General features: G+C 33.7%; 62 protein-coding genes and 1 riboswitch. Of the genes, 56 read left to right on the plus strand and 6 right to left on the minus strand.

Going from position 1 to position 55382, the window contains the following annotated elements; all coding sequences use genetic code 11:
* Positions 1-40: 40 nt before the first annotated feature.
* Positions 41-841, minus strand: a complete 801-nt coding sequence (coaW, locus tag KA878_RS09250; protein ID WP_107630307.1) for a type II pantothenate kinase — start codon at positions 839-841, stop codon at positions 41-43.
* Between the two features lie 192 nt (positions 842-1033).
* Here coaW and KA878_RS09255 point away from each other — a divergent pair, with 192 nt between their 5' ends.
* The 3 genes from KA878_RS09255 to KA878_RS09265 all read left to right on the plus strand — a co-directional run bounded on the left by KA878_RS09255 (position 1034) and on the right by KA878_RS09265 (position 4350).
* Positions 1034-1894 carry a GNAT family N-acetyltransferase gene (locus KA878_RS09255; RefSeq protein WP_075108990.1) on the plus strand — a complete coding sequence of 287 codons (861 nt, stop codon included), beginning with the start codon at positions 1034-1036 and terminating at the stop codon, positions 1892-1894.
* A 113-nt stretch (positions 1895-2007) separates the two neighbouring features.
* On the plus strand, positions 2008-2526 hold the full coding sequence (rpoE, locus tag KA878_RS09260; RefSeq protein WP_075108991.1) for a DNA-directed RNA polymerase subunit delta: 519 nt from the start codon (positions 2008-2010) through the stop codon (positions 2524-2526).
* 216 nt (positions 2527-2742) lie between these two features.
* Positions 2743-4350 carry a CTP synthase gene (locus KA878_RS09265; RefSeq protein ID WP_075108992.1) on the plus strand — a complete coding sequence of 536 codons (1608 nt, stop codon included), beginning with the start codon at positions 2743-2745 and terminating at the stop codon, positions 4348-4350.
* Positions 4351-4424: 74 nt separating this feature from the next.
* On the opposite strand, the gene KA878_RS09270 is transcribed toward KA878_RS09265, so the two are convergent.
* Positions 4425-4946: a DUF2529 family protein gene (locus KA878_RS09270; protein ID WP_193839099.1), complete on the minus strand. Its 522-nt coding sequence runs from the start codon at positions 4944-4946 to the stop codon at positions 4425-4427.
* Positions 4947-5146: 200 nt separating this feature from the next.
* Here KA878_RS09270 and fdaB point away from each other — a divergent pair, with 200 nt between their 5' ends.
* The 27 genes from fdaB (at position 5147) to fabZ (ending at position 28955) form a co-directional block, all read left to right on the plus strand.
* Entirely contained in the window at positions 5147-6004 is an 858-nt protein-coding gene (gene fdaB, locus KA878_RS09275) for a class IIb fructose-bisphosphate aldolase FdaB (protein WP_011275221.1), read from the plus strand.
* Positions 6005-6289: 285 nt separating this feature from the next.
* The gene (locus KA878_RS09280; protein ID WP_053031138.1) at positions 6290-7561 is read left to right on the plus strand and encodes a UDP-N-acetylglucosamine 1-carboxyvinyltransferase; all 1272 of its coding nucleotides are present in this window, start codon (positions 6290-6292) and stop codon (positions 7559-7561) included.
* A 280-nt stretch (positions 7562-7841) separates the two neighbouring features.
* Positions 7842-8177 carry a winged helix-turn-helix transcriptional regulator gene (locus tag KA878_RS09285; RefSeq protein ID WP_053031140.1) on the plus strand — a complete coding sequence of 112 codons (336 nt, stop codon included), beginning with the start codon at positions 7842-7844 and terminating at the stop codon, positions 8175-8177.
* Positions 8178-8346: 169 nt separating this feature from the next.
* Entirely contained in the window at positions 8347-9774 is a 1428-nt protein-coding gene (locus tag KA878_RS09290; RefSeq protein ID WP_070855636.1) for an aldehyde dehydrogenase family protein, read from the plus strand.
* Between the two features lie 267 nt (positions 9775-10041).
* Positions 10042-11358, plus strand: a complete 1317-nt coding sequence (rho, locus tag KA878_RS09295) for a transcription termination factor Rho (RefSeq protein WP_193839100.1) — start codon at positions 10042-10044, stop codon at positions 11356-11358.
* 118 nt (positions 11359-11476) lie between these two features.
* Positions 11477-11734, plus strand: a complete 258-nt coding sequence (locus KA878_RS09300) for a type B 50S ribosomal protein L31 (RefSeq protein WP_011275226.1) — start codon at positions 11477-11479, stop codon at positions 11732-11734.
* Between the two features lie 150 nt (positions 11735-11884).
* Positions 11885-12484 (plus strand): thymidine kinase, encoded by a 600-nt coding sequence (locus tag KA878_RS09305; protein ID WP_053031146.1) that lies wholly within the window; start codon positions 11885-11887, stop codon positions 12482-12484.
* On the plus strand, positions 12484-13560 hold the full coding sequence (prfA, locus tag KA878_RS09310; RefSeq protein WP_075108997.1) for a peptide chain release factor 1: 1077 nt from the start codon (positions 12484-12486) through the stop codon (positions 13558-13560). Before KA878_RS09305 ends, prfA begins: the two co-directional genes overlap by 1 nt.
* Positions 13547-14383 carry a peptide chain release factor N(5)-glutamine methyltransferase gene (gene prmC, locus KA878_RS09315; RefSeq protein ID WP_075108998.1) on the plus strand — a complete coding sequence of 279 codons (837 nt, stop codon included), beginning with the start codon at positions 13547-13549 and terminating at the stop codon, positions 14381-14383. The genes prfA and prmC overlap by 14 nt, the downstream gene beginning before the upstream one ends.
* A gap of 255 nt (positions 14384-14638) precedes the next feature.
* Positions 14639-15682, plus strand: a complete 1044-nt coding sequence (locus KA878_RS09320; protein WP_193839101.1) for an L-threonylcarbamoyladenylate synthase — start codon at positions 14639-14641, stop codon at positions 15680-15682.
* Positions 15679-16095, plus strand: coding sequence for a low molecular weight protein arginine phosphatase (locus KA878_RS09325; RefSeq protein WP_075109000.1), 417 nt, complete (start codon positions 15679-15681; stop codon positions 16093-16095). The genes KA878_RS09320 and KA878_RS09325 overlap by 4 nt, the downstream gene beginning before the upstream one ends.
* A gap of 111 nt (positions 16096-16206) precedes the next feature.
* Complete coding sequence (locus KA878_RS09330) at positions 16207-16731, plus strand: TIGR01440 family protein (protein ID WP_075109001.1); 525 nt, start codon at positions 16207-16209, stop codon at positions 16729-16731.
* 29 nt (positions 16732-16760) lie between these two features.
* On the plus strand, positions 16761-17999 hold the full coding sequence (gene glyA / locus KA878_RS09335) for a serine hydroxymethyltransferase (protein ID WP_193839102.1): 1239 nt from the start codon (positions 16761-16763) through the stop codon (positions 17997-17999).
* Between the two features lie 26 nt (positions 18000-18025).
* Positions 18026-18655 carry a uracil phosphoribosyltransferase gene (gene upp / locus KA878_RS09340; protein WP_193839103.1) on the plus strand — a complete coding sequence of 210 codons (630 nt, stop codon included), beginning with the start codon at positions 18026-18028 and terminating at the stop codon, positions 18653-18655.
* Positions 18656-18671: 16 nt separating this feature from the next.
* Positions 18672-19805, plus strand: coding sequence for a non-hydrolyzing UDP-N-acetylglucosamine 2-epimerase (gene wecB / locus KA878_RS09345; protein WP_193839104.1), 1134 nt, complete (start codon positions 18672-18674; stop codon positions 19803-19805).
* Between the two features lie 154 nt (positions 19806-19959).
* Positions 19960-20310 carry an ATP synthase subunit I gene (locus tag KA878_RS09350; RefSeq protein ID WP_193839105.1) on the plus strand — a complete coding sequence of 117 codons (351 nt, stop codon included), beginning with the start codon at positions 19960-19962 and terminating at the stop codon, positions 20308-20310.
* A gap of 27 nt (positions 20311-20337) precedes the next feature.
* The gene (gene atpB / locus KA878_RS09355; protein ID WP_075109004.1) at positions 20338-21063 is read left to right on the plus strand and encodes a F0F1 ATP synthase subunit A; all 726 of its coding nucleotides are present in this window, start codon (positions 20338-20340) and stop codon (positions 21061-21063) included.
* A 32-nt stretch (positions 21064-21095) separates the two neighbouring features.
* Positions 21096-21308, plus strand: coding sequence for a F0F1 ATP synthase subunit C (gene atpE / locus KA878_RS09360; RefSeq protein ID WP_011275238.1), 213 nt, complete (start codon positions 21096-21098; stop codon positions 21306-21308).
* An 85-nt stretch (positions 21309-21393) separates the two neighbouring features.
* Complete coding sequence (locus tag KA878_RS09365; RefSeq protein ID WP_016931216.1) at positions 21394-21924, plus strand: F0F1 ATP synthase subunit B; 531 nt, start codon at positions 21394-21396, stop codon at positions 21922-21924.
* On the plus strand, positions 21924-22463 hold the full coding sequence (locus KA878_RS09370) for a F0F1 ATP synthase subunit delta (protein WP_075109005.1): 540 nt from the start codon (positions 21924-21926) through the stop codon (positions 22461-22463). The genes KA878_RS09365 and KA878_RS09370 overlap by 1 nt, the downstream gene beginning before the upstream one ends.
* 20 nt (positions 22464-22483) lie before the next feature.
* Entirely contained in the window at positions 22484-23992 is a 1509-nt protein-coding gene (gene atpA, locus KA878_RS09375; protein WP_075109006.1) for a F0F1 ATP synthase subunit alpha, read from the plus strand.
* A gap of 31 nt (positions 23993-24023) precedes the next feature.
* The gene (gene atpG, locus KA878_RS09380) at positions 24024-24890 is read left to right on the plus strand and encodes an ATP synthase F1 subunit gamma (protein ID WP_053031168.1); all 867 of its coding nucleotides are present in this window, start codon (positions 24024-24026) and stop codon (positions 24888-24890) included.
* Positions 24891-24911: 21 nt separating this feature from the next.
* On the plus strand, positions 24912-26324 hold the full coding sequence (gene atpD / locus KA878_RS09385; protein WP_053031170.1) for a F0F1 ATP synthase subunit beta: 1413 nt from the start codon (positions 24912-24914) through the stop codon (positions 26322-26324).
* A gap of 20 nt (positions 26325-26344) precedes the next feature.
* Positions 26345-26746 (plus strand): F0F1 ATP synthase subunit epsilon, encoded by a 402-nt coding sequence (locus tag KA878_RS09390; protein WP_075109007.1) that lies wholly within the window; start codon positions 26345-26347, stop codon positions 26744-26746.
* Between the two features lie 127 nt (positions 26747-26873).
* A complete protein-coding gene (locus KA878_RS09395) occupies positions 26874-27107 on the plus strand; it encodes a DUF1146 family protein (RefSeq protein ID WP_053031174.1) in 234 nt (77 codons plus the stop codon).
* Positions 27108-27211: 104 nt separating this feature from the next.
* On the plus strand, positions 27212-28477 hold the full coding sequence (gene murA, locus KA878_RS09400; protein WP_193839106.1) for a UDP-N-acetylglucosamine 1-carboxyvinyltransferase: 1266 nt from the start codon (positions 27212-27214) through the stop codon (positions 28475-28477).
* Between the two features lie 40 nt (positions 28478-28517).
* Complete coding sequence (gene fabZ, locus KA878_RS09405; RefSeq protein ID WP_016931213.1) at positions 28518-28955, plus strand: 3-hydroxyacyl-ACP dehydratase FabZ; 438 nt, start codon at positions 28518-28520, stop codon at positions 28953-28955.
* A 66-nt stretch (positions 28956-29021) separates the two neighbouring features.
* Here the strand turns inward: fabZ and KA878_RS09410 are convergent, their stop codons facing one another.
* Positions 29022-29465 (minus strand): YwpF-like family protein, encoded by a 444-nt coding sequence (locus tag KA878_RS09410; RefSeq protein ID WP_107630156.1) that lies wholly within the window; start codon positions 29463-29465, stop codon positions 29022-29024.
* 187 nt (positions 29466-29652) lie between these two features.
* On the opposite strand from KA878_RS09410, the gene KA878_RS09415 reads away from it, so the two are divergent.
* From KA878_RS09415 to yidC, 7 genes are all read left to right on the plus strand, one after another.
* Positions 29653-30051: a single-stranded DNA-binding protein gene (locus tag KA878_RS09415; protein ID WP_193839107.1), complete on the plus strand. Its 399-nt coding sequence runs from the start codon at positions 29653-29655 to the stop codon at positions 30049-30051.
* 343 nt (positions 30052-30394) lie between these two features.
* The gene (locus tag KA878_RS09420; protein ID WP_193839108.1) at positions 30395-31087 is read left to right on the plus strand and encodes a transglycosylase family protein; all 693 of its coding nucleotides are present in this window, start codon (positions 30395-30397) and stop codon (positions 31085-31087) included.
* Positions 31088-31370: 283 nt separating this feature from the next.
* Positions 31371-31474, plus strand: a riboswitch (TPP riboswitch).
* A gap of 77 nt (positions 31475-31551) precedes the next feature.
* Complete coding sequence (tenA, locus tag KA878_RS09425; protein WP_070854359.1) at positions 31552-32241, plus strand: thiaminase II; 690 nt, start codon at positions 31552-31554, stop codon at positions 32239-32241.
* The gene (gene thiD / locus KA878_RS09430; RefSeq protein WP_193839109.1) at positions 32234-33055 is read left to right on the plus strand and encodes a bifunctional hydroxymethylpyrimidine kinase/phosphomethylpyrimidine kinase; all 822 of its coding nucleotides are present in this window, start codon (positions 32234-32236) and stop codon (positions 33053-33055) included. Before tenA ends, thiD begins: the two co-directional genes overlap by 8 nt.
* Positions 33048-33839 (plus strand): hydroxyethylthiazole kinase, encoded by a 792-nt coding sequence (gene thiM / locus KA878_RS09435; protein ID WP_193839960.1) that lies wholly within the window; start codon positions 33048-33050, stop codon positions 33837-33839. Before thiD ends, thiM begins: the two co-directional genes overlap by 8 nt.
* Before the next feature lies 1 nt (position 33840).
* Positions 33841-34479, plus strand: a complete 639-nt coding sequence (gene thiE, locus KA878_RS09440; RefSeq protein ID WP_193839110.1) for a thiamine phosphate synthase — start codon at positions 33841-33843, stop codon at positions 34477-34479.
* Positions 34480-34567: 88 nt separating this feature from the next.
* Positions 34568-35443 carry a membrane protein insertase YidC gene (yidC, locus tag KA878_RS09445; RefSeq protein ID WP_075109067.1) on the plus strand — a complete coding sequence of 292 codons (876 nt, stop codon included), beginning with the start codon at positions 34568-34570 and terminating at the stop codon, positions 35441-35443.
* Positions 35444-35517: 74 nt separating this feature from the next.
* Here yidC and KA878_RS09450 read toward each other — a convergent pair whose 3' ends face one another.
* Together KA878_RS09450 and cls are read right to left on the minus strand one after the other, a co-directional pair.
* Positions 35518-36162, minus strand: coding sequence for an HD domain-containing protein (locus tag KA878_RS09450; protein ID WP_193839111.1), 645 nt, complete (start codon positions 36160-36162; stop codon positions 35518-35520).
* 76 nt (positions 36163-36238) lie between these two features.
* Entirely contained in the window at positions 36239-37723 is a 1485-nt protein-coding gene (gene cls / locus KA878_RS09455; protein WP_053031194.1) for a cardiolipin synthase, read from the minus strand.
* Between the two features lie 185 nt (positions 37724-37908).
* On the opposite strand from cls, the gene csoR reads away from it, so the two are divergent.
* From csoR to KA878_RS09470, 3 genes are all read left to right on the plus strand, one after another.
* Positions 37909-38202, plus strand: a complete 294-nt coding sequence (csoR, locus tag KA878_RS09460; protein ID WP_193839112.1) for a copper-sensing transcriptional repressor CsoR — start codon at positions 37909-37911, stop codon at positions 38200-38202.
* An 11-nt stretch (positions 38203-38213) separates the two neighbouring features.
* Positions 38214-38420: a putative copper chaperone CsoZ gene (gene csoZ / locus KA878_RS09465; protein ID WP_075109069.1), complete on the plus strand. Its 207-nt coding sequence runs from the start codon at positions 38214-38216 to the stop codon at positions 38418-38420.
* 107 nt (positions 38421-38527) lie between these two features.
* A complete protein-coding gene (locus KA878_RS09470) occupies positions 38528-38665 on the plus strand; it encodes an Lmo0850 family protein (RefSeq protein ID WP_107630147.1) in 138 nt (45 codons plus the stop codon).
* A 150-nt stretch (positions 38666-38815) separates the two neighbouring features.
* Here the strand turns inward: KA878_RS09470 and KA878_RS09475 are convergent, their stop codons facing one another.
* Complete coding sequence (locus KA878_RS09475; RefSeq protein ID WP_075109070.1) at positions 38816-40018, minus strand: FtsW/RodA/SpoVE family cell cycle protein; 1203 nt, start codon at positions 40016-40018, stop codon at positions 38816-38818.
* Between the two features lie 406 nt (positions 40019-40424).
* Here KA878_RS09475 and KA878_RS09480 point away from each other — a divergent pair, with 406 nt between their 5' ends.
* The 16 genes from KA878_RS09480 to KA878_RS09555 all read left to right on the plus strand — a co-directional run bounded on the left by KA878_RS09480 (position 40425) and on the right by KA878_RS09555 (position 55266).
* Positions 40425-41495 (plus strand): D-alanine--D-alanine ligase, encoded by a 1071-nt coding sequence (locus KA878_RS09480; RefSeq protein WP_053031202.1) that lies wholly within the window; start codon positions 40425-40427, stop codon positions 41493-41495.
* A 15-nt stretch (positions 41496-41510) separates the two neighbouring features.
* Positions 41511-42866: a UDP-N-acetylmuramoyl-tripeptide--D-alanyl-D-alanine ligase gene (locus KA878_RS09485; protein ID WP_075109072.1), complete on the plus strand. Its 1356-nt coding sequence runs from the start codon at positions 41511-41513 to the stop codon at positions 42864-42866.
* 270 nt (positions 42867-43136) lie between these two features.
* Complete coding sequence (cshA, locus tag KA878_RS09490) at positions 43137-44648, plus strand: degradosome RNA helicase CshA (protein ID WP_193839113.1); 1512 nt, start codon at positions 43137-43139, stop codon at positions 44646-44648.
* Between the two features lie 166 nt (positions 44649-44814).
* Positions 44815-45294: a PH domain-containing protein gene (locus tag KA878_RS09495; RefSeq protein ID WP_053031208.1), complete on the plus strand. Its 480-nt coding sequence runs from the start codon at positions 44815-44817 to the stop codon at positions 45292-45294.
* A complete protein-coding gene (locus KA878_RS09500) occupies positions 45287-46810 on the plus strand; it encodes a PH domain-containing protein (RefSeq protein ID WP_193839114.1) in 1524 nt (507 codons plus the stop codon). Before KA878_RS09495 ends, KA878_RS09500 begins: the two co-directional genes overlap by 8 nt.
* Positions 46803-47330 carry a PH domain-containing protein gene (locus tag KA878_RS09505; RefSeq protein WP_193839115.1) on the plus strand — a complete coding sequence of 176 codons (528 nt, stop codon included), beginning with the start codon at positions 46803-46805 and terminating at the stop codon, positions 47328-47330. Before KA878_RS09500 ends, KA878_RS09505 begins: the two co-directional genes overlap by 8 nt.
* Before the next feature lie 9 nt (positions 47331-47339).
* Positions 47340-47699: a holo-ACP synthase gene (gene acpS / locus KA878_RS09510; protein ID WP_193839116.1), complete on the plus strand. Its 360-nt coding sequence runs from the start codon at positions 47340-47342 to the stop codon at positions 47697-47699.
* Between the two features lie 92 nt (positions 47700-47791).
* Positions 47792-48940, plus strand: coding sequence for an alanine racemase (gene alr / locus KA878_RS09515; RefSeq protein WP_193839117.1), 1149 nt, complete (start codon positions 47792-47794; stop codon positions 48938-48940).
* An 86-nt stretch (positions 48941-49026) separates the two neighbouring features.
* A complete protein-coding gene (gene mazE, locus KA878_RS09520; RefSeq protein ID WP_037538759.1) occupies positions 49027-49197 on the plus strand; it encodes a type II toxin-antitoxin system antitoxin MazE in 171 nt (56 codons plus the stop codon).
* Positions 49194-49559, plus strand: coding sequence for a type II toxin-antitoxin system PemK/MazF family toxin (locus tag KA878_RS09525; protein ID WP_053031219.1), 366 nt, complete (start codon positions 49194-49196; stop codon positions 49557-49559). The genes mazE and KA878_RS09525 overlap by 4 nt, the downstream gene beginning before the upstream one ends.
* A gap of 310 nt (positions 49560-49869) precedes the next feature.
* Positions 49870-50871, plus strand: a complete 1002-nt coding sequence (locus KA878_RS09530) for a SpoIIE family protein phosphatase (protein ID WP_053031221.1) — start codon at positions 49870-49872, stop codon at positions 50869-50871.
* Between the two features lie 99 nt (positions 50872-50970).
* Entirely contained in the window at positions 50971-51297 is a 327-nt protein-coding gene (locus KA878_RS09535; protein ID WP_011275274.1) for an anti-sigma factor antagonist, read from the plus strand.
* Positions 51298-51325: 28 nt separating this feature from the next.
* The gene (rsbW, locus tag KA878_RS09540) at positions 51326-51778 is read left to right on the plus strand and encodes an anti-sigma B factor RsbW (protein WP_070854366.1); all 453 of its coding nucleotides are present in this window, start codon (positions 51326-51328) and stop codon (positions 51776-51778) included.
* Positions 51753-52523, plus strand: coding sequence for an RNA polymerase sigma factor SigB (gene sigB / locus KA878_RS09545; RefSeq protein WP_070854339.1), 771 nt, complete (start codon positions 51753-51755; stop codon positions 52521-52523). Before rsbW ends, sigB begins: the two co-directional genes overlap by 26 nt.
* 147 nt (positions 52524-52670) lie before the next feature.
* Complete coding sequence (locus KA878_RS09550; RefSeq protein ID WP_193839118.1) at positions 52671-54818, plus strand: Tex family protein; 2148 nt, start codon at positions 52671-52673, stop codon at positions 54816-54818.
* Positions 54811-55266, plus strand: a complete 456-nt coding sequence (locus KA878_RS09555; RefSeq protein WP_193839119.1) for a SprT family protein — start codon at positions 54811-54813, stop codon at positions 55264-55266. The genes KA878_RS09550 and KA878_RS09555 overlap by 8 nt, the downstream gene beginning before the upstream one ends.
* Positions 55267-55382: the final 116 nt, after the last annotated feature.

The raw sequence follows: 55382 nt of genomic DNA on the forward strand, positions 1-55382 counted from the left end.
CTAATCTTAGTATGTTTTTTAGAAAATAACTACAATACTATTAACTTAAATAGATAGCGCCAAGTGCACCTGAAAAGGCGCCGTTTTCAATATAAAATGGTTTGAAACCACGTAGTACCGTATAATCTTCAATCACCTCGCGCAAAAGAGGATTGTTGTTAAAAGAAGACCCGATATATACAACATTTTCAGTTTTATTTTCACGAGCAACAGTGATTGCCATAGTCGTTATAACTTCTCCAACAATACCAACGACTGATGCTAATTTGTTGGCTGGTGAAAAATCTACGTCTAGATTATGTAAGACATTTCCGAAATTAGCTGCTGTTAATTCACCAGGAATGGGAGGTTCAGTATCTTTATATATATGTTTAACCTTAAGGTCTATCGTATCTCTATCACCAGATTGTGCTAAATTAGTCAGTGCTTCGTAATCTGTAATTTGAGACAATAAATAACCCAGTCCTTGAATCATGCCACCGCCAGTACCTACACCGCCAACACGGTGCTGTTGTTGACCATCAAAAAAGTGTAATGACGTGCCTGTACCGACATTAGCGAAAATATATTCGTTAATATGGTGACCTTGTTCTTTTAGTAGCATACCTAAACCTTTAGATGATGCATCAAATTCAACAAATATTTTAGCTTCTGTATTTAAATTTTCAGCGATTACACCTGCATTACCACCCGTAAGACTGATGGATTCGAACGTATTTGCATTCAACCATGCAATGACTTCCGATATATTTGTAGTAAGTTCGGTTTCATATGAACGTCCTTGTTGTGATTCTTGGACGATTTTAATTAACGTACCACCGGCATCGATACCGACTTTCATTCTAGTTCACCTCGTGATTTTATATGTCATATTTATAGTAAAGCAAATTTGCTGAATTTCAATAGATTAATTTTAAAAAGGTGAAAATTTAAAATAATTGTATCTAACTTAAGTGGATTTTATTTTGATAAGTGTAAAAAAACAATTATAATATAAGTTGATAAATTATTAGAGGCATAGGGGTTAGTGGTTATGACTATAAAGAAACAATTTGAAAATATAACAATTCAAGAGTTTGAAGAAAAATATAGACAAGATGTAGTTAACTTTGAATTAAGCGAGCGACAACAAATATATTCATCTTTACCGAAAACAGTATTAGACGATGCACTTACAGATGAGAATAGAGTAGCTAACATTGCTATTAATGAAGATGGAGATGTTGTTGGTTTCTTTGTATTACATCAATATTATCAACATGAAGGATACGATACGCCAGAGAATGTCGTTTACGTAAGATCATTATCAATCAATGAGCAATTTCAAGGAAATGGTTATGGAACGACAATGATGATGTACTTACCTCAATATGTACAGATGTTGTTTCCTGATTTTAATCATTTGTATCTAGTTGTTGATGCAGAGAATAAGGGGGCATGGAATGTATATGAACGTGCTGGTTTCATGCATACGGCCACGAAAGAAGAGGGGCCAATTGGTAAAGAACGTTTATACTACTTAGATTTAGATTCTAAACATGTTTCTTCATTGCGATTAATTGAAAACGAAACGTCAAGTATTGCGACATATAATATCGTTGATTTACTTAAAGATAACCAAAAAGTTGGCTTTATTGCACTTGAACAAATGAATAATCGAATTAATATTGTTGCCATTGAAGTTTATAAAGATCAACGTAAAGAAGGCATTGCAGAAAGTGCATTAAGACAAATTCCAACATATGTACGTAAGCATTTTAAACAAGCTAAAACGATTGTTATTACATTATTTGGTGAAAATAATGAATTAAAACCATTGTGTATGAATAGTGGTTTTGTGGAGATTGATCAATCAGATGATTTAGTTATTTTCGAGAAATATATCAATTACTAAGTGAATCGTAATTGCGAAATCGTGTATTGTCATTTATAATTTATTTTTGTTACTATTAATTAATGAAATCCAACGATATAATTAAAAATTCTTCGAAAGGAAGATTAGCTATAATGAAAATCCAAGATTATACTAAAGAAATGGTTGATGAAAAGTCATTTATTGATATGGCTTATACGTTATTAAATGATAAAGGTGCAACAATGAATTTGTACGATATCATTGATGAATTCAAAAAATTAGGTGACTATGAATTTGAAGAAATTGAAAATCGTGTAGTTCAATTCTATACAGATTTAAATACTGACGGACGTTTCTTAAACGTTGGCGAAAATCAATGGGGATTACGTGATTGGTATTCTGTAGATGATATCGAAGAAAAAATTGCTCCAACGATTCAAAAATTCGATATTCTTGATGATGAAGATGAAGAAGATAAGAATCTTAAGTTATTGGGTGACGATGAAATGGATGACGATGATGATATTCCAGCCCAAACAGATGATCAAGAAACATTAGATGATCCTGAAGACGAACAAGTTGAAGATGAAATTAGTGAATCAGATTTAGTAATTGAAGATGACGAAGAGGATGAACTCGACGAAGAAGACGAGGAAGAATTCGAAGACTAAGAAGATTTTAAAACTAAATGCTAGTTTTGATTGACTTTTACTTAAAAGATGATAGAATTTTATTCGGGCTCCTTTAATTAGGACACGTGTATAAATGATATACGCTCCCCTTACAGATATGTGAGAGGGAGCGATTTTTTTATTTTTTCAAAAGTGATTATTTAAAATGAACAAATAGGTAAGGAAGCATCCCTTTATAAATTAGGAGGTCAGGAAATGACAAAATTTATTTTTGTAACGGGCGGAGTAGTATCATCATTAGGAAAAGGTATCACAGCCGCTTCTCTAGGAAGATTATTAAAAGATAGAGGCTTAAAAGTCACAATTCAAAAATTCGATCCATATTTAAACGTTGATCCAGGAACGATGAGTCCATATCAACATGGAGAAGTATTTGTTACAGATGATGGTGCTGAAACTGACTTAGATTTAGGACATTATGAGCGTTTTATCGATATTAATTTAAATAAATATTCAAACGTTACTGCTGGGAAAGTTTATTCTCATGTACTTAAAAAAGAACGTCGTGGTGATTATTTAGGTGGAACTGTTCAAGTTATTCCACACATTACTAATGAAATTAAAGAACGTTTATTACTTGCAGGGGAAAGCACCAATGCTGATGTAGTTATCACTGAAATTGGTGGTACAACTGGTGACATTGAATCGTTACCATTTATCGAAGCAATTAGACAAATTAGAAGCGATTTAGGTCGTGAAAATGTGATGTATGTACATTGTACGTTACTTCCATACATCAAAGCTGCCGGTGAAATGAAAACGAAACCAACGCAACACAGTGTTAAAGAATTACGTGGTTTAGGTATTCAACCAGATTTAATTGTAGTACGTACTGAATATGAAATGACTCAAGATTTAAAAGATAAAATTGCGTTATTCTGTGACATTAATAAAGAAAGTGTTATCGAATGTAGAGATGCATCATCATTATATGAAATTCCATTACAATTAAGTGCACAAGATATGGACGATATTGTTATTAAACGATTAGATTTAGATGCTAAATACGATACTCAGTTAGACGAATGGCAATATTTATTGGACACTGTAAATTCGCTAGATGGTACAATTACGATTGGTTTAGTTGGTAAATACGTAAGCTTACAAGATGCGTACTTATCAGTAGTGGAATCATTGAAGCATGCTGGCTATCCATTGAAAAAAGATGTCGTTGTTAAATGGATCGATTCAGGAGAAGTTAATGACGATAACGTTGAAGACTACTTAAAAGATGTAGATGGTATTCTAGTGCCAGGTGGTTTTGGTTTTAGAGCAAGTGAAGGTAAAATTGCAGCCATTAAATATGCGCGTGAAAACAATGTGCCATACTTTGGTATTTGTTTGGGTATGCAATTGGCAACTGTTGAATTTGCACGTAATGTACTTGGCTTAGAAGGTGCACATTCAGCTGAACTTGATCCTAGCACACCTTACCCAATCATTGATTTACTACCTGAACAGAAAGATATTGAAGATTTAGGTGGTACGTTACGCTTAGGATTATACCCATGCAAAATTAAAGAAGGTACATTAGCGCATCAAATTTATGATGCAATCAACATTGAAGAGAGACACCGTCATCGATATGAATTTAATAACGAATTCAGAGAACAATTAGAAGCGAATGGTATGGTATTCTCTGGAACTAGTCCGGATGGACGTTTAGTTGAAATGGTTGAAATTCCTGAGAATGATTTCTACATTGCTTGTCAATTCCATCCTGAATTCTTATCAAGACCTAATAGACCTCAACCAATATTTAAAGCGTTTGTTGAAGCAGCGAACAACTATCAAAATAAATAATATATTAAAACAACCCTTACATTGCTGTATTAGCATATAAGGGTTGTTTTTTATTTAATATTAAGTTATTACTTTTACAATTCTAAATCTCGTGTCATTTCAACCATTTGAGTGTAAATTTCATAGTAAATATAATTAAATGCCATTGTATGTGGTTGAACCACTTTATCATAATCTTCTGTGTAGACGATAGGTCGTGGAGTAGCGAGGTTAATAAAATGAATAAACTGTTCTGGTATTTCAACATCTTTTGGGCGGTTACAAATCAAGACAACATCAATATCTTTATCGACGAATGTTTGTACATCTTGAGCGACTTCTTCGGTATAAAATGGTGAAAAGAGTAACACTCGGTCTGTAGAGTCAATGTCGTCAACCGTTGTTAATGTTGATAATGGTTTACTAGAGTGAAGATGTTCTTCACTTTCAAGAATAAAGGGTTCGAAAAATTTTAAATCACCATAACCGCGTATATATACATACCCCTCACCACCGATTGCTTGTATTAGACATTGAGCGGCCATTTGAATGTCTAATGCTTGATCTTCTAAACGATTGAATATACCTGTTAATTGTGTATGTAATATTTTAGACATGTAAATCCTCCATTTCATTTTGTATTTTAAATAAACGCAAACGTAAGTGCAATAAAACTGGTTATGATAGGTAATCTAAATGATGTAATGCATGTCAGATAAGATTATTTTAAAATGAGCATACATTCACATGCAATTCAAAATAATATCTGATATAATGATTTTAAAAATTGTGCAGTTGCACACAAGGAGGAACTTTCATGCCATTAGTTTCAATGAAAGAAATGTTAATCGACGCGAAAGAAAATGGTTATGCAGTTGGTCAATACAACTTAAATAACCTTGAATTTACACAAGCAATTTTAGAAGCTTCTCAAGAAGAGAATGCACCAGTTATCTTAGGTGTTTCAGAAGGTGCTGCACGTTACATGAGCGGTTTCTATACAGTAGTTAAAATGGTTGAAGGTTTAATTCATGACTTAAACATTACTGTACCAGTAGCTATCCACTTAGACCATGGTTCAAGTTTTGAAAAATGTAAAGAAGCAATTGATGCTGGATTCACTTCAGTAATGATTGATGCTTCTCATAGCCCATTTGAAGAAAATATTGAAATCACATCTAAAGTAGTAGAATATGCACATCAACATGGTGTATCAGTAGAAGCTGAATTAGGAACTGTTGGTGGACAAGAAGATGACGTTGTTGGTGGCATCATCTATGCTGACCCTAAAGAATGTCAAGAATTAGTTGAAAGAACAGGTATTGATACGTTAGCACCAGCATTAGGTTCAGTTCACGGACCTTACAAAGGTGAACCTAAATTAGGATTTAAAGAAATGGAAGAAATCGGTGCATCAACTGGTTTACCATTAGTACTACATGGTGGTACTGGTATCCCAACGAAAGACATTCAAAAAGCCATTCCTTACGGTACTGCTAAAATTAATGTAAACACTGAAAACCAAATTGCTTCAGCTAAAGCAGTAAGAGAAGTATTAAATAATGATCAAGACGTATATGATCCACGTAAATACTTAGGACCAGCTCGTGAAGCAATTAAAGAAACGGTTAAAGGTAAAATTAGAGAATTTGGTACATCTAACCGCGCTAAATAAGTTTTAAAATAATTGAAGATGTTATTTAAAAGAGTGAAACGTTTCATCGTTTCACTCTTTTTCTTTTATAATATAAGTAATCACATTTAATTATTTTTCAAAAATGATTTATAATATTTGTATATATAATACTTGAGATGGTTTTATAAAGTTTGAATCAATAATTTTTACTATTGCAATTATCTTTAATTCATAATAATTTATGTTTTACAAATAAAGAATGTATATTTTATAATGCTACTAATGTATTATTTTAAATAAATGAGAAACAAAGGAGATAAACTTATGACTCAAGAGGTAATAAAAATTCGCGGTGGTCAAACACTAAAGGGAGAAGTTACGATAAGCGGTGCCAAAAATAGCGCAGTAGCTATCATCCCAGCAACATTATTAGCTCAAGGCCAAGTGAAATTAGATGGCTTACCACAAATTTCCGATGTAGAAACACTAGTTAGTTTATTGGAAGATTTAAACATTAAGGCTCAATTAAATGGTAAAACGCTAGAAGTTGATACTTCTGAAATTCAAAATGCACCACTGCCTAACAATAAGGTTGAATCTCTTCGAGCATCTTATTATATGATGGGAGCGATGTTGGGTCGCTTTAAAAAATGCGTTATCGGCTTACCTGGTGGTTGTCCATTAGGACCACGTCCGATTGATCAACATATTAAAGGTTTCAAAGCATTAGGAGCAGAAATCGATGAATCCAATGACACGTCAATGAAGATTGAAGCTAAAGAATTACATGGTGCTAACATCTTCTTAGATATGGTCAGTGTAGGTGCAACGATTAATATTATGTTAGCTGCTGTACATGCGAAAGGTCAGACAGTTATTGAGAATGCTGCCAAAGAACCTGAAGTTGTAGATGTAGCTAATTTCTTAAATAGTCTTGGTGCAAATATTAAAGGTGCAGGTACAAGTACGCTAAAAATTAATGGTGTTAAAGACTTGCATGGTTCCGAATATCAAATTATTCCTGACCGTATTGAAGCGGGTACATATATGTGTATCGCAGCTGCAGTTGGAGAAGAAATAACGATTAATAATATCGTTCCTAAACACGTTGAAGCTTTAACGGTTAAGTTAAAAGAACTAGGCGTAGATATTGAAATCGATGGAGATGCTGAAAAAGCTATCATTAAACGTAAACCAATGTACAAAAATGTAGACATAAAAACTTTAGTATATCCTGGTTTTGCAACAGATTTACAGCAGCCAATAACGCCATTATTATTTATGGCAGATGGTCCTTCGTTTGTTACAGAAACGATATATCCAGCGCGTTTTAGACATGTCGATGAGTTAAAGCATATGGGTGCCAATATCGATGCAGATATGCAAACAGGAACAGCGACAATTAAACCTTCAACATTAAATGGTGCTGACGTATATGCGAGTGATTTACGTGCTGGTGCATGCCTAATTATTGCTGGTCTATTAGCTGAAGGTATAACTACAATTTATAATGTTAGACATATTTATAGAGGTTATACTGATATCGTTACACATTTGAAAACGCTAGGCGCAGATATTTGGACGGAAGAAGTTTAATCACTACGATAAATTTAAGAAACAAGTCTAAGTCTTAATATAATGTCTTTTTGATTTGATATTTAGCTGTGAATGATTCAGATGCCTTCGTTTGATGATTTCAATTGATCTATGATTGATAGTTTTAGACATTGTATTAGGGCTTGTTTTTCTGGTATAATAATTATATTAGATACTAATATGTTGTAGACTTATAACCATTACTGAAACCAATGTAATGTATTTATAAGTGATTTTTAGTACCTACAATCTAAAGATGTTTTGAATAGAGGTGAAGACATTGGAAATCTGTCCATATCTTGAAGAAACCTTTAAAATTGTTGGTAGAAGTTGGAACGGTTTAATCATTAATTATCTATCACGATGCACTGATTATACTGCGCACTTTTCCGATATGAAAAGGGATTTGAAGACCATTACACCACGTGCATTAAGTATTAAATTAACTGACTTAGGTGAATGGGGATTAGTAGAAAAGAAAGTAGTTTCAACTAGTCCAGTTTCAATCATTTATGAATTGACTGATAAAGGTAAAGCTTTAGCTGAAGCTTTGAAACCTATAGAAGCGTGGGCTCGTGAACACGTTACACTTGAAGAAGAAGTTAAATCTAAATAATAGAGTTAAGCGTTTTGTACTATACACTAAATGAATCTAACAGTTGAGGTTAGTCATTTTAACTATAGGTGCAAAACGCTTTTATTTTTCTGTACTGACATGGTATGTTTAATTCTCGATAAAAAAAGGTACACACATGATATAACGATTCTTAAGGAGTGAAGCATTGATGAGAAATTATACGCAACAATATATCAATGGCGAATGGGTTGATAGCGATAGTAATGAAACAATTGAAGTCATTAATCCAGCAACAGAAGAAGTCATTGGTAAGGTAGCTAAAGGTAATGCTAACGACGTTGACAAAGCAGTAGAAGCTGCAAATAACGTATATTTAGAATTTCGTCATAGCTCAGTAAAAGAAAGAAAAGAACTATTAGATAAAATTGTAGAAGAATATAAAAATAGAAAACAAGACATTATAGAAGCTATTACAGATGAACTTGGTGCACCACTCACATTATCTGAAAATGTGCATTATCAAATGGGATTAGATCATTTCCAAGAAGCTAGTAGAGCGCTAGATTCATTTGAATTTGATGAAAGACGTGGCGATGCATTAGTAACTAAAGAAGCGATAGGTGTTTCAGGATTAGTGACACCATGGAACTTCCCAACTAATCAAACGTCATTGAAATTAGCCGCTGCATTTGCAGCAGGAAGTCCTGTAGTTCTAAAACCTTCTGAAGAAACACCATTTGCAGCCGTTATTTTAGCTGAAATTTTTGATAAAGTAGGCGTGCCTAAAGGTGTATTCAATCTAGTAAACGGTGATGGTGAAGGTGTCGGTAATCCTCTAAGTGAACATCCTAAAGTCAGAATGATGTCATTTACTGGTTCAGGTCGTACAGGCTCTAAAATTATGGAAAAGGCTTCTAAAGATTTCAAGAAAGTATCACTTGAATTAGGTGGTAAATCACCATATATCGTTTTAGATGATGTTGATGTTAAGGAAGCTGCAAAAGCGACAACAGGCAAAGTCGTTAATAATACAGGTCAAGTTTGTACTGCTGGTACACGTATTTTGATACCAGAAAGTAAAAAAGAAGATTTCTTAACCGCATTAAAAGAAGAATTTAGTAAAGTTAAAGTTGGCGATCCACGTGAAGAAGGCACTCAAGTCGGTCCAATTATTAGTAAAAAACAATTTGATACAGTTCAATCCTATATTGATAAAGGGATTGAAGAAGGTGCCGAATTATTCTATGGTGGTCCTGGTAAACCAGAAGGATTAAATAAAGGTTACTTTGCAAGACCAACCATTTTCATTAATGTTGATAACGATATGACCATTGCGCAAGAAGAAATCTTTGGTCCAGTTGCCTCTGTTATCACTTATAATGACTTAGATGAAGCAATTAAAATTGCAAATGATACAAAATATGGATTAGCAGGTTACGTAATTGGTAAAGATAAAGAAACACTTCAAAAAGTAGCACGCTCAATTGAAGCTGGACGAATTGAAATCAATGAGGCTGGCAATCAACCTGATTTACCGTTTGGTGGTTACAAACAATCTGGTATCGGCCGTGAGTGGGGCGATTACGGAATTGAAGAATTCTTAGAAGTGAAATCAATTGCCGGCTATTTCAGTTAATTTTAAAAATTAATTAATTTGTCATTTATAACAGTTCATGGGATATTTTTAGTTCCATGAGCTGTTTTATTTTTGGAAATTTAATAAAATCGTTTTGTATTTAAATTGAAAATTTGCTATATTAATTCTAGTATTCAAGACTTTAAAAAGTAATATATGAAATATCCAAAATAGATTTTGTGATTTATCGAAGTGAATCTATATGGAATTATTTCTTTTCAAGTCAAATTTAAGTCTTTATAAATATATAAGAAATGGGTGCAATTTATGCCTGAAAAAGTACGTACATCTCCGCAATATGAGTCGTTTCATGAATTGTATAAAAACTACACAACGAAAGAATTAACTCAGAAAGCCAAATTGTTAAAACTTACAAATTATAGTAAGTTAAACAAGAGTGAATTAGTATTAGCTATTATGGAAGCCCAAATGGAAAAAGATGGGAACTACTACATGGAAGGTGTCTTGGATGATATCCAACCTGATGGCTATGGATTTTTAAGAACAGTCAATTATTCAAAAGGTGAAAAGGACATTTATATATCTGCAAGTCAAATTCGCCGTTTCGAAATCAAACGTGGTGACAAAGTAACTGGTAAAGTGCGTAAACCCAAAGATAATGAAAAATATTACGGTTTATTACAAGTAGACTTTGTTAATGACGAAAATGCTGAAGTTGTAAAAAAACGCCCTCACTTTCAAGCTTTAACACCTCTTTATCCTGAGGAAAGAATCGTTTTAGAAACAGAACCCCAAAATTATTCAACACGTGTTATGGATTTAGTTACACCGATTGGTTTAGGTCAACGTGGACTTATCGTTGCGCCACCAAAAGCTGGTAAAACATCATTATTAAAAGAAATTGCTAATGCGATTTGCAAAAATAAACCTGATGCGAAACTGTTTGTTTTATTAGTAGGGGAACGACCAGAAGAAGTCACTGATATAGAACGCTCTGTAGAATCTGCTGAAGTAGTACATTCAACTTTTGATGAGCCACCTCAACACCACGTAAAAGTAGCTGAATTATTATTAGAACGTGCTAAACGTTTAGTTGAGATTGGTCAAGATGTGATTATTTTAATGGACTCAATTACTCGATTGGCAAGAGCATATAACCTTGTTATACCGCCAAGTGGACGAACACTATCAGGTGGACTTGATCCCGCTTCATTACACAAGCCTAAAGCATTTTTTGGTGCTGCACGTAATATTGAAGCAGGTGGGAGCTTAACGATATTAGCTACTGCATTAGTAGAAACTGGTTCACGTATGGATGATATGATTTATGAAGAGTTCAAAGGAACAGGAAATATGGAACTCCATCTTGATCGTAAATTGTCTGAACGTCGAATTTTCCCAGCAATTGATATTGGAAGAAGTTCTACACGTAAAGAAGAATTATTAATTAGTAAATCTGAACTAGATTCATTATGGCAATTAAGAAACATGTTTACGGATTCTACAGATTTCACTGAAAGGTTCATTAGAAAACTTAAACGCTCTAAAAGTAATAAAGAATTTTTCGAGCAATTACAAAAGGCTGCAGAAGAAAGTACAAAAACAGGTAAACCAATTATTTAATGAATATCTGTTTGAGGGTTGCGTTTTAATCTAATAACTATTATAATTACCAAGTATTGGGTAAAAAACTCACAAATAACTCTGTTCCAGATGGTTCAGGGCAAAGGAGCTGAAAATAATGAGACAAGGAATCCATCCTGATTATCACAAAGTTATCTTTTTAGATACAACAACAAACTTTAAATTTTTAAGTGGTTCAACTAAAACATCTTCAGAAACAATGGAATGGGAAGATGGCAATGAATACCCAGTTATTCGTTTAGATGTATCTTCAGATTCACATCCATTCTACACAGGACGTCAAAAATTCGCTGCTGCGGATGGTCGTGTGGAACGTTTCAACAAAAAGTTTGGTCTCAAATCAAACAACAACTAATTATAAGTTTAAACTGTCTGCCTAGTCTATTTTATATAGAATCGCGTAGGCAGTTTTTTTAAATTTAAGTAGTCTTTAAAGAGATAGTTATAATACATAGAAATATGATATAATTAAGCGATTATGTTTTTGTAAAAGGTGGAACTTATAATGTATGAAACTTACCATTCCGGTTGGATTGAATGCATTACTGGAAGTATGTTTAGCGGTAAGTCAGAAGAACTTATTCGTAGATTAAGAAGAGGCATATACGCTAAACAAAAAGTAGTAGTGTTTAAACCAGCGATTGATGATCGTTATCACAAAGAAAAAGTTGTTTCTCATGACGGAAATGAATTAGAAGCAATTAATATTTCGACATCTAGAGATATATTGTTGCATGATTTATCTCAAGTTGATGTCATTGGCATTGATGAAATTCAATTTTTTGATAAAGAAATTGTAAATATAGTTGAGAAGCTTGCAGAAAATGGTCATCGAGTTGTGGTAGCAGGCTTAGATATGGATTTTAGAGGAGAACCATTTGAACCGATGCCTCAAATTATGGCGGTAAGTGAACAGGTTACTAAACTGCAAGCTGTTTGCGCAGTATGCGGTTCATCATCGAGTAGAACACAACGCTTAATCAATGGACAACCAGCTAAAGTTGATGATCCTATCATTTTAGTAGGCGCAAATGAAAGTTACGAACCGAGATGTCGAGCACATCATATAGTAGCACCAAGTACAAGTGACGAGGAGGAAATGTAGTGTTTGATCAATTAGATATCGTTGAAGAAAGATATGAACAACTCAATGAGATGTTAAGTGACCCTGAAATCGTAAATGATCCAGACAAGTTACGCAAATATTCAAAAGAACAAGCTGATTTACAAAAAACAGTTGATGTATATAGAGACTATAAAAGTAAAAAAGAAGAAATAGCTGAAATTGATGACATGTTAAACGAAACAGATGATAAAGAAGAAATCGAAATGTTAAAAGAGGAAAGCGCTAGCTTGAAAAGTGTGATTCCTGATTTAGAAGAACAGCTTAAATTCTTACTAATACCAAAAGACCCTAACGATGAAAAAGACGTTATCGTTGAAATTAGAGCAGCTGCAGGTGGAGATGAAGCAGCCATCTTTGCGGGAGATTTACTAAGAATGTATAGTAAATATGCAGAATCTCAAAACTTTAAAACGGAAATAGTTGAAGCGGCTGAAAGTGACCATGGTGGTTACAAAGAAATTAGTTTCTCAGTTTCTGGGAACGGTGCATACAGTAAATTAAAATTTGAAAATGGCGCACATCGAGTTCAACGTGTACCAGAAACAGAATCAGGTGGCCGAATTCATACGTCAACAGCAACAGTTGCTGTACTGCCTGAAGTAGAAGATGTTGAAATTGAAATTCGCAATGAAGATTTGAAAATAGACACATATCGTTCAAGTGGTGCAGGTGGTCAGCACGTCAATACTACTGACTCAGCTGTACGTATTACACACTTACCAACGGGTGTGATTGCGACATCTTCTGAAAAATCACAAATTCAAAACCGTGAAAAAGCTCTGAAAGTATTAAAAGCACGTCTATATGATATGAAATTACAAGAAGAACAACAAAAATATGCGGCACAACGTAAATCAGCAGTAGGAACTGGTGATAGATCTGAACGTGTTAGAACATATAACTATCCGCAAAGTCGTGTGACAGACCATAGAATAGGTTTAACATTACAAAAGTTAGACCAAATTATGGAAGGTAAGTTAGATGAAATTATTGATGCTTTAACTTTATCTGAACAAACTGAGAAATTGAAAGAACTTAACAATGGTGAACTTTAAAGAAAAATTAGATAGTGCTATCAAACAAGCTGTAGAAAAAGGGTACGAACAATCAAGAGCGGAATGGTTAATGCTTGATTTATTTGGGTGGTCAAGAACGGATTATTTAATTCATATGTATGATGATATGTCAAAAGCAGAAGAAATTAAGTTTTCGCTGGCGACTGAACGAATGCTTTTAGGAGAACCAATCCAATATATTGTTGGATTTCAATCTTTTTATGGCTACCAATTTCAAGTCAATGAACATTGTTTAATTCCACGACCTGAAACCGAGGAAGTAATGTTGCATTTTCTTGAGCATTGTAACTCAAGCGCATCGATTGCTGATGTTGGAACGGGTAGTGGTGTATTGGCTGTTACATTAAAAAAGCTAAATAATGACTTTACTGTTTATGCAACAGATATCGTTCAAGAAACTATAGATATCGCTGCTGATAATGCGCATAATCATGAGGTGGATATCCATTTCTTGAAAGGCAATGCCTTGAAACCGTTTATCCAACATAATATTAAATTGGATGGTATTATTTCCAATCCACCATATATTGATGTTGATGAGATGGATACAATGGCACCTACAGTTGTTAAATACGAGCCCCATAAAGCATTATTCGCAGAAAATAAAGGCTATGCTATTTATGAATCAATCCTTAATGACTTACCTCAAGTGCTCAATGATGATGCTTATGTGACCTTTGAAATTGGCTATAATCAAGGTGAGAAATTAAGAAGTATCATTTTAGAAAAATATCCTAATTTGGATGTTAAAGTTATCAAAGATATAAATGGAAATGATAGAATCGTATCATTTAAATGGTGAAACTCAAAGGGAACGGGATAGATATTAAAATGAATTCGTATTCCCGCCCCAGCTTACTTTGATTATGGAATTTCTTGATGAAATTCTTTTTGCTGGGTCCCACCGGTAAGGATGACTAGGTTTGAAATGGCTTAATTTAAGCGCGTTTTCAAATCAGTTAGCCACTGCCAAAAATGATATTGTAGGCTGAGACAGTTTGATTTGTCTCAGCTTCTTTTCCTATATATGAATAAAAATGATGGAGGAGTGAGCTTGATGAAAACGAATTTATGGGATATGCGTCAATATCAAAATGCGCCATTAGATTATCCGGAATTAGACAAAATAAAGCAGATATATCAAGATGGTGGTTTAATTGCAATTCCGACAGAAACAGTATATGGGTTGGGTGCAGATGCCCGAAACCAACAAGCCGTTTCAAATATATATCAAGCCAAGGGTCGTCCTTCCGACAATCCACTAATTGTACATATTCACGACATCTCTCAAATTGATGATTTTGTGTCACACTTACCAAGTGAGGCAAAATGCTTGATGGATGAATTTTGGCCAGGTCCGATTTCATTTATTTTACCTTTAAAGCCTGGGTATCTCTGTGACAAAGTGACAGGTGGTTTGCAATCCATCGCTGTACGTATGCCAAGTCATCCCATTGGCCGTGCAATTCTCCAATATACGGATATGCCGATTGCTGCGCCAAGTGCTAATGTCAGTGGTAGACCTTCACCTACGACGTTTCAACATGTTTATTCCGATTTAAATGGGAAGATAGATGGAATCGTTAATGGAGATCAAAGTGAAGAAGGTCTAGAAAGTACTGTACTCGATTGCACACAGTTCCCATTTAGAATAGCCAGACCAGGAGCAATTACACAATCAATGATTAATGAAGTCTTGCCTGGAAGTGTTGAACATTATCATTATGATACGACAAGCAAACCGATAGCCCCTGGTATGAAATATAAGCACTATGCTCCTGAAACACCTGTAACGATGCTGACAAATCTAAGTAAACCTATTACAACTGTTAAAGATTGGACGCATACCGCTTTTATTTTACCGGATAATTTAAAACACTTTGTCCCTAGTGATGCCATATTCATTTCGCTCTGTAAAGATCAGAATGATACGAAACAAGCCAATCATAATTTGTTTAAAATACTCCATGATATCGATGAAAATTCAGAAATACATGAGGCATATATTTATGCATTTGATAAAACAGATACAACAGAGGCAATTATGAACAGAATGCGTAAAGCTACAGGAAATCACTTAGTTAGAGGTGAAACATTATGAGAATAACGTTTGTATGTACTGGAAATACGTGTCGTAGTCCGATGGCAGAAAGTATTGCAAAGAAAATACTCGAAAAAGATGTTATTAATTCAAGAGGGTTATTTGCAGTAGATGGACAATCTATTTCACCTGAATCACTTAAAGTAATCGCTGAGCATGAATTGCCAGAACCTACGCGGGCCAAGCAATTTAGTAAGGCGGATTTAGAAAGCGATTTAATCTTAACAATGACTGAAATGCATAAACAACAACTTATTTATAGTTTTGGTGATAATGGTCGCATTTATCAACTTGGTGAATATGTTGGGGAATCAGGTGATATTGGCGATCCATTTGGAGGTAGTATTGAAACCTACCGACAAACATTTAAAGAGCTTCAACACTTAATAAGTAAATTACAGTCAGATTCATAAAGCGAAATATTATACAATTAGTATATGTTAAGCGTTAAATAAGTTATAATAAAGAAGTATAGCTAGTTTGCTATGCTTCTTTTTAATTATGTAATTAAGGTGGAGATTTCAATGCAAGAACTTAAAACTTTGCTTGATGAACTTAAGGCGCAATCTTTTTTCAAGAAAGATGAAATTTGCGTGATAGGATGTTCGACTTCTGAAGTTATAGGACAAAAGATAGGTTCTGTAGGATCAATGGAAGTTGCAGAGGAAATCTTTAGCGCATTAGCACAAGTGAAACAAGAGACTGGTGTTTCTTTTGCATTTCAAGGCTGTGAGCATATTAACAGAGCAGTTACAATTGAACGTGAAGATTTCAATCCGCTAACGATGGAAGAAGTATCAGTTGTTCCTGATGTTCACGCAGGTGGAAGTCTTGCAACTTATGCTTATAAGCAAATGAATGATCCAATCGTAGTTGAACATATTTCAGTTCCTAAGGGTATTGATATTGGTCAAACATTAATTGGAATGCATATTAAACACGTTTGTGTACCGGTTAGAACAAGTGTCAAACAAGTTGGTGAAGCTATTGTTACGATAGCTACATCAAGACCTAAGAAAATCGGTGGTGAACGAGCTAAATACGAATAAGCTAGAAAGTGTAAAGGGGGATTTTTTATATGTCATATATCCAAAATCAAGATAAAGCTGTCTATGAAGCAATTCAAAATGAATATAATAGGCAAAATAACAACATTGAATTAATCGCATCTGAAAACTTTGTATCTGAAGCGGTGATGGAAGCACAGGGTTCTGTGATGACTAACAAATATGCTGAAGGCTATCCAGGTCGTCGTTACTATGGTGGTTGTGATTATGTTGACGTAACTGAAACGATTGCAATTGAAAGAGCGAAAGCATTATTTGGTGCGGAGCATGTAAATGTGCAACCCCACTCAGGGTCTCAAGCCAATATGGCAGTATATCTTGTCGCTTTAGAGATGGGTGATACTGTTTTAGGTATGAATTTGAGTCATGGTGGTCATTTAACGCATGGTTCACCAGTTAATTTCAGTGGTAAATTCTACAACTTTGTAGATTATGGCGTAGATAAAGAAACTGAAAAAATTGACTATGACGTTGTGCGTCAACTAGCACATGAACACAAGCCTAAATTAATCGTTGCAGGAACTTCAGCGTATTCAAGACAACTTGATTTTAAAAAGTTTAAAGAAATCGCTGATGAAGTTGGCGCAAAATTAATGGTTGATATGGCTCATATCGCTGGTTTAGTTGCAGCAGGTTTACATCCAAATCCTGTAGAATATGCTGATTTTGTAACAACAACGACGCATAAAACTTTACGTGGCCCACGTGGTGGATTAATTCTTTGTAAAGAAGCATATAAGAAGGATATAGATAAAACAATATTCCCTGGAATACAAGGTGGACCTTTAGAACATGTCATTGCTGCTAAAGCAGTCGCATTCGGTGAAGCACTTGAACAAGACTTTAAAACGTATCAAGAGCAAGTCATCAAAAATGCTAAAGTGCTTTCTGAAACGTTGAAAGAAGAGGAATTTAGAATTGTGTCAGGTGGCACTGATAACCATTTAGTATCTGTAGATGTTAAAAACTCAGTAAATGTTACAGGTAAAGAAGCGGAAGCGACATTAGATTCAATTGGAATAACATGCAATAAAAATACAATTCCATTTGATCAAGAAAAAGCTTTTGTAACAAGTGGTATACGTTTAGGCACACCAGCTGCTACAACAAGAGGCTTTGATGAAGAAGCATTCAAAGAAGTTGGTCGTATTATTAGCTTAGCACTTAAACACCCTAATGATGATACAAAATTGAAAGAAGCAAGAGAAAGGGTAAGTCGTTTAACAGCTAAATATCCGCTATATGAATAATTTATAAAAATTTGGAGGCAATATAAATGAGTAAAGTACATGTATTTGATCACCCACTAATTCAACACAAATTAAGTTATATCCGTGATATGAATACGGGAACTAAAGAATTTAGAGAACTTGTTGATGAAGTCGGCATGTTAATGGCGTATGAGGTTACTAGAGATTTAGAACTTCAAGAAGTTGAAATTAAAACGCCAGTAACAACTATGACTGCAAAAAGATTAGCTGGTAAAAAATTAGCAATTGTTCCAATTCTTAGAGCCGGTTTAGGGATGACAGATGGTGTATTAAGCTTAGTCCCAGCGGCACGTGTTGGTCATATTGGTTTATACCGTGATCCTAAAACATTGGAAGCAGTAGAATACTTTGCTAAACTTCCACAAGATATTGATGAGAGACAAATTATTGTGGTAGACCCAATGTTAGCTACTGGAGCATCAGCAATCGAAGCAATTAATTCGTTGAAGAAACGCGGTGCTAAAAATATTAGATTCATGTGTCTTATTGCTGCACCAGAGGGTGTTGAAAAAATGCAAGAAGCGCACGATGATGTCGATATCTATATTGCAGCATTAGACGAAAAATTAAATGATAAAGCATATATTACACCAGGTTTAGGTGATGCTGGAGACAGATTGTTCGGTACAAAATAGGTATAGGAGTTTATGTATGAGAAAGATTATGACAGTCTTTGGTACTAGACCAGAAGCAATTAAGATGGCACCTTTAGTGAAGGCACTCGAGTGTGATGCTGAGTTAGAACCAATGATTGTTGTAACTGCTCAGCATCGCGAAATGTTAGATTCGGTCTTACAAACTTTCAACATCGAGCCACATTATGATTTGAATATCATGAAGGAAGGTCAAACGTTATCAGACATTACATCAAGAGCAATGACGCAACTTGAAGAAATTATTAAAAAAGAAAAACCGGATATGGTGCTCGTCCATGGCGATACCACTACTACATTTTCAGGTGCACTAGCTGATTTTTATAATCAAGTACCTGTTGGTCACGTAGAAGCTGGTTTAAGAACACGACGTAAATATGCACCTTTCCCAGAAGAGATAAATAGGCAAATGGTAAGTAATTTAGCCGACCTGCATTTTGCGCCTACTAAAGGTGCAGCGAATAATTTGCTTCAAGAACAGAAAAATCCAGACACAGTAATTATTACTGGAAATACTGCTATTGATACACTTAAATTAACGGTCCAAAAGGAATATACATCAGATATAATCACAAAGCATCAAAATAAACGCATTATTCTATTAACTGTTCACCGAAGAGAAAATATTGGACAGCCAATGATTGAGATTTATAAAGCAATGCGCACTATTGTTGATGAATATGAAGATGTGGTCATTGTATCACCACTACATCTGAATCCTAAAGTAAGGTCACTAGCTTATAAGTATTTAGGTGATCATGAGCGTATTGAATTAATTGAACCATTAGACGTTGTAGACTTCCACAACTTCGTAAGTAACGCCTATTTAATCTTGACGGATTCAGGCGGTATTCAAGAAGAGGCACCTTCATTGAATAAACCTGTACTAGTGCTTAGAGATGTAACCGAGAGACCAGAAGGTGTAGCAGCGGGCACTTTGAAAATAATTGGAACGGATTTTGAAAATGTGCATCATACAACGGCAGAATTATTGGATAACGAAATAATTTATAATCAAATGTCACAAACTCAAAATCCTTATGGTGATGGTAAAGCATCTATAAGAATTTGTGAGAGTATAAAATATTATTTTGGTTTGACATCAAATTCACCAGAGCCCTTCAAATCATAAAAAAATCTAAATTGTGAACATTTTGTGACAATAAAAGAGTTAATTTTTACAACAATTTGAATAGAATTGACACACTATTTACCCTATATTATTATTAAATTTGTATGAGTGGAACGGTTTACATGGTTGTCATAAGTTAATTTGGAGGAGAAAAATGAGGCGTTTCAGCATCATATTTAAACAATTCATTCAATATTATATTTATTTTTTAATTATATTGGCTGTGTTGTATATCGTTATTCCAAATCCTTTTATTCTAGGATTAATAATAGGAACATTTGGATCTTTAATAAATACCTATATTTTCGAATTATATTTATCTCGGGCAAAGCAACCAGATAACATACATATTTCTACGGGCAATACTTGGAGGTACTTAGTCGCTATCATTGCGTGTGTAATATGGTTTTTATTTAAATATAGTGTCAATATTATTGGGGTAATGATTGGTCTTATGTTTTCTTATGTTTTAATCATTTTACGCCCTCTACTGCTTAAGAATTAAAATTTTAATAAAGAAAGAGGTGAGTACATGGATCACAAAAACCCGCTCGTAAGTTGGAATGTATTTGGTTTTGATCTCGTTTTCAATTTAGCAAGCATCATGATGTTAGTTGTTACAGCAATCATTGTTTTTCTAATAGCTATTATTTGTACGCGTAATCTAAAGAAAAGACCATCAGGTAAACAGAATTTTATCGAATGGATCTTTGACTTTGTAAGAAGCATCATAGAGAGTAATATGGCTTGGAAAAAAGGTGGTCAGTTTCACTTCTTAGCAGTAACATTGATTTTATTTATCTTTGTTGCAAACATGTTAGGACTACCATTTGCTATAGTGACTAAAGATCATTATCTATGGTGGAAATCTCCAACAGCTGATGCAACTGTCACATTGACATTATCAACTATGATGATATTACTTACACACTATTATGGTGTGAAAATGCGTGGAACTAAAGCTTACATAGGTAATTACTTTAAACCATTCTGGCCATTAGCAATTATCAATGTTTTTGAAGAATTCTCTTCAACATTAACACTTGGTCTACGTTTATACGGTAATATATTTGCCGGTGAATTATTACTTTCTTTATTAGCCGGCTTAGTTGTAAGCAGTGCTTGGGGTTGGATTATAGGTATTCCAGGTTTAATCGTATGGCAAGGATTCTCTATCTTTGTCGGCTCAATCCAAGCATATATATTTATCATGCTTTCAATGGTTTACATGTCCCACAAAGTAGCGGACACACATTAACTTAAACAAACATTTTAGGAGGAATTATTAATATGGGTTTAATCGCAGCAGCAATTGCAATTGGTTTATCAGCACTAGGCGCAGGTATCGGTAACGGTCTTATCGTTTCAAGAACAGTAGAAGGTGTAGCTCGTCAACCAGAAGCACGTGGACAATTAATGAGTATCATGTTCATCGGTATTGGTTTAGTTGAGGCATTACCTATCATCGGTGTTGTAATCGCATTCATGACTCTTTTCCAATAAGAAAATTTCATGGCGAAGTCACTTGGATCTTCGCCGTTCGTTTTATTTAATGGCAAGTGGTGATTAATTATGAAAGGAGTGTCAAATGCCAGTGAATGCATTAACTAATTCATTCGTTTTAGGTGCAGCAGGTGGTGGTGTTGAATGGGGTACTGTCATTGTTACAGTAATCACATTTGCTATTTTATTAGCACTACTTAAGAAATTTGCTTGGGGTCCATTAAAAGAAGTAATGGACAAACGTGAACGCGACATCAATAGAGACATTGATGAAGCTGAAGAAGCAAAATTAAATGCACAAAAACTTGAAGAAGAAAATAAAAAGACACTAAAACAAACTCAAGATGAAGTTCAACGTATTTTAGAAGATGCTAGAGTTCAAGCACGTAAACAACATGAAGAAATCATTCATGAAGCAAATATTCGTGCAAACGGTATGATTGAAACTGCTCAAAGTGAAATCAATAGCGAGAAAGAACGTGCATTAGCAGATATTAACAATCAAGTGTCTGAGTTATCAGTATTGATTGCATCTAAAGTACTTCAAAAAGAAATTTCAGAACAAGATCAAAAAGAACTTGTTGATAAGTATTTAAAAGAGGCAGGCGATAAATAATGGCAAATGTAGCAAATAAATACGCTAAAGCATTATTTGACGTCGCTATCGATAAAGACAGATTAGATTTAATGTACGAAGAACTTAGTATAGTTAGTGAAGCCACAAAAAACTATGATGAAGATTTAAGAGCAATTGACTCAAATCCTAACCAACCAGCTTCTGAAAGACGCAAATTTGTTGGTATCGTTTTTGGAGATGCTAATTATTACTTAAAAAATATGCTAATGATATTAGCTAATAATCGTCATTTAGTACTGATTAATTCAATTTTTAAAGAATTTAAAAGTTTATACAATGAACATCATAATGAAGATTCAGCCATTGTTGAATCAGTTTATCAATTAAGTGACGATGAACTTAGTCGCATTAAAGACTTAATTTTAAAACAAACGAATTTATCACAAGTACATATTACTACGAAAATAAATCCTGAATTAATTGGAGGATTTAGAGTTAAAGTTGGTACTACTGTGCTAGATGGCAGTGTTAAAAAAGATTTAGAACAAATCGAACGCAAATTTAGAAGAGTAAACTAAAATAAAGAGGAGTGACATAGATGGCCATAAAAGCTGAAGAAATCAGTGCATTACTTCGCTCACAAATTGAAAATTATGAGTCTGAAATGTCTGTAACTGATGTAGGTACGGTACTCCAAATTGGTGACGGTATCGCATTAATTCACGGATTAAATGACTGTATGGCTGGTGAGCTAGTAGAGTTCTCAAATGGTGTTCTTGGTTTAGCTCAAAACCTTGAAGAATCAAATGTGGGTGTAGTTATTTTAGGACCATATACTGAAATTACTGAAGGCGACGAAGTTAGACGTACTGGACGTATTATGGAAGTTCCAGTAGGGGAAGAACTTATTGGTCGCGTTGTTAACCCATTAGGTCAACCTATTGATGGACAAGGTCCTATCAATACAACAAAAACACGCCCTGTTGAACAAAAAGCAACAGGTGTAATGGCTCGTAAATCTGTTGACGAACCACTTCAAACTGGTATTAAAGCGATTGACGCATTAGTTCCAATCGGACGTGGTCAACGTGAGTTAATTATCGGAGATAGACAAACAGGTAAAACAACCATCGGTATTGATACAATCTTAAACCAAAAAGGTTTAGATACAATTTGTATTTACGTAGCAATTGGTCAAAAAGATTCAACTGTACGTGCAAACGTAGAAAAATTACGTCAAGCTGGCGCATTAGATTACACTATTGTTGTTTCAGCTTCAGCATCTGAACCTTCACCATTACTTTATATTGCACCTTATTCTGGTGTAACTATGGGTGAGGAATTCATGTTTAATGGTAAGCATGTATTAATCGTTTATGATGATCTTACAAAACAAGCGGCAGCATACCGTGAGTTATCATTACTTTTACGTAGACCTCCAGGTCGTGAAGCTTACCCTGGTGATGTTTTCTATCTACATAGTAGATTATTAGAAAGAGCAGCCAAATTAAATGATGATTTAGGTGGCGGCTCAATTACGGCGTTACCAATTATCGAAACACAAGCAGGGGATATTTCTGCTTATGTACCAACTAACGTAATTTCAATTACAGATGGACAAATCTTCTTACAATCTGACTTATTCTTCTCAGGTGTAAGACCTGCGATTAATGCGGGACAATCAGTTTCACGTGTAGGTGGATCTGCTCAAATCAAAGCAATGAAGAAGGTAGCAGGAACGCTACGTTTAGACTTAGCTTCTTATAGAGAGTTAGAATCATTTGCGCAATTCGGTTCTGATTTAGATGAATTCACAGCTAGAAAACTTGAAAGAGGTAAACGTACGGTTGAAGTGTTGAAACAAGACCAAAACAAACCATTACCTGTTGAAAACCAAGTTTTAATTATATATGCCTTAACAAAAGGTTATTTAGATGATATTCCTGTTGAGGATATTACACGTTTCGAAGACGAATTAAATAGTTGGGCGAAATCAAATGGTTCTGACTTATTAAATGAAATTAGAGAAACTGGTGCCTTACCATCTGACGAAAAATTTGAAGCTACAATTAATGAATTCAAGAAAAGCTTTAGCAAATCTGAATAATTAAACTTTAAATTGAAAGGGTGGTGAGATAATGGCTTCATTAAAAGAGATAGATGGTCGTATCAAATCGACGAAAAAAATGAAACAAATTACCAAAGCAATGAACATGGTATCAAGTTCAAAATTACGTCGAGCTGAAAAAAACACAAAGCAATTTGAACCCTATATGGAAAAAATGCAGGATGCGATTACTGCAATTGCAGGAGCGAGTAAACACTCTAGTCATCCTATGTTAAGACCTAGACAAGTTCAACGTAGTGGTTACTTAGTAATTACTAGTGACAAAGGCTTAGCAGGTGCATACAGTTCAAATGTCTTAAAACGACTGATTAATGATATTAGTGAAAAACATTCTAGTAGTGATGAATATAGCATTATTGTATTAGGTCAATCTGGTGTTGATTTCCTTAAAAATAGAGGTTATGAAATTGAAAATTCACTTGTTGATGTTCCCGATCAACCTTCATTCAAATCAATACAAGCAATTGCGAAACATGCGATTGACTTATTTAGTGAAGAACATATTGATGAATTAAAAATTTATTATAGTCATTATGTTAGTGTTCTTGAAAATAAACCAACGACTAAACAAGTTTTACCATTATCTCGAGAAGATTCTAGCCAAGGTCAAGGTCAAATGTCTTCTTATGAATTTGAACCGGATAAAGAATCTATCCTAAGTGTTATTCTTCCTCAATATGTTGAAAGTTTAATTTATGGAACGATTTTAGATGCTAAGGCTAGTGAACATGCAGCGAGAATGACTGCAATGAAAAATGCTTCTGATAATGCGACTGAACTTATTGATGACTTATCATTACAATATAATAGAGCGAGACAAGCTGAAATCACACAACAAATTACTGAAATTGTTGGTGGTTCCGCAGCACTTGAATAATATTTTAAAGGAGGAAACAACATGGGTAATGGCCGTGTAACTCAGGTTATGGGTCCTGTTATTGACGTTCGTTTTGAACATAATGAAGTACCTGAAATTAATAACGCCTTAATCATTGAAGTTCCTAAAGAAGATGGTACTTTTGAATTAACACTTGAAGTTGCATTACAACTAGGTGATGACGTTGTTCGTACAATCGCTATGGATTCAACAGATGGTGTTCAACGAGGCATGGAAGTTCAAAACACTGGACAAGATATTTCAGTGCCAGTTGGTGAAGTAACACTAGGTCGTGTATTTAACGTCTTAGGTGATACAATTGATTTAGAAGATAAATTAGATAGTTCAGTGAGACGTGATCCAATTCATAGACAATCACCTAATTTTGATGAATTATCTACTGAAGTGGAAATTCTTGAAACTGGAATTAAAGTTGTAGACTTACTAGCACCTTATATTAAAGGTGGTAAAATCGGACTATTCGGTGGTGCCGGAGTTGGTAAAACCGTATTAATTCAAGAATTAATTAATAACATCGCACAAGAACACGGTGGTATCTCTGTATTCGCTGGTGTAGGTGAACGTACACGTGAAGGTAATGACCTTTACTATGAAATGAGAGATAGTGGTGTTATCAAGAAAACAGCGATGGTATTCGGTCAAATGAACGAGCCACCTGGTGCGCGTATGCGTGTAGCTTTATCTGCATTAACAATGGCTGAGTACTTCCGTGATGAACAAGGACAAGACGTTCTTTTATTCATCGATAACATTTTCAGATTTACTCAAGCAGGTTCTGAAGTATCAGCTTTATTAGGACGTATGCCTTCTGCCGTAGGTTATCAACCTACATTAGCTACAGAAATGGGTCAATTACAAGAACGTATTACATCAACGAATAAAGGTTCTGTAACATCAATCCAAGCCGTATTCGTACCAGCCGATGACTATACTGACCCAGCGCCAGCAACTGCATTCGCTCACTTAGATGCGACAACTAACCTTGAACGTAAATTAACAGAAATGGGTATCTATCCAGCTGTGGATCCATTAGCGTCTACATCAAGAGCGTTAGAACCAGCAATTGTTGGTCAAGAGCACTATGAAGTGGCACGTGATGTTCAATCAACACTTCAAAAATATAGAGAATTGCAAGATATTATCGCAATTTTAGGTATGGATGAGTTATCAGAAGAAGATAAACTTACAGTAGAACGTGCACGTAGAATTCAATTCTTCTTATCACAAAACTTCCACGTTGCAGAACAATTTACTGGTCAAAAAGGTTCATATGTACCTGTTAAAACGACAGTAGCTGATTTCAAAGCGATTTTAGATGGTAAATACGACCATATTCCTGAAGATGCTTTCCGTTTAGTTGGTAGTATGGAAGATGTAATTGCCAAAGCAAAAGATATGGGTGTTGAAGTCTAAACAATTAGGAGGTATAGATAATGAGTACAGTTAATCTTGATATTGTCACTCCTAATGGTTCAGTCTACGAAAAAGATGACGTTGAACTAGTTGTTTTTCAAACAACAGCTGGTGAAATGGGTGTCATGAGTGGGCATATTCCGACAGTTGCCGCATTAAAAACAGGCCATGTTAAAGTGAACTTTAGAAATGGTACTGAATATATAGCTGTTAGTGGTGGCTTTGTTGAAATTAGACAACATAAAGTATCTGTCATTGTTCAAACAGCTGAAACTGCCAGTGAGATAGATGTTGAACGAGCTAAATTAGCACGTCAAAGAGCACAATCTCATTTGGACGATCAGGATAACAGTGATATAAACAGAGCTAAACGAGCGTTGGCTAGAGCTGAAAACCGCTTACGCGTAGCACAATTAAAATAATTAAAAAGGTTTGAAAACTAAATTTAGTTTTCAAACCTTTTTTGTGTTCTATGATAGTCAAGTTTAGTATCATTCTGTGCATTTTTAATGTACAATATAGTACAGAAATCTAAAAGGAGAGAAAGTCATGGATTATATTGGACAGTTTGCGATCATACACTTGGTTTTACATGTTTTGTGTATATGTATAGCTTATTGGGCCTTAAACTCTCTCAAATTAGATCAATTTTTTAAAAAAGGTTACGCTACTCAAGTACAAGTTTGTCTAATGTTTTTAGCCATCTTATTGGGTACAGCCGTGAGCAATTTTTTAATTGATTTATTACAATTCTCAACTCAAGTGAAATTTTTATTTCAATAATGAGATTATTGTAAATTCTTTTTAAAAATAGATATAATAAATAAATAATTGATTGAAAATCGGGAAATGAAGATAGTAATAGGAGTTTAAAGTGGAGGATTAATATGGATAAAATAGTAATTGAAGGTGGCAATCGCCTAACTGGAGAAGTTAAAGTTGAAGGAGCTAAAAATGCAGTATTACCAATATTGACTGCATCACTATTAGCTTCAGAAGGAAAAAGTAAACTTGTTAATGTACCAGATTTAAGCGATGTAGTAACGATAAACAATGTATTATCGACTTTAAATGCTAAAGTTGAATATAATAAAAAAGAAGGTGCAGTTACAGTAGATGCATCTACGACTTTAAAAGAAGAAGCCCCTTATGAATATGTTAGTAAAATGCGAGCAAGCATCTTAGTTATGGGTCCTTTGTTAGCACGTTTAGGTCATGCTATCGTTGCATTACCAGGTGGTTGTGCAATCGGCGCTCGTCCAATAGAGCAACATATTAAAGGGTTTGAGGCATTAGGTGCAGACATACATCTAGAGAATGGAAATATTTACGCTAGCACAAAAGACGGCTTGAAAGGTACAGACATTCATTTAGATTTCCCAAGTGTCGGTGCAACACAAAATATCATTATGGCAGCTTCACTTGCTAAAGGTAAAACAGTGATTGAAAATGTTGCTAAAGAGCCTGAAATTGTTGATTTAGCAAATTATATTAATGAAATGGGTGGTAAAGTAACCGGAGCAGGTACTGATACCATTACAATTCATGGTGTTGATAAGTTGAAAGGTGTAGAACATTCAATCATTCCTGACAGAATTGAAGCTGGTACATTAATCATAGCAGCTGCTATTACGCGTGGTGATGTATTTGTTAGAGACGCAGTAAAAGAACATATGTCGAGTCTAATTTATAAACTTGAAGAAATGGGCGTTAATTTAGATTTCCAAGAAGATGGCATTCGTGTTACGGCAGAGGGTGAACTTAAACCAGTTGATGTCAAAACACTTCCACACCCTGGGTTCCCAACAGATATGCAATCACAAATGATGGCGTTATTATTAACTGCTGAAGGACATAAAGTCATTACGGAAACTGTCTTTGAAAATAGATTCATGCATGTTGCAGAATTTAAGCGTATGAATGCAAATATTACTGTAGAAGGTAGAAGTGCTAAAATTCAAGGTAAGAGTCAATTGCAAGGTGCTCAAGTTAAAGCAACAGATTTAAGAGCAGCGGCAGCATTAATTTTAGCTGGCTTAGTAGCTGATGGTACAACTCAGGTTACAGAATTAAAACATTTAGACCGCGGTTATGTTAATTTCCATGAGAAATTAAAGTCATTAGGTGCTAATATTGAACGAGTAAATGATTAATCGTATACTCACTTTATAATACTTCTGGAGGACATACATTATGGAAACAATTTTCGATTATAATCAAATTAAGCAAATTATCCCACATAGACAACCATTTTTACTTATTGATCGTGTAGTTGAATATGAAGAGGGCAAGAGATGTGTTGGACTAAAACAAGTATCTGGTAATGAACCATTTTTCCAAGGGCACTTCCCAGATTATGCTGTTATGCCTGGTGTATTAATTACTGAAGCATTAGCACAAACAGGTGCTGTTGCTATGCTTAACAGCGAAGAGAATAAAGGAAAAATTGCATTGTTTGCTGGAATTGATAAATGTAGATTTAAAAAACAAGTAACGCCTGGTGATACGCTAATGTTAGAGGTAGAAATTACTAAAATCAAAGGTCCAATCGGAAAAGGTACAGCAAAGGCTACGGTAGATGGCCAACTCGCTTGTAGTTGTGAATTAACTTTCGCTATCCAAGATGCTTAAACCAAAACATGCTTTTATAATCAATATAAATAGGAGTGGAACATTGAATTGTGTTCCACTCCTATTTTATTCTCTTTCAAATTTTTCTTCTTTTAGTTTAGGTTTAGATTGCATCATACGATTAAATGTTACTTTTAATTCCTCACCTGACAGTCCTTCATCAACTAATTGTTCTAATAAACTCTCTGCATAAACTTGTCGTAAGGTGTAAATATGACAATCTAATACAATTGACATTGTTGTTTCGAATTCAGAAATACTTTTGATTGTAGCATCAAAAAGTGCAGGATCATTCGAAGGGCGTGTTATCACGACTCTAATATCTAATAGTGTTTGATCATCATAATATTTTTTCATTGTTTCATAGTGCGCATTTGAAATGACAACCTCTAGAAGCCAACCAGTACCACTATTTTCTTTATTGATGATTACACCATCTTCTAGCTCAAATTCAGTTATACCTCCATTTTCATTAACAATTTGAAAACGTACAGCTTTAAATGTCTTCACTTCATCACATCCCCAAAAAAATTAAAATTATGCAAAAAATGAAATTATCAATAATCTAATATGAGTTTTACAATTATTTTCTTTAAATATATCAAACTTTGAGTATTAATAGGAATAAAAATCTTAAAAATAGAATTTTGACGCCATAGTTATAAATGAATACTATAGTTGTAGAAGGAGGTGACACATGCTAAACAAGATTGTGATAGTAGGTCGGTTGACCAAAAAGGCACAAATATTTGAGAAAGAGGAGGTGAAGATAGCCACGTTCTGTGTTGCAACAGAACGTAATTATAAAGATGACAACAATGAAATAGCTTGTGATTATATATTTTGTAAAGCTTTTGGTAAAACAGCTACCAATATTGAATTGTATACTGAGCAAGGCGCTTTAGTAGGTATTACTGGTCAAATGAGATCACGTAAATACGATAAAGAGGGCCAAACGCAATTTGTGACCGAATTATATGTTGAAACAATTAAATTTATGTCCCCCAAATCCAAAAATAATGATATTCTCCCTGACACCTCATTCAATGAAGACACTTATTCATACGATCACCTAGAAGTGATTGATATAAACTAATGTTCTATTAACTCCATCCCTATTTACTATAAATAACTTCTTTAATTATACTCATGGCCTCTCTTATATTATCAATTTTATAAGAGAGGTTCTTAAATTTTTAATATAATTATCTGAAAGATTTCATTAGTATTACAAGAGATACTTATATATATAGCTACTCAAAACCGTCATGAAAGTCCATAACTAAAAAATAGGATTACAGTACGTTTGTAATTTGGATGTAAAAAAGTACTGGCTTTTTTTATTTCACTGTAACCTACTATGGTTTTATGGATGTTAAAGTGTTACTTGTAAAATTTATTATTAAGACACAAACAAATCTAGGAGGATATATATAATTATGAAAAAGACAATTATTGCTTCATCATTAGCAGTAGGTTTAGGAGTAGTTGCTGGCAACGCTGGACACGCAGATGCGAGCGAAGCTCAAGTAAATAAAGCTGAATTAGCACAATTAGCACAATCAAATGATCAATCATTAAATAATAGCCCTATCCAAGAAGGTGCATATAACGTAACATTTGATTATGAAGGTTTCACTTATCATTTCGAATCAGATGGTACTAACTGGAGTTGGAACTATGCACAAACAGGCTTAGTTTCACCACAACAAGATGTTAGTGAACAAGCATCAGCTGCTACTAACCAAACTTCAGCTGAACAAGTAGCTTCTTCACAACAATCTAGTCAAGCTCAACCAACACAAGTACAACAAGCACCACAAACTCAACAAACACAACAACCACAAACTGAAGCTACAACTTCTAACTCAAGTGCTTCAAGTGGTTCTTCTGTAAATGTAAACAGTCATTTACAACAAATTGCACAACGTGAATCAGGTGGCGACATTACTGCTATTAATCCAAGTTCAGGTGCAGCAGGTAAATATCAATTCTTACAATCAACTTGGGATTCAGTAGCACCTGCTCAATATAAAGGTGTATCACCAGCACAAGCACCAGAACACGTTCAAGATGCTGCTGCTGTTAAATTATATAATACTGCAGGTCCATCACAATGGGTAACTGCTTAATTTAGCAATATAATAATATTAATTGAGTAGGCTGGGACATAATAAAGTGTCTCAGCCTGCTTTTTCATTTTGACAATAGATGACTGATTTGAAAATACGCTTAAATCAAGCTTTTTTAGCACTAGTTATCCTTGCGGGCGGGCCCCAACAAAGAGAATTTCACTAAGAAATGCTACAAGCAAAGTAAGCTAGGGAGAACAATGAGTTTATTTTATTTCTGTCCTCTCGCTTTCTGTTTTATTTGATAAATCCTAATCAATTTGATATCGTTAAATTAATAAGATAATGCTACTAGGGGAGCCATTGCCAATGGCTGAGATGATTAAATTCAGACCCTTATAACCTGATTTGGTTAATGCCAACGTAGGAAAGTAGTAATGTATATGTTATGTTCTCTTTATTGAATGATAGCTACATTTCTACGTTGAAATGTAGCATTTTTTAATTTTAAGGAGGATATGACTATGACATTTTCAACTGAGATTAAAGAGGCTTCACAACCTATTATTGAAGATATCTATAATGATGGGTTTATTCAAGACCTTTTAAAAGGGAAGTTAGACGCTCAAGCAGTACGTCAATATTTAAGAGCGGATGCATCATATTTAAAGGAATTTACAAATTTGTATGCACTTCTTATCCCAAAAGCACCAACAATGAAAGATGTTAAATTTTTAGTTGAACAAATTGAATTTATGCTAGATGGTGAAGTTGAGGCACATGAAATTTTAGCAGATTACATTAATGAACCTTATGAAGAAATTGTTAAAGAAAAAGTATGGCCTCCAAGCGGTGATCATTACATTAAACATATGTATTATCATGCCTATGCACATGAGAATGCGGCGTATACAATAGCTGCAATGGCACCATGCCCTTATGTATATGAAGTTGTAGCTAAAATGGCATTAGAGGATCAAAATCTAAATAGAGATTCTGTAACTGCAAAATGGTTTGATTTCTATAGTACAGAAATGCGTCCATTAATAGAAGTATTTGATAATTTATTAGATGAATTAACAGCAAATTGTACAGAACAAGAAAAGCATGATATTAAAGAAAGTTTCTTACAAAGTACGATTCACGAACGTAATTTCTTTAATATGGCTTATACTAACGAACAATGGAACTTCGGAGGCGACAAAAATGCATAAACCTAAAATCGCTTTAACAATCGCGGGAACTGATCCATCAGGTGGCGCTGGTGTAATGGCCGATTTAAAATCATTTCATGCCTGTGGTGTCTACGGCATGGCAGCTATTACAAGTATCGTTGCGCAAAATACTAAAGGGGTACAACATATCCATAATCTTGAGACAAGTTGGGTTCAAGAACAATTAGATAGCGTCTTCAATGACGAATTACCACACGCTATTAAAACAGGTATGATTGCGACTCATGAAACAATGGCGTTAATTCAACAATATTTGAGACAACATTCAGATATTCCATACGTTATCGATCCAGTCATGTTAGCTAAGAGTGGCGATTCGTTAATGGATGATGAAACCAAGAAACATTTACAGAATACATTACTACCTTTAGCAGATGTCGTCACGCCTAATATTCCTGAAGCAGAGGAAATAACAGGCATTAAAATAGACACGGAAGAAAATATTCGTAAAGCAGGCAATATCTTTATTAATGAAATAGGCAGTAAAGGCGTTGTCATAAAAGGTGGACACTCTGCAGATTTAAACAATGCTAAAGACTTCTTATTTACTAAGGATGATGTGTATACCTTTGAAGATCAACGCTTTGACACTAAACATACGCACGGAACTGGATGTACATTCTCAGCAGTGATTACTGCAGAACTGGCTAAAGGTAAATCTATCTATGAAGCGGTTAAAAAAGCGAAGAAATTTATTTCATTGAGTATTCAATATACGCCAGAAATTGGTCAAGGTAGAGGACCGGTAAACCATTTTGCATATATGAAGAAGGTTGGATTAGATGATGAATAATTTGGAACGTTTAAGACAAGAGAATCCTTTAGTTGTCTGTTATACAAATGATGTCGTGAAAAACTTTACGGCAAATGGATTACTTAGCATTGGTGCTAGTCCAGCAATGAGTGAAGCACCTGAAGAAGCGGAAGAATTTTATAAAGTTGCAGGGGCGTTACTTATTAATATTGGTACGATGACTAAGGCAAATGAACAAGACATTTTGGAAATAGGTAAAATAGCGAATCAGCAAGGAACACCCATTGTATTTGATCCAGTAGCAGTTGGTGCTTCTTCGTATCGCAAAGCATTTTGCCAAAAATTCTTATCAGAAGTGAAAGTATCAGTTATTAAAGGTAATGCTTCTGAAATTTTAACGTTAGTAGATGCAACAACAACGATGAAAGGTACGGATGGTGAAACTGACTTAGACGTTGTTGAAATAGCTAAGCGTGCCCATGAGAAATTGAATACAGCCATCGTGTTAACTGGTAAAGAAGATGTTATTGTCCAAAATAATAAAGTGGTGAAGTTATCTAATGGGTCACCATTATTAGCCAAGATTACTGGTGCTGGATGCTTACTTGGGGGCATTGTAGCAAGTTTCTTATTTAGAGAAGAAACGCCATCTCTACAAGTGTTAGAAGAAGCGGTTAGCATCTATAATATTGCTGCTGAACGCGCTGAACAAGATCAACAAGTAAATGGACCAGGTACATTTTTATCTAAATTATTAGATCAAATGTATGTCATTGATTTTAATACCTACCAACAACAAGTCAAAAGACAAGAGGTGGAGTAAAATGTTTAATCCATCACGATTAAATGTTTATTTTATTTGCGGTACGCAAGATATTCCAGAGGGAAAAGATATTAGAGAAATAGTGAAGCATGCCTTAAATGCCGGTATCACGCTTTTTCAATTTCGTGAAAAAGGACCCACGTCATTAGACGGTGCTGATAAAGAAAATTTAGCAATTGAGTTATTAAATTTATGTCATGACTATCATGTACCGTTTATTGTAAATGACGATGTTGATTTAGCTGAAAAAATAAATGCAGACGGTATTCATGTAGGGCAAGATGATGAAAATGTGAAGTCATTTGCTAAGCGGTTCGAAAATAAAATCATAGGACTTAGCATTGGCAACGAGGAAGAATATAATCAATCCGATTTAGATCATGTTGATTATATTGGTGTTGGACCGATGTTTGCAACAATTTCTAAAAATGATGCGAGTGCACCAGTAGGTCCCGCTATGATTGCCACATTAAAAAAGATCAATCCTTCGTTACCTATGGTAGCAATTGGAGGTATAACAGAAGACAATATTGAACCTATTGCTCAAAATGGTGCAGACGGTGTTTCAGTTATTTCGGCGATTGCACGTAGTCATAATATTGACAAGACTGTTACTATAATGAAAAATTATTTCAAATAAATAAGAAAATTTTTCTTTTTTTGTTTTCTAGTACACGGTTACTATGATAAAATAATCCCTATGTGAATATATCAATAGAGGTGTAAAAATGAAGAAGAAAGCGTTACTACCTTTGTTATTAGGGGTAATGGTCTTTTTAGCCGGGTGTGATTATTCAAAATCTAGTAATAGAGATGGATTTTTCTATAATACATTCGTAGAACCAATGGCTAGAGTTTTACATTGGTTAGGCCATTCAGTATTTAATGATGATTACGGTATTGCAATTATCGTATTAGTTTTAGTAATTCGTGTTATCTTGTTACCATTCATGTTATCAAACTATAAAAATAGTCATATGATGCGTGAAAAAATGAAAGTTGCTAAGCCAGAAGTTGATGGTGTGCAAGAAAAAGTTAAACGTGCACGAACTCAAGAAGAGAAAATGGCAGCAAACCAAGAAATGATGGAAGTTTATAAGAAATACGATATTAATCCAATGAAGAGTGCATTAGGCTGTTTACCAGTATTAATTCAAATGCCAGTTGTTATGGGATTATACTTCGTATTACGTTACCGTATTGGTGGCGGAATTGCAGAACATCCACACTTCTTATGGTTCAATTTAGTTCATCCTGATATTTGGATTACTATTATTGCCGGTGTGCTTTACTTTATCCAAGCTTGGGTATCAAGTAAACAAATGCCTCAAGAACAACGTCAAATGACTTACATGATGATGATTGTATCACCAATTATGATCATCTGGATTTCATTAAGTTCGGCGTCAGCTTTAGGTCTATATTGGTCTGTCAGTGCGGCATTCTTAATTGTCCAAACTTACTTCGCCAATATGTACTATGAAAAAGTTGCTCAAAGAGAAGTTGCGCCAATGATTGAAAAATTTGAGGAAAATAATGGTAACTCAAATAAAAAAGGTAAAAACACTCAAGTTGTTTCTAAGAATAATAAAAAGAAAAAGTAAATAGCTTAATCAATGCTATATTATAGAAAAGGTCGATACCCTGGAAAGAGGTATCGACCTTTTTGTTATAGCATTCAATCAATATGCCATTCTTTATAAAATTGTGTTAAAAACTGCTCCATAAAAGCATGTCTTTCTTCAGACAGTTGTCTACCAGTTTTAGTAAGCATTAATGCTTTTAATTTTAACAACTTATCATAAAAATGGCGTATAGCAGAAGGGGGCAAATTTGGAATGCTATCTGTATTTGGTGGTCCACTATGTGGCGATTCGGTCCACATAGGTTCATTAAAATGGCCTGCAAATTGAAAAGTTCTTGCAATACCAATTGCACCAATAGCATCCAATCGGTCAGCATCCCTTACAATTTGTCCTTCTATTGAAAGAGCTACCTCATTATTGCGCCCATTTCTATAACTCATATGTTCGATAATATAAATAATTGATTGTTGCTGCGTAGGTGTCACTTCAATATGTTCTAAAAATGTTTTAAGTTGATTTAATGCAATTGCTTTATCTGTTAATTTATCATCGATGACATCATGTAGTAAGGCAGATAACGTGATAATTAAGTAGTCACCCTGTTGTTCGTTTTTAGCAATGATTTGCGCTAACGACGTTACACGTTCCACATGCGCAATATCGTGACCAGAATAATCGCTTATATGAAACTCTTTCATATAATTATACGCTAACTTTATTTGCTGTTGTACATTCATGTTACGCTCCTTATTAAATTAACTTGTACGTATTTACAGTAATAATTGTAAATAGGATGACAATTATTAAAGACATTTATAAAATAGGTGAAAGTAATTGAGATATGCCTTCTTTGAATTTAATCCATAAACTTCGTTTATTATATAATTCCTCAGTAAGTTGATAAGAGACTTTCATATCCTGAATAAATGCTTCTTTCAATTGAGTTGCAATCGTCTCATCATAAACAAATGCATTCACTTCGAAATTTAGTGTGAAACTACGATTATCCATATTGGCTGTGCCTACTGATGCGATTTCATCATCAATAATTAAAGTTTTAGAATGTAAGAACCCATTATCATAATGATAAATTTTAACGCCAGCTGATAGTAGAGAAGCTGCATTTTTCAATGTAGCCCAATAAACGAAAGGATGATCCGGTTTATTAGGTATCATGATATTGACTTCCACACCACCTAAGGCTGCTATTTTAATTGCATCGATAAATGCTTGATCAGGTATAAAATAAGGTGATTGAATATATATAGAATGTTTTGCGGAAGATATCATTTTTAAGTAACCATATTTGATTTGTTCCCAATCTTCATCAGGACCACTTGACGCAATTTGTACGCCAATTGTTCCACCTGAGTCTACATCTGGAAAATAGCTATCTTTATATTCGATTGAATCACGATTGGATTGTGAATTCCAATCCAATATAAATCTAAGTTGCAGTGCGTTAACAGAATCGCCCTCTAATCTTAAGTGGGTGTCTCGCCAATAGCCAAACTTTTTATCTTTACCCAAATATTCATCACCGACATTGAACCCTCCTACATAACCAATTTTGCCATCAATAATAACGATTTTTCTATGGTTTCGGTTATTCATACGGAGATTGATGAGGGGAAGTTTAGAGGGAAAGAACGATTCCACATGTCCACCTTTTTGACGAAAATGTTTTAAATCTTTTTTTCTTAAAGTTCTTGAACCCATATCATCGTATAACATTTTAACTTCTAAGCCTTCATCAAGTTTATCCTCAAGTGCTGAGAGAATTTGACGGCCTAGTCCATCACTTTTAAAAATGTAGTACTGAATATGTATATAGTCTTGTGCATTTTTAATATCATTAAGTAATGCATCAAATTTAGCATGACCATCCGTATATATTTTGATGCGATTATCTGTCGTTAAGAACGCAGCATTGTTAAAAAGTAACATGCGTACCATTTCTTTAAACTTAACAATTTGATGATTACCTTTTGAGAAATCGTCACTTTCTAATGCTTCAATTTGTTCATCCACAATCATAGCAAGGCCTTTGCGGTCTTCTTTTTTCAATTTGAAAATGCGATTGCGCTGAATTTGGCGTCCTAATAGTAAATACAATATAAATCCAATGATTGGTAAAAATACTAAAACGAGAAGCCAAGCCCATATAGAGCCAGCACTGCGACGTTCCATAAAGATAATAACAAATGCAAAAATTAAGTTTAATATAAAGGCAGCAATTAATATGATATTAATAATCAATGAGGAATGCGTGAAAGACATTGAATATATTTCTACCATAGTACGCCTCCTGTTCAATATTTTAATTCTTGCAATAATAAGACAAGTTTTTACTTTCTTAACGTTAATTGTATCATGGCATTTACCAAATAGCATGACCCTTTTTCATGAAATAAGTTACAGTGTTTGACGAATAGTAAGGTAAATTATACGATATGATAGTACGTATAGAAAGGGTGACGACCTTGGAAAATTATGATAATGCACATCATTCTGATCAAATTAAACTAAATTTAAAATCGAGACTTAATCGCATTGAAGGGCAAGTTAGAGCAATCAATCGCATGATTGAAGAAGATGTTTACTGTGATGACGTGTTAACCCAAATTAGAGCTACAAGATCTGCTTTGAATAGTGTTGCCACTAAATTGTTAGATCATCACATGAAAAGCTGCATTATGGATAAAGTGAATAATGGGGCTCAAGAAGAAGCGATGGAAGAACTATTAGTAACGTTTCAGAAATTAATGAAAGATTAGGAGTAAATGAAATGAATTATAGTGAGATTAAATTGAGTGGTTTGCAAACGGAAGAGCAAGCCAATGCACTTCATCATAGACTAGAAGATATGATTGGTGTAAGTAAAGTAAGTGTTGAGCTAGATAAACAATTGGTCACAATATCTTATGAAACACCAACGAATTTAAATAGTATTGAAAAAGAAATTTATGATGATGGATTTAAGGTTTTAGGCTAATAAATGAAATTAATTTTATAAAATGTCAATTTTATGTGGAATTCATGTAGTAAAACATTGTTAATTGGGGTAGTATAACCTTGAAGTCATAAAACGAGGTGAAAGCCATGAGTCAATCGGATAAATTACAAAATGTTGTTAAACTACTATCATCACTAGGTGTAAATATTAAAAAAACTAAATCTCGTTTGGACATAATGAATACATTGCCAGCAACTACGCCTGTGCGTCAAGAACTTAAATAGTTTGCTAGCAATTAATAAAAATGTAGCCTGGGACATTAATCAATGTCTCAGGCTACATTTTTTATATTGTAGTTAATCTAATTGTGGGATTAGATCCCACACTAAAATTACGAAAGTGATTTTACAGTCAAAGCTAGGTGCAACAAAATATTATTTCTGTTCTACTTCTTTTTTATTAGGAGTAGTTTGTCTTTGATGGAAATGAATAGATAATACGACACCTATACCAACCATTAGACTCCAAAGTGAACTACCACCATAACTAATAAATGGTAATGGAATACCAGTAATTGGTAGTAATTGGATTGTCATTCCTATATTTTGGAATATATGGAAGACGAGTAAAGAAACGTAACCAATGATAAATATTTTACTAAATGGTGATTCCACTTTGGTAGCAAGTCGAATTAAATGGAAAATCAATGCTAAAAAGATAAGTAATAAAACGACAGCACCTATAAATCCCATTTCTTCTCCGACTACTGAAAATATAAAGTCGGTATGGTTCTCAGGGATATAAACTTCACCATGATTAAACCCTTTGCCCAAGAGTTGGCCAGAACCAATTGCTTTTAACGATTCTGTTAAATGATAACCGTCGCCTGCACTATAAGAATAGGGATCTAACCACGAATTAATACGGCCCATTTGATACATTTTAACGCCGAGAAGCCCTTCAATTAATGACGGTTTGTAGATAACTGCTAAAATAATCGTTCCACCAATAACAAATGCGGCTATAAATAATGGGGCTAATATTCTCCATGTAATGCCACTTATTAACATAATCCCAATAATAATTGCACATATCACAAGGGTTGTACCTAGGTCATTTTGCAATAGGATTAATGCCATTGGAATAATTGAGATGCCAATGATTTTAAAGAATAAAACTAAATCAGTTTGAAAAGATTTATTGAAAGTAAAGCGATTATGATTAGAAACACTCTTTGCTAATGCAAGAATTAAGATAACTTTCATAAATTCTGAAGGCTGTATACTTACTGGTCCAAAGGAATACCAACTTTTAGCACCGTTAATAATTGGTGTGATTGATGTTTCTGGTAAAATCAATAAACCAACAAGCAATATGCAAAAGATGAAGTATAGAATATATGTATTATTTTTAATCTTTTTAGGTGAAATAAGCATAATGATGAGCGCAATAATAGCACCCAATATATAGTAGATAATTTGGCGAATACTAAAGTTTGCACTATATTGGCCGCCACCCATAGCTGAGCTAATCGTAGTAACACTAATTATAGCTAATATTGTTAATAATGCTACGAGTATCCAGTCTATTTTACGTAGCCAATGCTTAGATGGCTGTTGACGGGATGAATATTTCATGAGAAAACTCCTTAAACTCTTATAATCTAACGAATAATATTATATACAAATTTTACATGACTTTAAGTTAATTTGCTAGAAAATAACAGAGTGAATGTGTAAAAGAAAAATAAACATCGCTTAATTGAGTTTAATTCTTATGCGATAATAAAAGATATTCATCACATAATCACATTTATATTTAAGTTGATAAATGCAAAATTGCTTTAGACTGTGATAATATTGATTTTTAGAAAGCATAGTTTAACCTAAATAAATTTCATAAAATATTAATAGTTAACTAAAAAGAAAAATTAAAAATGAGTTGAAAGAGATAAAAGTATTTGTGGGAAGTTGAAATATCAAATTGAGATAAAACTTTATACAAATGCGCGAGTTATGATCTTTCTTAATGGAGGAACTACTTATGGTAAAAGAAAACATTTGTATCGTATATGGTGGTAAAAGTGCTGAACACGATGTTTCGAAATTAACTGCGCAAAATGTTCTTAACGCAATTGATAAAGAAAAATATTTAGTCGATATCATTTATATAACGAATGATGGATTATGGAAGAAAAAAGATAATATTACTGAAGAAATTAAATCAATTGAATCACTTAATATGGCCGATGTAGAAGCAGGTGAGATCACAACTTTATTGAAAGAAAGTAGTGACGGTCAACCTTATGATGCGGTATTCCCATTACTCCATGGTCCAAATGGTGAGGACGGTACGATTCAAGGGTTGTTTGAAGTTCTGGATTTACCATACGTCGGTAATGGTGTATTAGCAGCATCAAGTTCAATGGATAAACTTGTTATGAAACAATTATTTGAACATAGAGGGTTACCACAATTACCTTACATTAGTTTCTTAAGAAGTGAATATGAAAAATATGAAGGTAATATTATCAAACTTGTTAAAGATAAACTTACATATCCTGTATTCGTAAAACCAGCGAACCTAGGTTCAAGCGTCGGTATCAGTAAATGTAACAATGAAGATGAATTAAAAGCTGGTATCGAGGAAGCTTTCCAATTTGACCGTAAGCTTGTTATTGAACAAGGTATTAATGCACGTGAAGTTGAAGTGGCTGTATTAGGTAATGATTATCCTGAAACAACATGGCCAGGCGAAGTCATTAAAGATGTTGCGTTTTATGATTACAAATCAAAATATAAGGACGGTAAAATTAGTTTACAAATCCCAGCAGAACTTGATGAAGAAGTACAAATGACTTTAAGAAATATGGCATTAGAAGCATTTAAAGCTACAGATTGTTCTGGTCTAGTACGTGCGGATTTCTTCGTTACTGAAGATAATCAAATTTTCATTAATGAAACGAATGCGATGCCTGGATTTACAGCATTTAGTATGTATCCAAGCTTATGGGAGAATATGGGACTATCCTATTCTGATTTAATTACTAAACTAATTGATTTAGCTAAAGAACGTCACGAGGATAAAAAGAAAAATAAATACACAATCGACTAAGAGGGGAATTCATAAATGATAGAAGTTTCATTAAAGCAAATTCAGGAATGGATACCTTGTGAGATAGAAACAGAATATTTACAACATACAATCAAAGGTGTAACGATTGATTCACGTGCAATCACACACGATATGCTATTTATCCCTTTTAAAGGTGAAAATGTAGATGGCCATCAATTTGTTTCACAAGCGTTAATAGATGGTGCCGGTGCATCTTTCTATGAAAAGGGCCATGACATCGATGATAATGTGAACGGACCAATTATTTGGGTAGACGATACGTTAGTTGCGTTACAGCAATTAGCCAAAGCCTATTTAAAACATGTGAATCCTAAAGTTATAGGTGTGACAGGCTCCAATGGTAAAACAACGACGAAAGATATGATTGAAAGTGTCTTACACACTGAGTTTAAAGTTAAAAAAACACAAGGTAACTACAACAATGAGATAGGCTTACCATTAACGATTTTAGAACTTGATCCAGATACTGAGATATCAATTTTAGAAATGGGTATGTCTGGTTTCCATGAAATCGAATTATTATCTACGATTGCTGAGCCTGACATTGCCGTTATTACGAATATTGGTGAGTCACATATGCAAGATTTGGGCTCACGTGAAGGTATTGCTCAAGCTAAATCAGAAATAACAATTGGACTTAAAGAAGGTGGAACGTTCATTTATGACGGTGACGAACCATTACTAGAACCACATGTTAAAGATGTTAAGCATGCTAAATGCCTAAGTATCGGTTTAAAACCAAATAATACTTTAGTTTGTGAAGTAGAGCAGAGTGAAAATGATGGTATTGCTTTTAATATTAATGGTAATGAACATTATAAATTGCCTATTCTAGGCATTCATAATATGAAAAATGCCGCTATCGCCATTGCTATTGGCCATGAATTAGGATTGGAATATGAAACAATTCAACATAATATTCATCATGTTCAACTTACAGGTATGCGCATGGAACGCCATATTACTGATAATGACATAACTATAATTAATGATGCGTATAACGCAAGTCCTACTAGTATGAAAGCAGCTATAGATACATTAAGCCAAATGGATGGCCGTAAAATCATTGTACTTGCTGATTCACTTGAATTAGGAGAAAATAGCCGTCAAATGCATGAAGATGTCGGTGCTTATTTAGAAGACAAAAATATCCAAACGCTATTAACATATGGTAACGATGCGAAATATATAAGTGACAAAGGTGGTCAATTTGTTGATCATGTTCAATATTTCACGGATAAACAAGCACTAACGCAATATTTAATGGATAATTTAGTTGCTAATGACAAAGTTCTAGTAAAGGGCTCACGTGGCAATAAGCTCGAAGAAGTAGTAAATAAATTGATTTAATTATTTTCAAGGTTGCTATTACGATTAGGCAAGTCACTTAAAAGGAATATAAATCCTTTAGTGACTTGTTTTTTTACTTTAAAAGCTAAAAAAAGTGTAAAAAATGTAAACGCTATTATGTCTTGAATCTTGGGAAAACGAACCTATCACTAGAATTGCTTTATTGCGATATATAATTTTAGGTGGTACTATATAGAAGTTGACGTAATAAGAGGACCTTATATACACAAACGTATATTGATAAATAAGAAAGTTAAAAGGAGAATTATATTGCAAAATTTTAAAGAACTAGGGATTTCGGATAAAACTGTAGAAACCCTTGAAGCAATGGGTTTTAAGGAACCTACACCTATCCAAAAAGATAGTATCCCTTATACATTAGAAGGAAGAGACATCCTTGGACAAGCGCAAACTGGGACAGGTAAAACTGGAGCGTTCGGGATTCCTTTAATAGAAAAAGTTGTGGGTCAATCAGGTGTACAAGCCTTAATATTAGCACCTACAAGAGAACTAGCTATGCAAGTAGCTGAACAATTAAGAGAATTTAGTCGTGGTCAAAATGTACAAGTTGTAACCGTATTTGGTGGTATGCCAATCGACCGTCAAATTAAAGCCTTAAAAAGAGGACCACAAATTGTTGTAGGTACACCAGGACGTGTTATTGATCACTTAAATAGACGTACATTAAAAACAAATGGTATTCATACATTAATTTTGGATGAAGCGGATGAAATGATGAACATGGGATTCATAGATGATATGAGATTCATTATGGATAAAATTCCTTCTGAGCAAAGACAAACCATGTTATTCTCAGCAACGATGCCTAAAGCAATTCAAACATTAGTACAACAATTTATGAAATCTCCTCAAATCGTTAAAACAATGAATAACGAAATGTCAGATCCTCAAATTGATGAATATTATACAATTGTTAAAGAACTTGAAAAATTCGATACATTCACTAATTTCTTAGATGTACATCAACCAGAGTTAGCTATAGTATTTGGTAGAACGAAACGTCGTGTTGATGAATTAACAAGTGCGTTATTATCAAAAGGTTATAAAGCAGAAGGTTTACACGGTGATATTACACAAGCTAAACGTTTAGAAGTATTAAAGAAATTTAAAAATGACCAAATTGATATCTTAGTAGCCACAGATGTTGCTGCTCGTGGATTAGATATTTCAGGTGTAAGTCATGTATATAACTTTGACATTCCTCAAGATACGGAAAGCTATACACATAGAATTGGTCGAACTGGTCGTGCTGGTAAAGAAGGTATCGCAGTTACATTTGTTAACCCTATTGAAATGGATTATATCCGTCAAATAGAAGATGCAAATGGAAGACGAATGAATGCGTTAAGACCGCCACACCGTAAAGAAGTATTAAAAGCGCGTGAAGATGACATCAAAGATAAAGTTAAAAATTGGATGTCACGTGAAAGTGAAGCGCGTTTGAAACGTATCTCAAGTGAGTTATTAAAAGAATACGATAGTACAGAATTAGTTGCATCATTACTACAAGAACTAGTTGAAGCGAATGATGAAGTTGAAGTACAATTAACATTTGAAAAACCATTAGCACGTAAAAATCGCCAAGGTAAAGGTAATGGATCACGCCGTGGTGGAAAACGTAATAATAAATTTGATAATAAAAACAAACGTTCTAAAGGTAACTTTAATAAGAAAAAAGGCAAAAAGCCAGATCGTCGCGAAAGACAAGATAAAGGTCGATCTACAATGAAAGGCCGAACTTTTGCAGATTTACAAAAATAAAATGCATCAATATTAATTTTATGATTAAACCATCTCATGCTTTTGAGGTGGTTTTTTAATTCGATACAAGCCTAAAAATAAATGAACCTTATTGCATCTTCGCTATAGGAGCGTAAGCATCATATCGAATATGATATAATAAAGTAAAATTGCAAAGGAGTATATTATGAAGGTAGAACGATCATTTCATAAAAGTCCTAAAAATGCACTGAAATACCACTGGATCAATAGTGGTATCTTATTTTTAATAGAACTAATTATCATTGCTGCACTATTTTCAATGTGGCAATATTTTAATTGGTACCACTTTATTGTCTACATACTTATCTTCTTAGTCTTCATTTCGATTATTCGTTTACTATTACAACCGATTATCAAGTATAAATATCGTTATTATAGGGTTGATAATAGAAATGTCGAAGTTAAAAAAACTTTTATTTTTAAAAAACACCAAATAACTAAAATTGAACGTCTACAATTTTTAGAAATTAAAAGTAACCCTATTTTAAAATTATTAAAATTAAATGTTTTAATTTTTGTAACTGCGGGGCATGAACTGAAATTACCCATTGTCTCAGAAGAAGAAATGAATGAATTATCAGAAGATATTTTTATAGCATTGCGAGGTGCTGATTCAGATGTTTAATCCCCAAAAATTACATCCTATTTCATACATAACAGGGATAATAGATGTGATTAAACAAAATATTTTTACATTTATCGTATTTGTTGGTTTTAATATTTGGAATTTTGATTTTACAGAAATTCGACATTATATTGGTCCATCCATCTTTTTATTCATCTTTATCTTAACGTTTATACATCGATTTTTAGAAATTAAAGTTACAAGATATTGGATTGAAGATGACCAATTTATTGTTACTTCTGGCTGGTTAAATAAAAAAAGAAAAGAACTAAATTTAAGCAGAATTCAGTCATTAGATACAACACAAGGTTTGATTAATCAAATCGTTGGTGGTGTTCGTTTACAAATCAAAGCGCCAAGTGATGGCATTGAATTGTCAACAATAACTAAGAAACAAAGTGATTTAATTGAACAAACTATCCGTTCTAGACAAAAAGAATTAAATAATGATGCGCTGGAATACACGATCAATGATGCTATAGGTGATAATGAACTAAATACTGAGCGATTAAATGCATCGACGAGTTCAACAAAGCGTAATCCAGAGCATGTGTTTAAAATGTCCTTAAGTTCATTAATACTAATGGCTATGACGAGCGGTGCAATTGGAGTGGCTTTTGCTACAGTTTCACCAATAGTAGGTGCATTTCAAAATGTGATACCTTGGGATAAATGGACGTCTAATCTATGGCAATGGGTGAATTCTGTACTTATAATTGTACTATTTATAGTTGCATCTATTTTAATCATTAGTTATGTGTTAGGAACTATAATCACGATTATACGTTACTATAACTACAAAGTTGTCCAACAGGGTAATCATCTTAAGATTAGTTACGGTCTTTTTAATGTGAAAAATCTAACAGTGCCAACAGATCGACTACAAGCCGTATTAGAGAAACAATCTTTCTTAAGAAAAATCTTTGGATACACCTCTATACACTTTATTATCACGAGTGATATGGATATCGAGTCTAATGATGATGCAAGTAATAATGGTAAAATTATGATATTACCATTTATAAAACAAAAAGAAGCATATGAAATTATTGGCGAGCTTGTGCCTGAAATGAAGTTTAATAAGGTTCAAAACATTATGCCGTGGAATGGATTTCATCGTCACTTTTTCATACCGAGTATAATTGTTTTAATTATCGCTAGTATTGGAACTTATTTTTGGAGTGCATGGAGCTTTTTTATCGCTTTAATTATCATTATTGTGATGATGGCACATGCATATATCTACGTTAAAAATGCTGGCCTAGTGATAGAAAATGATGAAATTACTTTGAAACGAGTGAGTACGTTTGGTTTTCAAACATATTATTTCAAAACAAATAAAATTATAGGTATAGAGACGAGCCAACATCCTCTACTTGAAAGAAGTCATTTAGCTAATATTTACTTCTTTGTTGCTAAGGGATCAATATTTGAATTTATGGAATTAAAGTTTATAAAAGAAGAAACTTCGCAACGCTATGTTGATGCGTATTTAAGAGGTGAGTACGATGACTAATTATAATTACATGAATAAAAATGGCCCTAAAGTGATGAGGATTGCTTCAATGATTGCTAGTATTATTTTTACAATTATTGTGGTAGTAGCAAGTGTATTATGTGATTTATACATTGAAGCATTGCATCGCCTATTGATTGTAAGTGTTGCGATAGGACTTATAATTTTATGTTGTGTTGTTTTTATATTTCTAATACCATTTTTAAAATATAAAAATTTTCGCTATTATTATTCGAACAATGAAATTTATATAAGACGAGGTATTATTTTTATCAACACTAAAATCATTCCTTTTTATCGAATTCAGAATATCGATATTGAGGAAGGGTTTCTAATGAGAAAATATCAATTAGCAACATTACATTTATCGACTGCCGGTGGTATTTCTCAAATAGACCTGATTACAAAAACAGACGCAATAAATCTTAAACAAATGATACAAAATAAGAAAAATATACAGCAGAATGATATTAATGAAATGGCTACAACAATAGATCGTTCAAATCTACCTAGTGAGTGAGGGCTTAGCATGATATATGGAATAGGTATTGATTTAATAGAAATTGAAAGAATTAAGAACGCTTTCGAGAAACAAACAGACAGGTTAGTCAAAAGAATTTTAACTCAAGAAGAAGAACAAAAGTTCCAATCATTTAAAAGTGAAAAGAGAAAACTAGAGTTTCTTTCAGGTCGTTTCGCAACGAAAGAAGCGTTCAGTAAGGCATTAGGAACTGGTTTAGGAAAAACAGTGGCCTTTAAAGATATTAATTGTTATAACGATAGCAATGGGAAACCATGTATTGATTACGAAGGCTTTATCGTACATGTATCTATTACACACACTGAGCATTATGCGATGAGTCAGGTTTTATTAGAAAAGAGAGATTAACAGTATTATAATGTAAATAATTTCTACCTCGCCAATTGCACGAGATAAATCAACTACTACATGGTATTTAATAGTAAAGAGGAGGACTACTTATGTCAGATAAATTCTATAGATCAACCTACTTAAATGTAGATTTATCAGCAATTTTAAATAATTATAATGCATTCAAATCGTTGCATAACAATAAAACGGTGATACCAGTCGTAAAAGCAAATAGCTATGGTTTAGGAAGCGTCAAGATAGCACAACATTTAATGAAAAACGGTGCTACGTTTTTTGCAGTTGCCACTCTTGACGAAGCGATTGAATTACGAATGCATGGTGTAAATGCGCAAATACTTATTTTAGGCGTTATACCACTTGAAGATATAAACAAAGCAATTCAACATAGAGTTGCATTGACTGTACCTTCACTACAATGGCTTCAACATGCAATTGATCTAATTAGTGATGATAATGAAAAGAATCTATGGCTACATGTAAAATTAGACACAGGGATGGGTAGACTTGGAATTAAATCATTAGAAGAATACAAAGAAGTTATCCGTCTAATTCATAGCCAACCGCATTTAATATTCGAAGGCGTATATACGCACTTCGCTAATGCAGATGAACCGGGCGATTCTATGGATCAACAGTATGAACAATTTGAGCAAATAGTCACGCAAGCTGAAAAGCCAAAATATATCCATGCACAAAACTCAGCAGGTTCTTTATTAAGACATTATGAACTATGTAACGCCATTAGATTAGGTATCTCCTTATATGGCTACTATCCGTCAGCGTATGTTAAAGAAACAGTTACTACTCAATTGCAACCAAGTACGCAATTAAAAACACAAGTAGTCCAAACTAAATATTTAAAACCAGGTGAATCTGTCAGTTATGGAAGCACCTATACAGCAACTGACAATATGAAGATTGCGATTCTACCTATTGGTTATGCAGATGGTTACTTACGTTCAATGCAAGGTGCATATGTAAGTGTAAACGGTCATCAATGCGAAGTCATCGGCCGTGTATGTATGGATCAAATGATTATACATGTGCCTGAAGATGTGCAAGAAGGCGATACTGTGACACTTATAGATAACTCAAGTGATTCCCCACAATCAGTGGAAGCTTTAGCACAAAAGCAACACACGATTAGTTATGAAGTACTATGCAATTTAGGTCGACGTTTACCTAGAATCTACGAAGTTGATGACGAGATGCATGTAACTAATGAATTATTAAAATAGTATAGTCACTTGATACAAAATTTGTTATTATAAAAATAAATTAAAGTTTATAATGTTGTATTTGGTATCAATTGGAGGTTCATATTATGCTTACTTTTAATCAAAATAGAAGTCACAGTCTTGAACAATCTTTAAAAGAGGGCTATGCTCAGATGGCCGAATTAAATCTCTCCCTAGCGACAGAAGCTTTTCCATTAGAATGTGAAGCTTGTGATTGCAATGAAACGTACATTATTTCTAATTATAAGAGTGAATGATTAGAAGAGGCGATGTATATTTAGCTGATTTGTCACCAGTACAGGGTTCAGAACAAGGGGGAGTCAGACCTGTAGTTATCATTCAAAATGATACTGGCAACAAATATAGTCCTACCGTAATCGTCGCTGCGATTACGGGAAGGATTAATAAAGCGAAAATACCAACACATGTTGAAATTGAAAAAAAGAAATATAGACTTGATAAGGATTCAGTTATCCTTCTAGAGCAAATTCGTACACTAGATAAAAAGCGATTAAAAGAAAAATTAACGTACTTATCTGAAGAGAAAATGCAAGAAGTAGATGATGCCTTAGATATTAGTTTAGGATTACATGATGAAGTTAAATCCCAAAATTCTTAACTAAATTCATGTATAATCCAAATGTATTTCATATTAACTATTAAAGACAAAATTTTTAATATCAGTTGTTCAAATATTTAATTATTTGATTTCAAAGTACTTAATACATATGCATTATGAAAGAAGATAAGTACGAAAATGATTGAAAGGTCTTTAGTTGTTGACTTTAGGTAATACCTAAAGTCTTTTTTAAATAGAGAGTTTATTATTTAATATTATGTCATTAGCATTAGTAAATTTTATTAATAAATATTAAATACATATAAATAAGTCATTAGCGATCCATTTATTGAGATAAGGAGGCAGATTCGTGGAAGAATTTAAAAAGCATTATAAGCAACTTATAGATGAAAGTTTAGTTACGAAAAATAAACAACAATTTCTAATAAAATGTAATGATTTTACAGATGAAGTCATAAAAAAAGATATTCTACCTGAAGATATTGTGAATATACACAAATCATATGTAACCTCCTTGAATTTAGAGAAAGAACAAATTTTGAATACATTAGATGTTTTGCAAGAAGTAGTCAAAGGATTTGGCTATAGCTATCGAGACTACCAAAAGTTAGTTGATAAAATGCAATTCCACGATAAAGAAATTGACTTAGCTTCAAGGCTTCAACAAACCATGTTGAAAACGGATATTCCTCAATTTGATAGTATTCAAATCGGTGTGATTTCTGTCGCTGCACAGAAAGTAAGTGGCGATTATTTTAATTTAATTGACCATCGAGATGGAACGATGAGTTTTGCGGTTGCTGATGTCATAGGTAAAGGTATCCCTGCTGCACTAGCAATGAGTATGATTAAGTTCGGAATGGACTCTTATGGCCACTCTCAATTGCCAAGTGATGGTTTAAAGCGTCTCAATCGAGTTGTTGAAAAAAACGTAAATCAAAATATGTTTGTAACTATGTTTTATGGACTCTATGAAGAAATGAACCATTTATTATATTGTAGTTCTGCTGGACACGAGCCGGGATACATATATCGAGCGGAAACTGAAACGTTCGAAGAAATTGACGTTAGAGGTAGAGTACTAGGTGTAAGTCAGCACACTAGATATAATCAACAAGAAATCCCAATCTACTTAGATGATTTAGTTATAATATTTACAGATGGTGTGACAGAAGCAAGATATACGGATGGTGAATTTATCGCTAAAAAGACATTGTTAAACCTTATTCGAAAATATAAGCATATGCATCCACAAGATATAGTACAAATACTTTATGAAGCTATATTAAAAATTCAAAATCCTAACAAACGCGACGATATGACTATATTGATTATAAAACGTGTAAATTAAATATTAAATTTATTGATTATATAAATCTAACTATGGGTATACTTACTAGAGTATACATAATTGGTAGTAACAAAAGACTAAAATGGGAGTGTAAGAACTATGAACCTTAACATTGAAACGGTAACACATGATGAATATTATGAAGTTATTGTTGCTGGTGAATTAGATGTATATACTGTACCTGAATTGGAAGAAGTATTAATGCCAATGAGACAAGAAGGTACACATGATATTCACGTTAATGTAACAAACGTTAGTTATATGGATTCTACAGGATTAGGATTATTTGTAGGAACATTAAAAGCATTGAACCAAAATGATAAAGAGTTATATATCTTAGGCGTATCAGATAGAATCGGAAGATTATTTGATATTACTGGTCTTAAAGACTTAATGCATGTCAATGAAGGAACGGAGGTAGAATAACTTGCCAATTAAAAATGATTATATCGAGATGAAATTGCCTGCCTCTGCCGAATATGTAAGTCTAATTCGCTTAACGTTATCAGGGGTATTTTCAAGAGCAGGCGCATCTTATGACGATATCGAAGATTCTAAAATTGCAGTAAGTGAAGCCGTTACTAACGCAGTTAAACATGCTTATAAAAATAAAGATACAAATGGTATGATTAATTTATGTTTTGAGTTATTTGATGATAAAATAAAAATTATTATCTCAGATCAAGGCGAAAGTTTTGATTATGAGACAACGAAATCACAATTAGGACCTTACGATGAGAATGAAAATATCGATTTCTTACGTGAAGGCGGACTTGGTTTATTCTTAATTGAATCCTTAATGGATGAAGTGAAAGTCTTTAAAGAATCTGGTGTAACAATCAGTATGATTAAGTATATAAAAAAAGAGCAGGTGCCAAATAATGACGAAAGAGTCGAAATCAGTTAATGATGTATCACCTGAACAAATTAACCAATGGATTAAGGAACATCAAGATAACGCTAATACAGAAGCTCAAGACAGATTAGTCAATCATTACCGTAAACTAATTGAATCGTTGGCTTATAAGTATTCAAAAGGGCAATCACATCACGAAGATTTAGTTCAAGTTGGTATGGTTGGTTTAATAGGTGCTATTAACAGATTTGACCTGTCTTTTGATCGCAAATTTGAAGCATTCTTAGTACCGACCGTTATTGGTGAGATTAAGAGATATTTAAGAGATAAAACTTGGAGTGTTCATGTTCCAAGAAGAATAAAAGAAATCGGTCCACGTATAAAAAAAGTAAGCGATGAATTAACGAATGAATTAGAACGTTCCCCATCAATAGCAGAAATTGCTGATCGTTTGGAAGTTTCTGAAGAAGAAGTACTTGAAGCTATGGAAATGGGACAAAGTTATAATGCGCTTAGCGTGGATCACTCGATTGAAGCAGATAAAGATGGTTCAACAGTGACTTTATTAGATATAATGGGTCAAAGAGATGACAATTATGACTTAACAGAAAAACGTATGATTCTGGAACGTATTTTGCCTATTCTTTCAGATAGAGAAAGAGAAATCATTCAATGCACATTTATTGAAGGGCTAAGCCAGAAAGAAACTGGTGAACGCATTGGTTTAAGTCAAATGCATGTGTCTCGATTGCAAAGAACTGCAATCAAGAAATTACAGCAAGCTGCTAAACAGTAAAATAGTAATAGAAACTGAGGTATCGTCATGCCTCAGTTTTTTTATATTGATATGAATAAATAAAAATAGGTACAAAGTTGACTTAATAAATTAACATGAAAAATATGATAAAATTGAGTAGAAAATATGAAAAAGTGTGGTCATAAAATGAATAAAAATTTAATTGATGAAATAACAACAAAATATCAATTTTCTGAAAAACAAGTGAAATCATTATTAAGTTTATTAGAAGACAACAATACGGTTCCCTTTATTGCAAGATATCGTAAAGAAGCAACTGGAGGATTGGATGAAGTTCAAATCAAACAGATTTCAGATGAATACCAATACGTTGCAAATTTACAAAAAAGAAAAGAAGAAGTTATACATAATATTGAACAACAAGGCTTATTAACAAATGAGTTGAGAGAAGATATACTTAAACAAACTAAATTGCAACGTGTCGAAGATTTATATAGACCTTTTAAACAAAAGAAGAAAACACGAGCGACAGAAGCTAAAAGAAAAGGTTTAGAAAGCTTAGCTAAATGGATCTATGATGGACAGCAAGGTGACTTAAAACAAAAGGCAGAAAGTTTCATTACTGATGAGGTAACAAATATTGATGAGGCGATTCAAGGTGCATTAGATATCATTGCTGAACATGTTTCAGATAATCCTAAATATCGTAGTCGCATATTAAAAGAGCTTTATAGACAGGGAAGTATTGTGACAACTAAGAAGAAGAAAGCAGAAGATGAAAAAGAAATATTTGCAATGTATTATGACTATGTAGAACCTATTAGGCATGTAGCAAATCATAGAGTACTTGCTATGAATCGTGGTGAAAAAGAAAAAATTCTATCAATCAAAATAGAATTTGATACAAAACAAGTAGCTAGTTCAATTGAGAAAAGTGAAATTAAACATCAAAATCCGCATAGAGATTATATTAAGCTAGCTATTGAGGATAGTCTGAAACGATTAATTATGCCTTCAATCGAAAGAGAAATTCGAGCCGATTTAACTAGTAAAGCTGAACAACATGCCATTGAAGTCTTTAGTGAAAACTTAAAACATTTGTTATTACAACCACCTATGAAGGGTAAGCAAATTTTAGGTGTTGACCCAGCATTTAGAACAGGTTGCAAGTTAGCAGTAATTAATCCATTCGGCACTTTTATTGATAAGAGTGTGATTTATCCACACCCACCTAAATCTAAGATAGAAGCATCAGAAAAAGAAATAGTCAGAATGATTAAAGAAAATCATGTTGAACTCATTGCTATTGGTAATGGTACAGCGAGTCGTGAGACTGAACAATTTGTTGCAAATGTTATTAAAAAGTATAACTTAGAAATTAAATTTATTATTGTCAATGAAGCGGGTGCTTCTGTTTATTCAGCATCTGAAATTGCTAGATCAGAGTTTCCTGATTTTCAAGTTGAAGAACGTAGTGCAGTATCCATCGGTAGACGTGTTCAAGACCCTTTAAGTGAATTAGTTAAAATAGATCCTAAATCTATTGGAGTTGGACAATATCAACACGATGTAAATCAAAAAGAACTTGAAAGCGCACTAACATTTGTAGTTGAAACTGCTGTTAACCAAGTGGGCGTTGATGTAAATACGGCTTCTAAATCATTATTACAATATGTATCTGGATTATCTGGTACGATTGCTCAAAACATCATTGATTACCGTGAAGAGAATGGAGCCATTAAGCACAATAAAGAAATTAGTAAAGTGAAACGTTTAGGTGCAAAAACATTTGAACAAAGTATCGGATTCTTGCGTATTGTAGATGGTACTGAACCATTAGATAATACTTCTATTCACCCTGAAAGTTATGACGTAACGTATAAATTATTGGGTATTTTAGATTTAAGTATTAAAGATTTAGGTACTGATAAACTTAAAACAGAGCTATCAAAAGTAAATGTGGATCAAGTAGCTAATCAATTAAATGTCGGAGTACCTACACTTGAAGATATAATTAAATCATTAATGGCACCTAATCGAGATCCTAGAGATGAATTCGAAACGCCAATCTTGAAGTCAGATGTATTATCTATTGAAGATTTAAAAGTAGGTATGAAATTAAGTGGCACCGTAAGAAATGTAGTTGATTTCGGAGCATTCGTTGATATAGGTGTGAAACAAGATGGCTTGGTCCATGTATCGAAACTATCTAAAAAATTCGTCAAAAATCCAATGGACATCGTAAGTGTGGGAGACATAGTGGATGTGTGGATACTAGATATAGATCAAACTAAAGGCAAGGTGTCTTTAACCATGATTGATTCCCATGAATAATAATGAATTACAAATTGTAGTAGAACGTATTTCAAGTCAGTTTTTTAATAGACCGTTTTGTCATAAAGCTTTATTTAATAACAAGCTACGCACCACTGGTGGTCGCTATATGTTAAAATCACATAATATCGAAATTAATCCCAAGCAATATCAATATTATGGGGAGAAAGCATTAATTGATATCATTAAACATGAATTGTGCCATTATCATTTACACATACTCGGAAAAGGGTATCAACATAAAAATACAGATTTTAAAGTGTTAAGTAAGCAAGTAGGTGCACCAAGATTTTGTACGCCTATTCAAACGTATGAAGAACGTGCTAATTACGTATATCAATGTAAATCATGTGGTTGCCAATATCTCAGAATTAAAAAAGTCGATGTGAAAAAGATGAGATGCGGGAAGTGCAAGGGGAAGTTATCACTAATAAAACGCGTTAATTGAAATAACTAAGCAAATACGTATTGGTAGTGGGACAGAATTCTTTTTAGATACGTCGTATCCCCAACCTGCTTAGCTTGTAAAATCACTTTCGTGATTTTTTGTGTTGGGGCCCCGCC

Origin of the sequence: Staphylococcus sp. GDY8P57P, from assembly GCF_017892585.1 — a bacterium.
In the GTDB taxonomy this organism is placed as follows: domain Bacteria; phylum Bacillota; class Bacilli; order Staphylococcales; family Staphylococcaceae; genus Staphylococcus; species Staphylococcus borealis.

Coding starts and splice junctions, on each gene's coding strand:
- coaW (WP_107630307.1), bottom strand. CDS start 841: ATGAAAGTCGGTATCGATGCCGGTGGTACGTTAATTAAAATCGTCCAA.
- KA878_RS09255 (WP_075108990.1), top strand. CDS start 1,034: ATGACTATAAAGAAACAATTTGAAAATATAACAATTCAAGAGTTTGAA.
- rpoE (WP_075108991.1), top strand. CDS start 2,008: ATGAAAATCCAAGATTATACTAAAGAAATGGTTGATGAAAAGTCATTT.
- KA878_RS09265 (WP_075108992.1), top strand. CDS start 2,743: ATGACAAAATTTATTTTTGTAACGGGCGGAGTAGTATCATCATTAGGA.
- KA878_RS09270 (WP_193839099.1), bottom strand. CDS start 4,946: ATGTCTAAAATATTACATACACAATTAACAGGTATATTCAATCGTTTA.
- fdaB (WP_011275221.1), top strand. CDS start 5,147: ATGCCATTAGTTTCAATGAAAGAAATGTTAATCGACGCGAAAGAAAAT.
- KA878_RS09280 (WP_053031138.1), top strand. CDS start 6,290: ATGACTCAAGAGGTAATAAAAATTCGCGGTGGTCAAACACTAAAGGGA.
- KA878_RS09290 (WP_070855636.1), top strand. CDS start 8,347: ATGAGAAATTATACGCAACAATATATCAATGGCGAATGGGTTGATAGC.
- rho (WP_193839100.1), top strand. CDS start 10,042: ATGCCTGAAAAAGTACGTACATCTCCGCAATATGAGTCGTTTCATGAA.
- KA878_RS09300 (WP_011275226.1), top strand. CDS start 11,477: ATGAGACAAGGAATCCATCCTGATTATCACAAAGTTATCTTTTTAGAT.
- KA878_RS09305 (WP_053031146.1), top strand. CDS start 11,885: ATGTATGAAACTTACCATTCCGGTTGGATTGAATGCATTACTGGAAGT.
- prmC (WP_075108998.1), top strand. CDS start 13,547: ATGGTGAACTTTAAAGAAAAATTAGATAGTGCTATCAAACAAGCTGTA.
- KA878_RS09320 (WP_193839101.1), top strand. CDS start 14,639: ATGAAAACGAATTTATGGGATATGCGTCAATATCAAAATGCGCCATTA.
- KA878_RS09325 (WP_075109000.1), top strand. CDS start 15,679: ATGAGAATAACGTTTGTATGTACTGGAAATACGTGTCGTAGTCCGATG.
- KA878_RS09330 (WP_075109001.1), top strand. CDS start 16,207: ATGCAAGAACTTAAAACTTTGCTTGATGAACTTAAGGCGCAATCTTTT.
- glyA (WP_193839102.1), top strand. CDS start 16,761: ATGTCATATATCCAAAATCAAGATAAAGCTGTCTATGAAGCAATTCAA.
- upp (WP_193839103.1), top strand. CDS start 18,026: ATGAGTAAAGTACATGTATTTGATCACCCACTAATTCAACACAAATTA.
- wecB (WP_193839104.1), top strand. CDS start 18,672: ATGAGAAAGATTATGACAGTCTTTGGTACTAGACCAGAAGCAATTAAG.
- KA878_RS09350 (WP_193839105.1), top strand. CDS start 19,960: ATGAGGCGTTTCAGCATCATATTTAAACAATTCATTCAATATTATATT.
- atpB (WP_075109004.1), top strand. CDS start 20,338: ATGGATCACAAAAACCCGCTCGTAAGTTGGAATGTATTTGGTTTTGAT.
- atpE (WP_011275238.1), top strand. CDS start 21,096: ATGGGTTTAATCGCAGCAGCAATTGCAATTGGTTTATCAGCACTAGGC.
- KA878_RS09365 (WP_016931216.1), top strand. CDS start 21,394: ATGCCAGTGAATGCATTAACTAATTCATTCGTTTTAGGTGCAGCAGGT.
- KA878_RS09370 (WP_075109005.1), top strand. CDS start 21,924: ATGGCAAATGTAGCAAATAAATACGCTAAAGCATTATTTGACGTCGCT.
- atpA (WP_075109006.1), top strand. CDS start 22,484: ATGGCCATAAAAGCTGAAGAAATCAGTGCATTACTTCGCTCACAAATT.
- atpG (WP_053031168.1), top strand. CDS start 24,024: ATGGCTTCATTAAAAGAGATAGATGGTCGTATCAAATCGACGAAAAAA.
- atpD (WP_053031170.1), top strand. CDS start 24,912: ATGGGTAATGGCCGTGTAACTCAGGTTATGGGTCCTGTTATTGACGTT.
- KA878_RS09390 (WP_075109007.1), top strand. CDS start 26,345: ATGAGTACAGTTAATCTTGATATTGTCACTCCTAATGGTTCAGTCTAC.
- KA878_RS09395 (WP_053031174.1), top strand. CDS start 26,874: ATGGATTATATTGGACAGTTTGCGATCATACACTTGGTTTTACATGTT.
- murA (WP_193839106.1), top strand. CDS start 27,212: ATGGATAAAATAGTAATTGAAGGTGGCAATCGCCTAACTGGAGAAGTT.
- fabZ (WP_016931213.1), top strand. CDS start 28,518: ATGGAAACAATTTTCGATTATAATCAAATTAAGCAAATTATCCCACAT.
- KA878_RS09415 (WP_193839107.1), top strand. CDS start 29,653: ATGCTAAACAAGATTGTGATAGTAGGTCGGTTGACCAAAAAGGCACAA.
- KA878_RS09420 (WP_193839108.1), top strand. CDS start 30,395: ATGAAAAAGACAATTATTGCTTCATCATTAGCAGTAGGTTTAGGAGTA.
- tenA (WP_070854359.1), top strand. CDS start 31,552: ATGACATTTTCAACTGAGATTAAAGAGGCTTCACAACCTATTATTGAA.
- thiD (WP_193839109.1), top strand. CDS start 32,234: ATGCATAAACCTAAAATCGCTTTAACAATCGCGGGAACTGATCCATCA.
- thiM (WP_193839960.1), top strand. CDS start 33,048: ATGAATAATTTGGAACGTTTAAGACAAGAGAATCCTTTAGTTGTCTGT.
- thiE (WP_193839110.1), top strand. CDS start 33,841: ATGTTTAATCCATCACGATTAAATGTTTATTTTATTTGCGGTACGCAA.
- yidC (WP_075109067.1), top strand. CDS start 34,568: ATGAAGAAGAAAGCGTTACTACCTTTGTTATTAGGGGTAATGGTCTTT.
- KA878_RS09450 (WP_193839111.1), bottom strand. CDS start 36,162: ATGAATGTACAACAGCAAATAAAGTTAGCGTATAATTATATGAAAGAG.
- cls (WP_053031194.1), bottom strand. CDS start 37,723: ATGGTAGAAATATATTCAATGTCTTTCACGCATTCCTCATTGATTATT.
- csoZ (WP_075109069.1), top strand. CDS start 38,214: ATGAATTATAGTGAGATTAAATTGAGTGGTTTGCAAACGGAAGAGCAA.
- KA878_RS09470 (WP_107630147.1), top strand. CDS start 38,528: ATGAGTCAATCGGATAAATTACAAAATGTTGTTAAACTACTATCATCA.
- KA878_RS09475 (WP_075109070.1), bottom strand. CDS start 40,018: ATGAAATATTCATCCCGTCAACAGCCATCTAAGCATTGGCTACGTAAA.
- KA878_RS09480 (WP_053031202.1), top strand. CDS start 40,425: ATGGTAAAAGAAAACATTTGTATCGTATATGGTGGTAAAAGTGCTGAA.
- KA878_RS09485 (WP_075109072.1), top strand. CDS start 41,511: ATGATAGAAGTTTCATTAAAGCAAATTCAGGAATGGATACCTTGTGAG.
- KA878_RS09495 (WP_053031208.1), top strand. CDS start 44,815: ATGAAGGTAGAACGATCATTTCATAAAAGTCCTAAAAATGCACTGAAA.
- KA878_RS09500 (WP_193839114.1), top strand. CDS start 45,287: ATGTTTAATCCCCAAAAATTACATCCTATTTCATACATAACAGGGATA.
- KA878_RS09505 (WP_193839115.1), top strand. CDS start 46,803: ATGACTAATTATAATTACATGAATAAAAATGGCCCTAAAGTGATGAGG.
- acpS (WP_193839116.1), top strand. CDS start 47,340: ATGATATATGGAATAGGTATTGATTTAATAGAAATTGAAAGAATTAAG.
- alr (WP_193839117.1), top strand. CDS start 47,792: ATGTCAGATAAATTCTATAGATCAACCTACTTAAATGTAGATTTATCA.
- mazE (WP_037538759.1), top strand. CDS start 49,027: ATGCTTACTTTTAATCAAAATAGAAGTCACAGTCTTGAACAATCTTTA.
- KA878_RS09525 (WP_053031219.1), top strand. CDS start 49,194: ATGATTAGAAGAGGCGATGTATATTTAGCTGATTTGTCACCAGTACAG.
- KA878_RS09535 (WP_011275274.1), top strand. CDS start 50,971: ATGAACCTTAACATTGAAACGGTAACACATGATGAATATTATGAAGTT.
- rsbW (WP_070854366.1), top strand. CDS start 51,326: ATGAAATTGCCTGCCTCTGCCGAATATGTAAGTCTAATTCGCTTAACG.
- sigB (WP_070854339.1), top strand. CDS start 51,753: ATGACGAAAGAGTCGAAATCAGTTAATGATGTATCACCTGAACAAATT.
- KA878_RS09550 (WP_193839118.1), top strand. CDS start 52,671: ATGAATAAAAATTTAATTGATGAAATAACAACAAAATATCAATTTTCT.
- KA878_RS09555 (WP_193839119.1), top strand. CDS start 54,811: ATGAATAATAATGAATTACAAATTGTAGTAGAACGTATTTCAAGTCAG.